Origin of the sequence: Pseudoalteromonas luteoviolacea H33-S, assembly GCF_001625695.1 — a bacterium.
Classification (GTDB): domain Bacteria; phylum Pseudomonadota; class Gammaproteobacteria; order Enterobacterales; family Alteromonadaceae; genus Pseudoalteromonas; species Pseudoalteromonas luteoviolacea_B.
Map to the genome: position 1 here is coordinate 57672 of NZ_AUXY01000013.1, position 57671 is coordinate 115342.

The 57671-nt window shown below is 43.3% G+C and carries 61 protein-coding genes and 1 tRNA gene (1 of these 62 only partly in view); 49 read left to right on the plus strand and 13 right to left on the minus strand.

Annotated elements, in window-relative coordinates; translation table 11 throughout:
- Window positions 1-62: 62 nt before the first annotated feature.
- The 11 genes from N477_RS00810 (at window position 63) to N477_RS00860 (ending at window position 6541) form a co-directional block, all read left to right on the plus strand.
- Window positions 63-329, plus strand: a complete 267-nt coding sequence (locus tag N477_RS00810) for a RebB family R body protein (RefSeq protein ID WP_010380819.1) — start codon at window positions 63-65, stop codon at window positions 327-329.
- A 71-nt stretch (window positions 330-400) separates the two neighbouring features.
- A complete protein-coding gene (locus N477_RS00815) occupies window positions 401-667 on the plus strand; it encodes a RebB family R body protein (protein ID WP_039607637.1) in 267 nt (88 codons plus the stop codon).
- Window positions 668-744: 77 nt separating this feature from the next.
- Complete coding sequence (locus tag N477_RS00820; protein WP_039607638.1) at window positions 745-936, plus strand: RebB family R body protein; 192 nt, start codon at window positions 745-747, stop codon at window positions 934-936.
- A 14-nt stretch (window positions 937-950) separates the two neighbouring features.
- Entirely contained in the window at window positions 951-1286 is a 336-nt protein-coding gene (locus tag N477_RS00825) for a RebB family R body protein (protein ID WP_063361285.1), read from the plus strand.
- Window positions 1287-1327: 41 nt separating this feature from the next.
- Entirely contained in the window at window positions 1328-1687 is a 360-nt protein-coding gene (locus N477_RS00830) for a hypothetical protein (protein ID WP_063361284.1), read from the plus strand.
- Between the two features lie 40 nt (window positions 1688-1727).
- The gene (locus N477_RS00835) at window positions 1728-2735 is read left to right on the plus strand and encodes a hypothetical protein (protein ID WP_063361283.1); all 1008 of its coding nucleotides are present in this window, start codon (window positions 1728-1730) and stop codon (window positions 2733-2735) included.
- 14 nt (window positions 2736-2749) lie between these two features.
- Window positions 2750-3247: a hypothetical protein gene (locus N477_RS00840; protein ID WP_063361282.1), complete on the plus strand. Its 498-nt coding sequence runs from the start codon at window positions 2750-2752 to the stop codon at window positions 3245-3247.
- Window positions 3248-3272: 25 nt separating this feature from the next.
- A complete protein-coding gene (locus N477_RS00845) occupies window positions 3273-4706 on the plus strand; it encodes a hypothetical protein (protein WP_063361281.1) in 1434 nt (477 codons plus the stop codon).
- Window positions 4707-4733: 27 nt separating this feature from the next.
- Window positions 4734-4991: a hypothetical protein gene (locus tag N477_RS00850; RefSeq protein WP_063361280.1), complete on the plus strand. Its 258-nt coding sequence runs from the start codon at window positions 4734-4736 to the stop codon at window positions 4989-4991.
- A 176-nt stretch (window positions 4992-5167) separates the two neighbouring features.
- Window positions 5168-5599, plus strand: coding sequence for a DUF4157 domain-containing protein (locus N477_RS00855; protein ID WP_063361279.1), 432 nt, complete (start codon window positions 5168-5170; stop codon window positions 5597-5599).
- A gap of 198 nt (window positions 5600-5797) precedes the next feature.
- A complete protein-coding gene (locus tag N477_RS00860) occupies window positions 5798-6541 on the plus strand; it encodes a hypothetical protein (protein WP_063361278.1) in 744 nt (247 codons plus the stop codon).
- Between the two features lie 376 nt (window positions 6542-6917).
- Here the strand turns inward: N477_RS00860 and N477_RS00865 are convergent, their stop codons facing one another.
- Both N477_RS00865 and N477_RS00870 read right to left on the minus strand, forming a co-directional pair.
- The gene (locus tag N477_RS00865; protein ID WP_063361277.1) at window positions 6918-7433 is read right to left on the minus strand and encodes a hypothetical protein; all 516 of its coding nucleotides are present in this window, start codon (window positions 7431-7433) and stop codon (window positions 6918-6920) included.
- Window positions 7434-7635: 202 nt separating this feature from the next.
- Window positions 7636-8154 carry a hypothetical protein gene (locus N477_RS00870; RefSeq protein ID WP_039607650.1) on the minus strand — a complete coding sequence of 173 codons (519 nt, stop codon included), beginning with the start codon at window positions 8152-8154 and terminating at the stop codon, window positions 7636-7638.
- Window positions 8155-8508: 354 nt separating this feature from the next.
- On the opposite strand from N477_RS00870, the gene N477_RS00875 reads away from it, so the two are divergent.
- From N477_RS00875 to N477_RS00925, 11 genes are all read left to right on the plus strand, one after another.
- A complete protein-coding gene (locus N477_RS00875; protein WP_063361276.1) occupies window positions 8509-9033 on the plus strand; it encodes a hypothetical protein in 525 nt (174 codons plus the stop codon).
- 296 nt (window positions 9034-9329) lie between these two features.
- Window positions 9330-10172 (plus strand): glycosyl hydrolase family 18 protein, encoded by an 843-nt coding sequence (locus N477_RS00880; protein ID WP_063361275.1) that lies wholly within the window; start codon window positions 9330-9332, stop codon window positions 10170-10172.
- 217 nt (window positions 10173-10389) lie between these two features.
- A complete protein-coding gene (locus tag N477_RS00885; RefSeq protein ID WP_231098079.1) occupies window positions 10390-11130 on the plus strand; it encodes a hypothetical protein in 741 nt (246 codons plus the stop codon).
- 64 nt (window positions 11131-11194) lie between these two features.
- A complete protein-coding gene (locus N477_RS00890; protein ID WP_063361274.1) occupies window positions 11195-11587 on the plus strand; it encodes a LysM peptidoglycan-binding domain-containing protein in 393 nt (130 codons plus the stop codon).
- Between the two features lie 130 nt (window positions 11588-11717).
- Complete coding sequence (locus N477_RS00895; RefSeq protein WP_063361273.1) at window positions 11718-13115, plus strand: ATP-binding protein; 1398 nt, start codon at window positions 11718-11720, stop codon at window positions 13113-13115.
- Window positions 13116-13485: 370 nt separating this feature from the next.
- Window positions 13486-13758, plus strand: a complete 273-nt coding sequence (locus N477_RS00900) for a RebB family R body protein (RefSeq protein ID WP_039607656.1) — start codon at window positions 13486-13488, stop codon at window positions 13756-13758.
- A gap of 58 nt (window positions 13759-13816) precedes the next feature.
- The gene (locus N477_RS00905; protein WP_063361272.1) at window positions 13817-14845 is read left to right on the plus strand and encodes a hypothetical protein; all 1029 of its coding nucleotides are present in this window, start codon (window positions 13817-13819) and stop codon (window positions 14843-14845) included.
- An 18-nt stretch (window positions 14846-14863) separates the two neighbouring features.
- Window positions 14864-15661, plus strand: a complete 798-nt coding sequence (locus N477_RS00910) for a hypothetical protein (RefSeq protein WP_063361271.1) — start codon at window positions 14864-14866, stop codon at window positions 15659-15661.
- A gap of 9 nt (window positions 15662-15670) precedes the next feature.
- The gene (locus N477_RS00915) at window positions 15671-16594 is read left to right on the plus strand and encodes a hypothetical protein (protein WP_063361270.1); all 924 of its coding nucleotides are present in this window, start codon (window positions 15671-15673) and stop codon (window positions 16592-16594) included.
- 488 nt (window positions 16595-17082) lie between these two features.
- Entirely contained in the window at window positions 17083-20364 is a 3282-nt protein-coding gene (locus tag N477_RS00920) for a DUF4062 domain-containing protein (protein WP_063361269.1), read from the plus strand.
- A 431-nt stretch (window positions 20365-20795) separates the two neighbouring features.
- The gene (locus N477_RS00925; RefSeq protein WP_063361307.1) at window positions 20796-21233 is read left to right on the plus strand and encodes a DUF4231 domain-containing protein; all 438 of its coding nucleotides are present in this window, start codon (window positions 20796-20798) and stop codon (window positions 21231-21233) included.
- A 351-nt stretch (window positions 21234-21584) separates the two neighbouring features.
- Here the strand turns inward: N477_RS00925 and N477_RS00930 are convergent.
- The 6 genes from N477_RS00930 to cutA form a co-directional block, all read right to left on the minus strand.
- Window positions 21585-21661, minus strand: a tRNA-Ile gene (locus N477_RS00930).
- 188 nt (window positions 21662-21849) lie between these two features.
- Window positions 21850-23190, minus strand: a complete 1341-nt coding sequence (gene accC / locus N477_RS00935) for an acetyl-CoA carboxylase biotin carboxylase subunit (RefSeq protein WP_063361268.1) — start codon at window positions 23188-23190, stop codon at window positions 21850-21852.
- Between the two features lie 20 nt (window positions 23191-23210).
- A complete protein-coding gene (accB, locus tag N477_RS00940; RefSeq protein WP_063361267.1) occupies window positions 23211-23672 on the minus strand; it encodes an acetyl-CoA carboxylase biotin carboxyl carrier protein in 462 nt (153 codons plus the stop codon).
- A gap of 19 nt (window positions 23673-23691) precedes the next feature.
- Complete coding sequence (aroQ, locus tag N477_RS00945) at window positions 23692-24153, minus strand: type II 3-dehydroquinate dehydratase (RefSeq protein WP_063361266.1); 462 nt, start codon at window positions 24151-24153, stop codon at window positions 23692-23694.
- Between the two features lie 217 nt (window positions 24154-24370).
- Window positions 24371-26206, minus strand: coding sequence for a protein-disulfide reductase DsbD (locus N477_RS00950; RefSeq protein WP_063361265.1), 1836 nt, complete (start codon window positions 26204-26206; stop codon window positions 24371-24373).
- Window positions 26206-26526: a divalent-cation tolerance protein CutA gene (gene cutA, locus N477_RS00955; RefSeq protein ID WP_063361264.1), complete on the minus strand. Its 321-nt coding sequence runs from the start codon at window positions 26524-26526 to the stop codon at window positions 26206-26208. Before cutA ends, N477_RS00950 begins: the two co-directional genes overlap by 1 nt.
- 243 nt (window positions 26527-26769) lie before the next feature.
- Between cutA and N477_RS00960 the strand changes: the two genes are divergently transcribed.
- The 3 genes from N477_RS00960 (at window position 26770) to groL (ending at window position 29468) form a co-directional block, all read left to right on the plus strand.
- A complete protein-coding gene (locus N477_RS00960; protein WP_063361263.1) occupies window positions 26770-27303 on the plus strand; it encodes an FxsA family protein in 534 nt (177 codons plus the stop codon).
- 166 nt (window positions 27304-27469) lie between these two features.
- On the plus strand, window positions 27470-27757 hold the full coding sequence (locus N477_RS00965; RefSeq protein WP_023400700.1) for a co-chaperone GroES: 288 nt from the start codon (window positions 27470-27472) through the stop codon (window positions 27755-27757).
- Between the two features lie 61 nt (window positions 27758-27818).
- Window positions 27819-29468 (plus strand): chaperonin GroEL, encoded by a 1650-nt coding sequence (gene groL, locus N477_RS00970; RefSeq protein WP_063361262.1) that lies wholly within the window; start codon window positions 27819-27821, stop codon window positions 29466-29468.
- Window positions 29469-29543: 75 nt separating this feature from the next.
- On the opposite strand, the gene N477_RS00975 is transcribed toward groL, so the two are convergent.
- Window positions 29544-31700, minus strand: a complete 2157-nt coding sequence (locus tag N477_RS00975) for a winged helix-turn-helix domain-containing protein (RefSeq protein ID WP_063361261.1) — start codon at window positions 31698-31700, stop codon at window positions 29544-29546.
- Between the two features lie 249 nt (window positions 31701-31949).
- Between N477_RS00975 and N477_RS00980 the strand changes: the two genes are divergently transcribed.
- From N477_RS00980 to N477_RS01020, 9 genes are all read left to right on the plus strand, one after another.
- The gene (locus N477_RS00980; RefSeq protein WP_081216405.1) at window positions 31950-32780 is read left to right on the plus strand and encodes an alpha/beta hydrolase; all 831 of its coding nucleotides are present in this window, start codon (window positions 31950-31952) and stop codon (window positions 32778-32780) included.
- A 46-nt stretch (window positions 32781-32826) separates the two neighbouring features.
- Complete coding sequence (locus tag N477_RS00985; RefSeq protein ID WP_081216404.1) at window positions 32827-34056, plus strand: serine hydrolase domain-containing protein; 1230 nt, start codon at window positions 32827-32829, stop codon at window positions 34054-34056.
- A 189-nt stretch (window positions 34057-34245) separates the two neighbouring features.
- The gene (locus N477_RS00990) at window positions 34246-34464 is read left to right on the plus strand and encodes a hypothetical protein (RefSeq protein ID WP_063361259.1); all 219 of its coding nucleotides are present in this window, start codon (window positions 34246-34248) and stop codon (window positions 34462-34464) included.
- A gap of 693 nt (window positions 34465-35157) precedes the next feature.
- Window positions 35158-35367, plus strand: a complete 210-nt coding sequence (locus N477_RS00995) for a hypothetical protein (protein WP_063361258.1) — start codon at window positions 35158-35160, stop codon at window positions 35365-35367.
- Window positions 35368-35673: 306 nt separating this feature from the next.
- The gene (locus N477_RS01000) at window positions 35674-35862 is read left to right on the plus strand and encodes a hypothetical protein (RefSeq protein ID WP_063361257.1); all 189 of its coding nucleotides are present in this window, start codon (window positions 35674-35676) and stop codon (window positions 35860-35862) included.
- Between the two features lie 332 nt (window positions 35863-36194).
- Window positions 36195-37337 (plus strand): cytochrome c oxidase subunit II, encoded by a 1143-nt coding sequence (gene coxB, locus N477_RS01005; protein WP_063361256.1) that lies wholly within the window; start codon window positions 36195-36197, stop codon window positions 37335-37337.
- 2 nt (window positions 37338-37339) lie between these two features.
- Window positions 37340-38926: a cytochrome c oxidase subunit I gene (gene ctaD, locus N477_RS01010; protein WP_063361255.1), complete on the plus strand. Its 1587-nt coding sequence runs from the start codon at window positions 37340-37342 to the stop codon at window positions 38924-38926.
- Complete coding sequence (locus N477_RS01015) at window positions 38926-39528, plus strand: cytochrome c oxidase assembly protein (RefSeq protein ID WP_063361254.1); 603 nt, start codon at window positions 38926-38928, stop codon at window positions 39526-39528. Before ctaD ends, N477_RS01015 begins: the two co-directional genes overlap by 1 nt.
- A complete protein-coding gene (locus N477_RS01020) occupies window positions 39521-40396 on the plus strand; it encodes a cytochrome c oxidase subunit 3 (protein WP_063361253.1) in 876 nt (291 codons plus the stop codon). The genes N477_RS01015 and N477_RS01020 overlap by 8 nt, the downstream gene beginning before the upstream one ends.
- Here the strand turns inward: N477_RS01020 and N477_RS26655 are convergent.
- Window positions 40302-40604, minus strand: coding sequence for a DUF2909 domain-containing protein (locus tag N477_RS26655; protein ID WP_081216403.1), 303 nt, complete (start codon window positions 40602-40604; stop codon window positions 40302-40304). The genes N477_RS01020 and N477_RS26655 overlap by 95 nt on opposite strands.
- Window positions 40605-40622: 18 nt before the next feature.
- Here N477_RS26655 and N477_RS01025 point away from each other — a divergent pair, with 18 nt between their 5' ends.
- From N477_RS01025 to N477_RS01085, 13 genes are all read left to right on the plus strand, one after another.
- Window positions 40623-41339, plus strand: coding sequence for an SURF1 family protein (locus N477_RS01025; RefSeq protein ID WP_063361252.1), 717 nt, complete (start codon window positions 40623-40625; stop codon window positions 41337-41339).
- On the plus strand, window positions 41336-41809 hold the full coding sequence (locus N477_RS01030) for a hypothetical protein (protein ID WP_063361251.1): 474 nt from the start codon (window positions 41336-41338) through the stop codon (window positions 41807-41809). The genes N477_RS01025 and N477_RS01030 overlap by 4 nt, the downstream gene beginning before the upstream one ends.
- 9 nt (window positions 41810-41818) lie before the next feature.
- A complete protein-coding gene (locus tag N477_RS01035; RefSeq protein ID WP_063361250.1) occupies window positions 41819-42814 on the plus strand; it encodes a COX15/CtaA family protein in 996 nt (331 codons plus the stop codon).
- The gene (cyoE, locus tag N477_RS01040) at window positions 42811-43716 is read left to right on the plus strand and encodes a heme o synthase (RefSeq protein ID WP_081216402.1); all 906 of its coding nucleotides are present in this window, start codon (window positions 42811-42813) and stop codon (window positions 43714-43716) included. The genes N477_RS01035 and cyoE overlap by 4 nt, the downstream gene beginning before the upstream one ends.
- Window positions 43716-44327, plus strand: coding sequence for an SCO family protein (locus N477_RS01045; RefSeq protein ID WP_063361248.1), 612 nt, complete (start codon window positions 43716-43718; stop codon window positions 44325-44327). Before cyoE ends, N477_RS01045 begins: the two co-directional genes overlap by 1 nt.
- Before the next feature lie 121 nt (window positions 44328-44448).
- Entirely contained in the window at window positions 44449-44721 is a 273-nt protein-coding gene (locus tag N477_RS01050; protein ID WP_063361247.1) for an STAS domain-containing protein, read from the plus strand.
- Between the two features lie 9 nt (window positions 44722-44730).
- Complete coding sequence (locus N477_RS01055; protein WP_046355948.1) at window positions 44731-45093, plus strand: response regulator; 363 nt, start codon at window positions 44731-44733, stop codon at window positions 45091-45093.
- 18 nt (window positions 45094-45111) lie between these two features.
- Window positions 45112-47253: a chemotaxis protein CheA gene (locus N477_RS01060; RefSeq protein ID WP_063361246.1), complete on the plus strand. Its 2142-nt coding sequence runs from the start codon at window positions 45112-45114 to the stop codon at window positions 47251-47253.
- Window positions 47250-47756: a chemotaxis protein CheW gene (locus N477_RS01065; protein WP_063361245.1), complete on the plus strand. Its 507-nt coding sequence runs from the start codon at window positions 47250-47252 to the stop codon at window positions 47754-47756. The genes N477_RS01060 and N477_RS01065 overlap by 4 nt, the downstream gene beginning before the upstream one ends.
- Before the next feature lie 12 nt (window positions 47757-47768).
- Window positions 47769-50498, plus strand: coding sequence for a methyl-accepting chemotaxis protein (locus tag N477_RS01070; RefSeq protein ID WP_063361244.1), 2730 nt, complete (start codon window positions 47769-47771; stop codon window positions 50496-50498).
- Between the two features lie 105 nt (window positions 50499-50603).
- A complete protein-coding gene (locus N477_RS01075; protein WP_063361243.1) occupies window positions 50604-51428 on the plus strand; it encodes a CheR family methyltransferase in 825 nt (274 codons plus the stop codon).
- Window positions 51425-52048, plus strand: coding sequence for a chemoreceptor glutamine deamidase CheD (gene cheD, locus N477_RS01080; protein WP_063361242.1), 624 nt, complete (start codon window positions 51425-51427; stop codon window positions 52046-52048). The genes N477_RS01075 and cheD overlap by 4 nt, the downstream gene beginning before the upstream one ends.
- An 11-nt stretch (window positions 52049-52059) precedes the next feature.
- The gene (locus N477_RS01085; protein WP_063361241.1) at window positions 52060-53091 is read left to right on the plus strand and encodes a protein-glutamate methylesterase/protein-glutamine glutaminase; all 1032 of its coding nucleotides are present in this window, start codon (window positions 52060-52062) and stop codon (window positions 53089-53091) included.
- Between the two features lie 4 nt (window positions 53092-53095).
- Here the strand turns inward: N477_RS01085 and N477_RS01090 are convergent, their stop codons facing one another.
- Entirely contained in the window at window positions 53096-54142 is a 1047-nt protein-coding gene (locus tag N477_RS01090; RefSeq protein WP_063361240.1) for a polysaccharide deacetylase family protein, read from the minus strand.
- On the opposite strand from N477_RS01090, the gene dinF reads away from it, so the two are divergent.
- Complete coding sequence (gene dinF / locus N477_RS01095; protein WP_081216401.1) at window positions 54107-55438, plus strand: MATE family efflux transporter DinF; 1332 nt, start codon at window positions 54107-54109, stop codon at window positions 55436-55438. The genes N477_RS01090 and dinF overlap by 36 nt on opposite strands.
- Here dinF and N477_RS25545 read toward each other — a convergent pair.
- Together N477_RS25545 and nfuA are read right to left on the minus strand one after the other, a co-directional pair.
- Complete coding sequence (locus N477_RS25545; protein WP_081216400.1) at window positions 55383-55658, minus strand: hypothetical protein; 276 nt, start codon at window positions 55656-55658, stop codon at window positions 55383-55385. The genes dinF and N477_RS25545 overlap by 56 nt on opposite strands.
- A 9-nt stretch (window positions 55659-55667) precedes the next feature.
- Window positions 55668-56243, minus strand: coding sequence for a Fe-S biogenesis protein NfuA (gene nfuA, locus N477_RS01100; RefSeq protein WP_063361239.1), 576 nt, complete (start codon window positions 56241-56243; stop codon window positions 55668-55670).
- A 145-nt stretch (window positions 56244-56388) separates the two neighbouring features.
- On the opposite strand from nfuA, the gene N477_RS01105 reads away from it, so the two are divergent.
- A protein-coding gene (locus N477_RS01105) for a M14 metallopeptidase family protein (RefSeq protein WP_063361238.1) crosses the window boundary here: on the plus strand, window positions 56389-57671 show its 5' portion. It continues 1249 nt past the right edge of the window; the window shows 1283 of its 2532 coding nt (coding positions 1-1283); the start codon lies at window positions 56389-56391; its stop codon lies beyond the right edge, outside the window.

A 57671-nucleotide genomic window follows, 5' to 3' on the forward strand; every position in this document is an offset into this window, starting at 1 on the left:
CCCCAAAGTATTAAGCCGACAACAATTAGGCTGAATTTGTAAACAACCATAAGGACGACATGATGGCTTTTCCAACCGCTGTGAACAGTCAAATAACCGACTCTGTAACACAAGCTAATGTACAGGTGCTAGGCGATGCGCCGTCTATTGCTATGGGTAACCTGTTTCAGGCGACCTCACAGGCGCTGGCGAACGCAGCCCATAATGCAACTGCTGCACAGCAACAAGCAAATATTACTGCGCAAGCGGTAACCACAATGGGTGTAAATATTCTTTACTCCATTGACACTGCAACGACTGGGGTTGCGACCAGCAAAATTTTTGCGTAGCGGTCTCTACTCAGTCTTAAACAATCAGGCGATGACGCCTATTTATTAAAAACTTTAAAAGGAAAATAGTTATGGCATTTCCAACCGCTGTAAATAGTCAAATTACCGATTCAGTTTCACAAGTAAATACTAAAGTTCTGGGTGATGCGCCTGCTATCGCAACCGGTAACTTTATGATTGCAACCAGTCAGGCGCTGTCTAATGCGGCACACAATGCGACTTCTGGTCAGCAAAATAGCTCAGTCACAGCACAAGCTGCGCTTGTTCAAGGCGTAGATACGTTGCTTGGTATTAATACGGCCACGACAGCGGAAGGCATTTCAAAAGTTTTCCGTTAAGCCGGTTTGGGTACTGATACGCTGTATCAGTACCATTTTGGCCGGTTTTAATCCGTAATGAACACAGGAGAAACACCGTGCTTAATACGCTCAATGCACAAACCTTTTCATTGGCTGCTGCATCCACCTCTATGGGTCAATCCATTTCATTGCTGATGGACAATGCAGTTCAAAATGAAGCGAGAAGTCAAGTTACATCCAGCGCGGCTGTTGCGCAGTGTTGTGCGCTGATGATAGCAGCGGGTGCAGCAGCCATTAAACCAGGATAAAAAAGGAAGTCTTTATGAGTACTGTAAATGACCAAATTACTGACTCGGTAAACGAAGTGAACACGCTATTGATGGGGTCGGCGCCCGCGCAATCCATAGGCATGCTCAATGTTGCAGCGACAGAAACCATCGGTATGTCCATGTTTAATGCCATTTCAACACAGCAAAATGCGCAAACATCGGCATCAGCAGCCGTGGCAGCAAGCTGTGCAAAAATGCTTCAACAATCATCGCCATTGCCAGAAAAAGCCCCCGCGCCTGATCCGAAGGTGGATGTAAGCCAAATAGAAGCGCTTGTGAAAGAGTTGCTAAAACAGCAAAGCGACCCTAAAGATAAATCAGAACCTTAGGGGCGCATAGAGCATAAGATTAATTAACTAAGGCACAGCATATGAATGAGTTAACAAATGTCGGGCCATCGACACAGACGTCACTGGATATAGTAAATAGTGCCAGTTTGACTGGTGAGTTAAACAAGCTCTCTGGTGCCGGGAAAGCCTATCAATCTGTCTCGCAGTCGACGGCCATTGCAATCCAAGATGCCACAGACAACCTTAGAAATATCAACACAATGGCAACGACAGCTATGGGTGTTGCCATTTCACAGATGTTGGCAACAGGTAAAGTCGATGATTACGCAGGCATTATCGAAGCGGCAAATAAAATGGTTGAAAATGGCACCAAAAACTTTGGCGAAGTAGGTAGCTCAGCAAGTAATTTGCTAGATAAGTTTCCAAGCGGTGGTAGCTAGATAAACGTCGGCAAATGACGCGTCGGCTAAAGAGGCAATTATGACAATCATAGTGAACAACAAAGAGATTGAGCAATTGGAGCAGTTTTCTGACAAAACACAGACCCTGATCCAATTTCTTAATCAAGGTGCGCACAGCACTGATGCACTTATACAACAAAGTGAAGTAATGACCTTCACTTCAGAAGCGCAGTTTATCGAGCAGCTTTACTTGGGGCTGATGAATTCAACGTTGCTCTATTTACATCAGATCCCTTTGTCTGTTGATATCAAAAAGTTACTTGAACTTAGTACCAATGATCTCAGAGACTTGGCGACATTCAGCAATCGGGATTCTGAAACAGATAAGGCGAGGTTGGCGAATATACTGGCTAAATATCGTCTGGTGGACAGTGCTATTTTAAATAAAATTGCGCTGTTTTATCGACGCTATAACCTGAATTACCATGCATTAGGGTGGGGCGCATCGTTCCATGACCAACTCACGCTGTACAGTATTATCTGTTACTGCGAACAGGCGTATGATCTGTCTAATCAAACAGTGCATCCCGCTTGTCAGTGGGCAACTGAAAAAGCCCAAAATTTAAGTGAATTTGCACGATATTTTTGTCTCTATTTGGCTTGGAAAAATGCGAAACAAGGTGGGCAAGGCACACCGGATCATCTTGTTGAAATACTCGCCCCTGTCGTAAACAATACTTTAGACTCTCCAGTGGTCACCTTTGAGCTGCAAGCCGTTGATCTTCACAATGCCATAAAACAGTGGCATGAGGGAGGAAACAATCTCGGCTTCAGCAGTTTTAGCGCGGGGTTACTCAATATTGTGCTTAACATCGACCTTCAGAGTGACGATCTAGTTAAAGCCGCTAATGATTATATTAGTGGGCTGCAAACCACGTTGACCAATGCGTTGGCGAGTGACAGTTATATCTGCCAGGCTGGGTTATGTCGTCACTATTTATTCAATTTACATCACAGCGAAGCCTTACTGAACGTGGATGGTCAGGGCTGTTTGAGTTTGTTTAACCACTGGCCAATTGCCGCCTAAAGTAGGGAGTTATCATGGATCCAGCACAACAAAAAAAAGCGGCATGTCAGGCGCTGTCTCAGGCCGTTATGCCGTCGCAGTTAAACTCGATTTTGTCAGACATAGACACCATGTTGGCCACGGCTAGACAGACCATAGATCAGTCGTTGCAGCAATCGTCACAACTTGTTGATCAATCACGTCAGCACCTCGCACGTATCAATCAAGTACTGGAGAGTGATACATCTTTAGGTACGTTATCCGAGGAAAGCGCTGACAATGACGCCACATTGGGCGCGTTTAGCCGTTATCAGGACGCCCAACTTGAGGCGCAAGCACATCACCTTGAAGAACAAAACGCCCATATGAAACAAGTCTTTACCGAGCAAGAAATGGCGGCACAAAAAAGTGCTCAAGCCGCACAGCAGGCGATGGAAGAGACACTGAAAAACATGGAGCAACAGCTAATACAGCAAAATCAGGACTTTCAAAATGAGGTCATGCAGCGCGATGCTGAACAGCCCAGTGCATAGCCTTGAATCATAGGAGCCATACGCCATGATCAAAATAGACTTCAAGCCTGTTGATTGGCTGCCGGATGAAAAAGTGAAAACAGCCGCGGCAACTCGGCAAATGCAGGAGTTGGTTGCGCGTTTGGCTGATGCACCCAAATATCACACGCTGACAACGGAAGATCGCAACCAGTTAATTGCAGAAGGGTATGCGCCTGATTTAGTCGACAACTTGGTATTAATTACGCAAAGAGCCGATGATTTGCCCGATGATACGATAAATACTGGCTTTAATTACGCGGCTTTTGATACGGCATTATTTTCTGCTGAGCACCTTAAAGCCCACTTACAAGGCTTAACTCAGGGCTGTTGTGCCTATTGCGAAAGTTATTTATTGGCGAGTAATGCGGGAAAAGTAGGACACTTCAGACCTGTAGAATTACTTGAAAAAAGCACCTCATTGCAGCAAAACCAGAGTATTAGCTGCTCACCTTATTATGCACTGGCCTATCAGCAAGAAAATCTAGTGTATGTCTGTGATGGATGCAATGATAAGCACAAAGGTGGTCAATTTCCGCTGATTGGTCAACGGTTTCCTCTGATCCGTGTGGAACACGAACAGCCGTTGCTGGTCAATCCATACCTGGATGACCCTCGCCAGTATATTCGTTTTGACCCCATAACAGCACGTGCTTATCCATTTGATTTATTGTGTGCCTATTTGATGGAGACAGATGAGCTCAGCTTCACTGAGGCTGAGACAAAGATCTGGTCCTCCCCTGACTTGCTTGGTTATGCGCCAGGGTTTGAAAACTTACCCGGCTTTTCACTTTGGCTTGAGTCCCTCAGCGAGAAGAAAATCGCTCAGCTTGGCAAAGGCTACACCAGTATTGAGGTACTTGGTTTAAACCGCCCCGAACTTGTGGTTGCGCGGCTCAATACTTTGTGCCAATTACACCTAGCCTACGGGCAATTTAAACAGGGGGAACATGATGAATTTGACGTGTTTATAGATGCATTACCGACTTTACAATACAGAAGTATGTGCATAGATGTTTTACAGTCATTGCATCATCAGCAGAGGACATCGCCTGTATCAGCGAGTTCAGAAAAAGCGCCGCCTTCTCATGAGGTATCACCTCATGTGGCTGCCAAAGGAGATGCTTTTGCGAATTGGTTTAAGGCATCATTGCGCTACTGCGTAGAAGAGTCGCAGTTAATGGAAACGCAGCGACGCAATCTTGTCTTTTTGTCTGCAAGAGATAAGCTCTACGGACAAAAGGCCAAAGAAAAGTGCATTTTTTTGCCACTGGATTGGCAACGAGATCAGCATAAACTGATTAAAGTGCGTTCTCATCGTAATATTTGGGAGACCTCGTTGTCTGAACTTGCCAGTTCTCGGCCAATGGAGCTACTGAACCTGTTTACCCATAATCAGATCTGGGCTGAAGGCCCATTCGACGCACTTCACAGTGCCTAATTTTGTCATTAGTAAGGAAGAATCATCATGACCAGTACATCCGAACAAGAAATTTTAAACGCAGAGCAACAAGCCACAGACGCGGTGGCTCAATCTGACATCGACACCGCAGCACAGTCTACTGGGTATGCGACATCAACACCTTTTGAAGCAGAACGAGTCGCTAGGGATGCGGTTGTTGCGGCAGATCAAGCCGTCTATAACCAAGCTTGTAATCCCCCGTCAAGCCCAACACCGGAGCAGGCAGAGCAAATAGCAACACAGGCCGTTGCTGATACCGAATAAACAGCAACTCCCTACCATCTAATACCCGACCTGTTCGGGTATTTTTATGTCAAATCAGAGCCAAATAATCGGCATGTACATTCCATAACTAATACCAACCAGACCCGACTTTATACCAATCACTCACATCACTGTCAGCCTATAGTAAAACCATCACACAAAGATGGAATAACAGCATGGGCTTTAATCAACTTGTGACCAAACCTAGCCGTAGTACTCACCCTCAACAACCGAGGTTAGTACAGCGCAGATGCGCATCTGTACCAGGCAAGCGGATGGCGGCGCCGCACAGCCGTTCCTTACCGCCCAGACTCAGGCGCGGCATGGAAAAACTCACCGGTGTGAATCTGGCCAATGTACGGGTGCACTATAACTCGCCTAAACCAGCGCTGGTGCAGGCGCATGCGTATGCGCAGGGCAAGGACATTTATTTATCACCAGGGCAAGAGAAACACCTCCCTCATGAGTTGGGGCACATTGCTCAGCAAGCGCTTGGGATGGTAAAGCCCACCACAGAGGTAAATGGTGTCGCGGTCAATGATGATCCAAAACTGGAGCAGCAAGCGACGGATTGGGGTGAGATGGCGGTTCGTTTAGGTGGGGGCTGACCCTAGCGACATTTTGAAATAGGCGATTGATATTAGTCACAAAGCAGTGGTTCAGTAATAGTTTATAAGGGGCTACTGAGTAATAGAAATATAGTGGGATAGGTAAGATAAAAGCCATTGGCTTTTACTCGGATTGTTATGGGTAACTGAAGAGAATCTATAACAATGAATAAAGTCCAAATCTAAAAGGTTTAAGATATGTATGAACAAATAGAAAAGGCGAAAGAAAATAAAGTCCGGGCGGTTGCTAACTTGGTTACGAAAAAAAACAAGTTAGAACAAAGGATTAAGCTTAAAGGCAATAGAGCTAAAAACTTTAGAAAATCAGGGGGCGTTCAAAGAAAGGCTACGGTAGAAACAGAGGTCGCTGGTGAAGTAAGTAATCGTGTTGTACAAAGAGTGTTGGGGCCTGTTACTAACGGCCCAGCTAATGTGTTAAATCTAATCAGAGAAAATCTGACAAAGCAAATAATAATACAGCAGCCTCTAATTCCTGCATACCCACAAGTGCAGTGGGCTGCAGTGCAATCTGCGCTAGATAGACTTATGTGGCTTAGAGGTGATCTCGACCAAGCTGTCGCCATTGGAGATATAAACTTTGTTGATATTACAAACAGGATTTTAGCGCTTGAAGAGAGTATGGAGGACGCAACATATCTTTTGAATCAAACCCCTCAAGCAGGTATGGTGGGGCTAGGCGTCCAAATGACGTTAAGCACCGCAGAACGAAAAATCCTTCTTGATTCATATGCCAATGTGCGTCAAACCCTGCAAACATTAAAAATATTCATTCAGAAAATGAGGAATCTTGTGACGAGTTTATCTACTTTAGATGAATTTAATAAGAAAGGCTCTGGCGGTTCCGGCGGGCAAAATGACGAAAATAAAGCACCGAAGTTTAGGAGTGAGATCAGGAATGAGATTGGTGAATCTTTGATCTAGAACGTGAATTCAACAATATGTTTTTTACTAAGAGGTGTAATAATAAGTTCTTATGAAACCCACAATATATAGGGTCTTGCATCGCGCATATTTCTATAGGTTGACAATGATTTAGTTAACCTTTTTTTATTTAGCGCCAAACATGAATCGCCTATTACGGGTATAGAATGCTGGGGTTTTACATCATGTCACTATGAGTGGCAAAACGCATGCAAACTCAACAACTCTTGGTATGCACAGAACCATGGCTGGCACCTATTTAGGGGGCAATTACTATGAGTGACATTACCAACGCATTTGGGGGTCACTGTGGCACCGTCAGCCGCGCAGTTGCACAGTGCAAGATCGTGCTCCGTTGCACTCTGACCTCTATGGGCTAATTAAAACGTGCCAACGTGCCATCGATTAATTTGAGACAGTCGTCTATCTCCCCGACCATCCAGCGACCAAATTTTCCGCCAGGTTTGACATTGTGCAAGCCTCGCTTGGTATACCACTGGAGCAGTTCAGCCTGTTTAGGCCTGCCGTCATATCCTGAGGATTCCGCGATTAAACGCACGATATCACACCCAGCAGCCTTGCCTATTTCCATGACGTGTTTCATCAACTTCACCCCAGTCCCTTTTGTCTGCTTGTCAGATACAAGGTCGGTGATCTCCAGTATTTTTGCGCCTTGATAATTAAATATCTTATATTTTAGTTTTCCTTCTTTGACACACAGATCCTTACCATCTCCGGTGATCTGGCGCGATAACGTCTTGGCAAATTTGCCGTATTTATGCGCAGCTTTTTGAAGTAGACCTTTTATTAAGGGGGCGCTTGTTTGCTGCGTAACATGCCCTATGATGAGTCGATGATTATGCCGTTTATCATGTTTTATCTGTGCATACATATCGCATACCTTATTTAGTCAAAGCAGTAACTCATTTAACCTGTATCTGTTAGCAAATATGCTTGGGCTCATGGAGGTTTTTATGTTGGCAAATGACACAAACCAATGTAACGCAGTCAGCTAACAACACATAAAGTTTTAGAAAGAGAGGCCTGTTTAAAGTCGATATGCTCCAAATAGGCCCCGATTATCGTCAGATATCTTAGTCGACATCCAACGGAATATGGGAATGCGCTCTTGCAAACTGACCATTGGCTGGAGCCCAATTTCTCGGCGCAAAATAATTCACATGATCAACGGGGTGAACGCTGACCAAGGGTTCTGATAAAAGCCATTGATTGCCATTTCGTATGCGCACAACCCAGCCTGCGCCACCAACGTGGCCTGCTTGAGCGCCTGCATCAGCTTCATGCCCGTGAACATGCCAATCCCCCCATTCAAATTTAAAGCCTCTTTGTGTTCTTGGCTCAATTTCAAATGTATTTTGCAATCCTGCGGGGATCACCGCCATTAACTGGTTTGCATTGATGCGGCCATGATGCAGTAAATTTTGAAAATCTGCTCTGGTGGGATTTGCCGCCCCGGTTGGCACCCATTGGTCTAAACCAAACAAATCAGCCAGCCTTTGAATAGGCTTACTTGTGGTATTTTGCTTTTTGCTCGAAGAATATATCACCGAATTTACTGTATTTTTTTTGGATTTATCTGCTTGTGCATACATATCTCAACCCTTTATTGCGTAGCCTTTGATGGTCGCTATAGGTGTTGTGGTACGCCCCAAAAAGTAGCTGATGCGTACTCACCTATACTCATAGCGGCTTTTTAATGTGCAAAATATTGAAGCCGTTCGAGCTGTAATTTAGAGAAGTTTGAGCGGTTTATCTTGGTAGAAACGGGCATTTTTTAGTGATTTCTGCGGCTCAAACTATTCAGAAAGTGTATTTTTGATTGTTTAACCACTTTGCCAATGGCCTCTCAAAGCGATCCATAAACATAAAAAATACCAAGCGTCGCGTAAAGTTACTGATTAAGTTACTCATAACTCAACCTGCTAAACAACTGAATAGGATAAGTTATGGATACGCTACATTCCTCACCCAATACCAATGACGCTGAGCAAACAGATTTGGCCCATTCTGAACAACACGAGGCAGCGATTGCGCTTCCACCTGAAAAGGGACTCCTTCAGGGGACGACGAGTCTTGATATTTTCACCACGCAAAAAACCACCGCACTGGCCTTCATTGCCAAGTTATTGGCTTTTTTTCCTGGGTTTACGAATCCGCAGCGGGATGACGTAATCATCGCAAATCGTATTTTAAACTTTGGGTTGGATGAGTTGAAAACGTCCGACCTACCCATTGCCAAAGACGCCATGGACTCAGCCCGAAGCTTTTATAGCAAATATGCAAGCTTGCTTGGGCTTGCCGTTGGCGGTGCAATCAGTGCAGGCGTTGAGTGGTTGCAACATACTTACCCAGAATATCAGGCGATCCGCGCGGCACATGTTGGGAGCGGCGTGATCGCCAGCTGGGTAGTCCACAATATTATGGGCGAGTATGAAAGGCGCATACATCAGCTCAAAGAGCATCTGAATTAACTAAGGTGCTGACCTGTTTGATACCAAAGTCTCTCATCTCATTAAGGGGAGTCTGATATAAGTGCGTACTTGCCACAGTGTAATTGCTTTGTAATACAAAATTCCTGCGGACTGAGCTAGTTTTTCAAACAGATGAGGTTTACCCCGAATGATGATTGAAAATTCTCTCAACCCTAAGGGGAGGCATTTTATCGTCAGCATGCTGAGCATCGTGACTTTTGCCAAGTCAGACAATGCTGGTGCCGCTAAGCTGATAACGTAATCTCACTTCAGTTAAATAGATATAAGGAGCTATCATGTCTAAAACCATTACCTACTATAACTCGGGTGCAATCCCACTGATTACTGCCAGCGAACTGCCATATGATGTGGTGAATCTGGCATTTCTAACTTCATCGTCTGACAGCCCGTTCAATTTAGTTTTAAGTGGTGCCATTGCCGCTACGACGTCTAGCTTTACAAGTCGCACTATTGAGGCCATAAAAGCAATGCAACAAAAGGGGCAGAAAGTGCTGATCTCATTTGGTGGCGGTACGATGACTTCTGACGCTTATCGTGCGTTGTCAGCGGACACAGCAAAATTGGCAGACTCTTTAGCAAGCTTTGTGAAAAATAACCATTTAGATGGTGTTGATATCGATTATGAAGACACCGCAGCGTTCACCGGTCAAGCGGGATACAACGGCGCACAATTTTTGGTTTCGTTGACTCAGGAGCTCAGAAAGCGCCTTCCGAGCCCCGATTATGTGATTTCTCATGCACCTCAACCTCCCTATTTAGAGCAGGGGGGATACATGGCAGGGTATGTTGAAGTGGTAGAGCAGGCTGGACAAGACATAGACTGGCTAAATGTGCAGTTTTACAACAACCCACCTTGGAGTGCCAATCCGGACCAAATTGTGAGCTCATACTTGAATTATACAAAGCTACCTAACCTGTCTCCAGAGAAGGTTATTGCTGGCTTTCCTGTCACGCAGAACGATGCGGGTTCGGGGTATATGCCAGTGCAAACAATCATTAATGAAGTGATTAAACCAATCCAAGCACACTCAAGTCTTGGTGGCATTATGAACTGGCAGTTCTCAAGTGACCCAGGTGGCGTCTGGATCACCGAAATTGCACAAGCGCTAGATAGCTAGATCAACATGTGAGGGGGTTGGTACAGGCCGCCTTTGGCGGCCTGTTTTGCTATAGGTATCAAGGCGGGTTAAGGAAAGATAAATTAACGTAAAAAATACCAATCTAAACCCCACTTTTACCAAGTTGGTAAAACCCACCTCTTTTATAGTTAATTCAACCAATTCATGTGTTTGGTTTTTCACCTTCAAATTTATGACACTTAAATAGAGAGAGTTTATGATGGGTAATACATCCCCTTTAGGTTCAAAAGATAACCCAGGCTATGTAAAAGTAACTAATACACCAGAATTACAGCTAGCTTATGCAGAGGTTGCACACCCTCATGCAAAAGGGATTATCTACAATGGCACAATGAAGCCAAGCATTGCAAACAAGTACAAAAGTGAAGGTTATAGCTTTTGTATGCGAAGCCTTAATACCTCAACTGGTTCATCTACCTCAGGTTCTGAAAATACGGAACTGTGCACGATACCGTTGACGGCACAAGAAACGAATCGAATCACAGGTGCAAGTGATAAACATGGCTATGGGCTGGCCTTAATGCCATTCTATATACTTAATGTGTCAAACATTGTTGATCCGACAAGTACTGGCTCAAAAAATGATGGCTCAACAAGTGCACCAGCTGAGAATACGCCGGTATATATCGCCGCAAAGGTGATCGACATGGTGAGTGAAGCCGCAATTCCGATAGGGACTACTGTTTGGTTACAGTTGCAAAATACTGGTGATGGTACAAATTTATCTCTAGTCCAGCAAATTGAACAGCAGATCTTTCAATCCGGTTACTCAGTGGGGATCTTGGGTGACGAAGTTCAGCAACAGCAGCAAACTAACGGTCGCGTTTTGGAGTCTACTTATACGCCGTTTGAGCAATCTGGTAGTGGTACCCAAATACGCACGATCGCCATTGGCGACAATACAGGCTCATACCCCATTTACTGGGCGATTCAATAATATTTCCCGTCTTATATGAGCAGGTAAGCGATATCTGACCTGCTCTTTACTTAGGTCATTCTCTATGCGTACTGTACTTAAATATACCATTCAGCCCGGTGATTCATTGGCTTTAATTAGCATCTCCTTGCGTGCTTGTGCAGGGGTCACTCCTACCGATATAGAGCACGCGAATCCTGCACTATTATCGCAGGAAATCATAAGTGGTGCCCTTATCAAAGTACCTTATTTTAAAGCCCGTGGTTGCCTAAATTACGAAGTGATCAATGGAGATACATTGGAGTCAATTTGTGAGGCACTGGTCAATGCAGCCGGCGTCACCGTGATGGACATCATTGAGCACAACCCCCATGCTAATCTCAATCAACTCACGGCTGGTCAGGTTTTATTGGTGCCTTTTGTGCCTCGAGTTGGCTATATGACGCCGCAGCGCTCCGCCCTTGCTCCATCCGAGTAACGCTTGCGTTTTCATTAAAATTACCAAAAAGTTCCTCATAGTTACCACCTAGCATAGGCACGCATCAGGCTACACTCTCAGGGTAAACCCGCTGATAAAAGTCACCCATTATGACTATGAGGAAAAAGCCATGTGGCAATCTGCAAGCAAAGACGCTATACCTTCACCATCTGACGCTATCTTGAATGCCTATGATCTGGAGCGCGAATGCCGCTGGTTAGACAAGGTCATTCAATATCGAGTGTCACATTACTTCGGTACACCGAAAGACCCTGAGTTGCGCGTCTCAGAGGCGCCAGAGTTGTTACCCATGCCCGCGCCGCCATCATTACAAACCAGTGACTCTCCATTTGCGACTTTCCTCACTGCAAACCATGCCACGGTGACCGAACGATTACTCATCATGCTTGCTTTGGCCCCGATTGTGCGTCCCACTCTGTTTGATGTTTTTCTTTCTATTAACGAGCAGACGAATCGGCCATTTACAGAGTTTGGTATGCGAGAGCACCAAGGGGCGGTGCTTGCAACTGGCGCAACAGCGGCTTTCATAGAGGATGAAAATCAGCTGGTGACTCAATTTAAGGTGCTGGAAAAGCTAACAAGGAGTGCCTTGCTGAGCCAAATGCTCGACATGGATACTGAGTCATCAGCGCAGTCAAGTTTGCACACTCCGCTTGTACTGAAGCCTGAATTTGTGCAGATGTTCACAACTGCTGAACCTTATCACCCCGAAACCAGCAGCCATTTCCCTGCCAGCTTGGTTGACACCCAATTGGACTGGCGCGATTTAAAACTGCCAGATTCGACCCGTGAACAGCTCAATGACATTATCGAGGGGGTCCGGTATGGACAGGCACTGCGTACAGATTGGAAAATTGGCAGACAACTGAGAGCGGGCTACCGCGCGCTTTTTTATGGCCCGCCGGGCACCGGAAAAACCCTAACTGCCAGTGTGCTGGGTAAAGTGTTAGATAAAGCGGTCTATAAGGTAGATCTGTCTTTGATCACGTCCAAATATATTGGTGAAACAGAGAAAAATCTGGAGCAATTGTTTAGCTTGGCTGAACATCGAAATTGGGTGCTTTTTTTTGATGAAGCGGATGCCCTGTTTGGTAAGCGACTGCAAACCAGCTCTTCTAATGATCAGTTTGCCAACCAAAATGTTGCCTATTTACTGCAGCGTATAGAGCAGTTTGATGGCACTGTGATCTTGGCATCAAATTATAAAGACAATATAGATGATGCGTTTTTCCGTCGTTTTGAGTCCATTGTTGAGTTTCAACCGCCTCAATCCGCGCAGCGTTTGGAGATATGGCAAAGTGGCTTGTGTGGTCAATCTCAGCTGTCCTCTGAAGTCTGTTTAACCAGACTGTCTGATGAATATCCGCTCAGTGGTGCTGAGATCATAAATGTATTGCGGTTTGTGTCTTTACGCTTGCTAGCTCAAAACCGCAGTGAAATTCAGCTGTGTGATATTCGAGAGGGAATAGCCAGACTGTCAGATCACCGCACTCAGCTCAGATGGTAGGCGGGTGTGATAAAAACTTGCCTGAGCAATAGAATCGTAACTTTTACCAAGTTGGTAAAAGTACTTAGCGTTATAGTTAAAAGCGCCAACTCAAGTTGGAAATGTCAATCTAGTTGCTAGCCCTGTTACACGCAATATATGGAGCCCGTAGCAGGGCTATTTAGACACGCACAAAAAGCACGCATGTGGGATTGGTGAAAGTAGTCACCTAGGTATTAAAAACCACTGTTTACTGTTAAAAACGCCTGTGAAAAAGCCATTTAATATACCATTTAATCAATCGGTTAAACCAAAACAATCGGTCCAGAACACGCTAAATTATTCCTTACTTTCTAACCATAAACAGTAATTAACCATTAAGGAATAAATCATGGCATTTCCAACTTCAGTCAATGACCAAATCACAGACTCAGTCACGCAAGCGAATGTAAAAGTGCTTGGTGACGCCCCCGCAATGTCGATGGGTAACTTGTTTCAGGCAACTTCACAGGCATTGGCTAATGCAGCGCATAATGCGACAACGGCTCAACAACAAATGGCTGTTACAGCACAAGCTGCCACAACCATGGGCGTGACTACGTTGTATTCAATTGACACGGCAACAACGGGCGTTGCAACTAAAACAATACTAGCAAGTAGCTAACTTTCCATTGGAAGTGCTGTGCTCCATCAGCACTTCTCACACGCTATGAGAAACCATTATGAGCGAACAAAATAATGATGGCGCGCCAATGGATCCTACACTTGCAAACACTGAGCAATCAGAGGATATCCAAGCGCCTTCGCAAAACGAGTCATTGGTAATCCCAGAGGTAACCCACGAAGCAATGGCATTATCAGATCAGCAACCTGAGCTGGATATAGAGCAGGAGCAGACGGCGCCGTTACAGTTGCAACCCAATGAAGCTCCACCGTCTGTTCAGCGCAATGCCCATGACTATATTTATGCATTGGGTCAGCTGAACATTGTATTTCCAAATGAAGGCATTAAGCGGCAGTTTTTGAGTGTGGCCATGGATCTTGGTGTCAATGAGAAAGCCTACTATGAAGTGTTTACCAATAAGGCTTTACCAGTCACTAACCCTGCCCGTGATAAATATTTGTATCTTGCAGAGCAAGTAGACTGGGTACTGCATATCGACCAACAACCTCGCTATGTATTGATGCCAACAACGCCCGTTGAATTACAACAACTCATTGCGGCTCTTAAACCCCCTTCAGATACGCTCGAACCGATTTACACATGTGTGATTGGCCATGTAAGCGCTGCTCAAAATGATTTAGCGTTACCTGAGGTGATCTGTCAGCAGGTTTATCATCATACGCTGACTGACTTGCACAATACGATACAACAAATTTCGAGTGCTGAAACCAACGCTATTCAGGATGTGATCAGAGAGTTGGAATTAAAGCCAAACCTTGGCCGCAATGATTATGATCGGGCTAAAAACTTTGTGGCCTTTCGCTATCCTGACATCTATGTGCAAACCCATAAGATGCTGACAGGTTCGAATGCGATACCTAATGCCTCGTTGCTCCGTATTGCGTTTACCCACTTTGACCCACAATCTGAGCATCAACTGGTGGATATTACATTGACTTATAAAGAAAATGCGTCACCACGGCATCACTATTATTTTCTGCGTGTCGATGTCAGTGGGTTATATCCTTTTATCAATACAGAGATACAGCCATTCATGCCGCTTCAGACAATGATTGCTTCTGGCTAATGCAAAGGAAAAAGTACAATGAACACACCAGACAATGTCTGCGCGCCAGCCCCTGTGCAGCGTGCTTCTAATCAAGCCAACGGCGAACTGGTATATGCCATTGGCAAAATACAGCCGAGCTTTCCGACACTGAATCTCGAAAAACAATACGAGGCTGCCGCATTATCAATAAAGGCCAACCCGGATGAGTTTTATAAGGTGTTTAGTTATCAGGTGACGGCAGATAACCAACCGGATCTCACTTATCGGCCCTTTTTATATCTGGCGCAGCAGGCAACTTGGGTACTGACAATTAACCTCGTCGATTCTTACGTCCTGATACCTGATACGCCCACACAGCTTGATGCGTTGATTGATACTACTAATCATCTACAAGACGACTACGTGATGAATGGCAGGTTGGTTGGCTTTGATATGCCAAATAGCAGGGCGGATTACATGCTGCCTATGGTGAAGGTCAAGCACCTGATCAATACCGCAGACATTAGTATTCCGGTGCTGGCCGATGGTCAACCTGCTAATCGTCAGTTGGCATTGCCTACGTTGAAGCCAACCACAGGCTTAAGTGGGCAAGACAGAGCGGGTAATTATTTTAAGAGTCACTTTTATCAGATTGTCGTGGGCAGTGATCAACAGCTTTTACTCGAGGATGTGCTGGCAATACATGTGCAAGTGCAAGATTCGGAGCCGACTCGCCAAGTTTACGAATTTATTTTGAGTAGTTCGGATCGCAGTCGCTATGCCTGCAATATAGATGTGACCAATCAGTATCCTTTTGTTTCATCCCGATTAGCACCATTTGCTAAAAGTAATTAGGAGGCGACCATGACGCTACCAATGCCAGTTCAGCCTAACAAACCGGTACATCAGTCAGATACCGCTCAGCGCATGATCGCTGAAGAAATTGACATTAATTATAGTGGGGCAATGAGTCGATATGTTTATGCTGTGGGGTACATCAATGCCAAGTTTCCATCACTGAACTTAGAGAAAGAACTGTATCAAAACAGCCTCATGGATAAGCATGGTACGCCTTTGCCCATGCTCAAAAACATCAATGACGACATTGCGCTGCAACGACTCAACCGCAACACTCAGCTATATCAGACCTTGTTTAAAGGCTTAAACGTCAGCACCAATCGTTATATTGCACGCAGTATGGAGTGGGTATTTGACAACCGCTACAATGAACAGTTGTATACACTCGTCATCTCAACCGAGGCGCTGCTTACACAATGTATTTCTGCGCTGGGGCGTGCCCAAAATAATGAGGTAGGACAGGTTGTCATTGTCGGTGAAATATTGGCGCAAGGTGATCTGTTAGTGCACACCATAGTGCCAGTCAGTGCGCTGCCATTTAGTGACGTTATTCACAGTGAAAGCCATAATAATGCCCAGTTTAAAAGTCTGGTTACTGAGATCACATCATTGGACACCTTTTCCGGTGATACCGATGCCACGCGCGCGTTGAACTATGCCCTTTATAATAACTCAGCTATTTACCAAAATTCTTATCATCTGTGCTATCAAAGCCGTTCAGATGGCCCAAACCCTAATGGCTATCAATTGGTTAAGGTGGACGTGAATATTAATCACAGTGGCGATAGGCTGGTGGCGGATGTGATCTTTGCTTACCAAGGGATCAACACCGGCGCGATGCAATTTTGGCGAAGTCGAATTGACGTCACAGGGCAGTACCCTTTTACCGTTGAAGTTTGGCAGCAATACTTACCGAATAACTTGGATTGATATCTATAGTGCTTTCATATTACCGCATTATTAAACTACCAAAAAATGAACGCCAAAGTGGTGGTGACTTGCAATGGCAAGAATAGTCTACCACTTATTTTAGACGTAGAGAGCAGCCTAACGCCCGAAATAGCCGTTTTTAAGCAACTCACAAGCCTGAAGAGTTAAAAGCGGAACAGCCCACTTTGGGTGGAATACTTGGCAAAGAGAATCACTAAAATAGTTAAGGTAAGTTATTAATAATTTTAAAAAGGTTGTTTCTCTATCTGAGAGTTCGTTGCAAACATGGCGACACCATGGAGTTTTAATTTTTATTGAAGTCATGACCCTGTAGCTCACTGATTGTTACCAAATAGAAGAGTATGTACAAAAAAAGTGCCGATTGTGCATCTCCTAAACATGTAACTAAACGGTATAATTTGCACTTGCGAACGGATTTGGTTTAAAGGATATTTTATTGAGGCGACACCCTCATTAAGGATAGCTACATGTCAGAGCAAACGGTTATCAATATATTCATCTCCTCCCCTGGTGATTGTCTGCAAGAACGCGAAACGGCCAAACGTGTAATCGAAAGGCTGAATGGCTCACCTGAAGCAAAGAAAAATAGGTTAACGTTCAAGCGGATCATGTGGGAAGAAATCCCTCCAGGTGCTGGCGAGCCAGATAATACTCAGCTTAGGATCAACCAGATCATGAAGCGATATGATCTCGATCACTATGATATTTACCTTGGTTTTATGAAAAACCGTCTCGGTACTCCGACGGCGGCAGCAAAAAGTGGCACCGTTGAAGAATTTGAATCGGCTTTAGAGGAATTAAAGTCCAAGCGCCAACCTTCAGAAGTCCTATTTTATTTTATTAATCAGGCAGGACAAACTAAGCCGCACCAGGGTGTAGAAGGTTTCAAAAAAGATTTGGAAGGTCGAGGGTTTTTATATCACCAACTACCTTCTGAGCAATTTGAAACGCAACTAACGATTCACCTGACGGTTATGGCAGCCCAATGGCATGCATGGCCCAATCGACTCAAGCGACTCAAGCGCATAGTCAAGCCAGTGGCTAATGCCGTTGCGACCCTGCTATGCATTAGTTTTGTTAACTACTACTACTTTTTTGATTACCGAAGCTCGGAAAGTATTCTATTGCAAGCCGAGCAGGCTGAAGTTGTAACCTTGCTGCAGCGATGGGATAAACTAAGCCCTATGATGGTCCTAAATACCGACTCCACCCGGACTGAGTTAAACGAGCATATTGCGCATAAAATCACAGAAGCAATGACGTTGAGTCAAGGGTTGAATGATTGGAGATTGTGGCATGACCACAGCATATCCCAAAACTCAGCTCGTAGAGCGCATGTGAAAAAGCGACTTAGTGAAAAATTACAAGCCCTAATTGCTCAAAATCACTCTAGTCTTGAGGGGATGGAGGGCTATACATTGTGGCGTTCAGCTTATGAGAGCCGCCTGTTCACTTCAGATGACAAAGATGCGCTGCAATGGTTGGCGGATATTGCTAACCGAAACCTGTTTTTGGCATTAAACCTTCAAGGAAATGAGCCCCCTAAACTGGACCAAATGGGGCTACTGGCAAGCGAGCTAACCCAGCTGGGCGCTTTTTCCAACATATTGACCTCACAGCCATTGAGCGCAGCAATCCAGTGGGAAAATAACGTACAAAGGGCAACATTGGCCAAACTCAGCCAACATTGGCATTACGTGGCTGCAGTAGCAAAAGCACAGTTAAATGATTTCGACGATAAAACCAAGCTGGTACTAACGGATTTTGTCGCTCGGGCTCCTAATGATAAGTTATTGGCATTCCTATCAACTAATACGGCAACAGCACTTGACCATAATAGTCAGAGCGCTATTGTTACCGGGCTAAGTCAGCGGTCACCTAATGAACGGTTTCAAGCCGCTCTTCATTTTATTCAGCTTGCAACCCTGCATGGATATGAAGAAGAGTACTTCACTGAGCCTCCACGAATGCTGTTTGAAGACATGGTTTTTCCTTCTCAACATACGCAATTGATGTCAGCGCTGAAGCAATGGATTGAACAACAGCAGTGGCCACCGTATTACCTGCTAGAAGCCGTTCTATACAACTTACAGCTCAACCAACTTGACGTTCAGTCACAGATAGGCCTGACCAAGCGGTTAGTGAGTATACAGGAAGCGGCTCAAATAGGCGCCTCGGTTAACGTCATCGAATACTTGCAGTATCTGAAGGTTGAGCCAGCTTGGGAATATATACAGGAGGTTCTTCAACAACATATCAATGGGCAGGTCCATTACGGTTTAGCGGAAATACCGGAAAAAGCGGCTTTGTTGCTCGCCTTGCAGCGAACTCAATTAATAGATAATACAAAGGTGGCAATAAGTTTAGTCGAAAAAGCCATTGCGGATGTGCAGGCAGATAAATCGATGAGCTTATCTATATTGAGTCAGGTTTATGCCAACTATTTAAGCCTTTTAGCTCAGTCGAGAGACCTTGATTGGGATATGCATTCAACTATGGTTGATAGGATCATAAAACAAAGATTGGCAGGGCTGAAACAAAGTGCGATTCGTTTGTCATTTGGTCTGGGTCCCTCCGCTGAACGTGACACCTTTTGGGAAAGCATTATCGATGTTCCTTTGGGTAACTTGCTTGATACGCTGTCACTTGAACAGCAAATGACATTGCTACAAGCTCCTTCTGACGGCTTGCCGGTGGCATCGGAGCAGTTCGAAACACGCTTGCTCTATCTGCTTCCGCTTTTTGGTCAAAAGGCATGGAGTGAGGCTTTTATTGATCGCCTAATACCCCATATATTGGCTTTTGAGCTTTATAATCAATCTGTCATTGTTGCCTTGGCAAAAAATCTACCCAATGTTTACCAAGTTCATGTCGTAGAGCAAATATTTAGTCATGATCCCGCTTATGCTATTCTCTTTGCTTATATCAGTAACAGTGATGAGGTGATAGACATCATCATTGGAAAAATTCAAAACAGTACGCAATTAATAGCGGCTGAAAATCATTTATATTGGCTCCCACTAGATAAGCAAAGTGACGTTGCGGCCAAATTAATTACGCAACAACTAGGCAATGGTAATCAGGGAGAAAGTTTACTGTCAGGCGCTCTTAGCAAGCAGGTATACCACCCTCAGCTTGTTGCTCTGGCAGGAAGTATCTTGTCAGAGCCTGATGCGTTAGTGCGTAATCCTGAAGCTTTTGCTTATTTCGTTAACCACGCCTCAGCGGTACAATTACAACAGTTGGATGAAAAGTCGACAGCAACAGTGGTCCGAGATTTCATGTCAGACATCGAAAAAACACAATGGTTAGCCATAGTGCAATCGTTAAGTCCGCAAAACTCAAAAGCTCTGCCTTCACTGGTGACAGACATCTTGTTAGACAGGGTAATTGTCTGGGCTGACAATAATAGCGATATAGGTACGTTTAGCTTCTTGTGCAATCAGTCAGTGTTTCACCCATTGCTGGAAAGGTTGCTGGAAACACATCCCCGCCAACTTCAAAAAATACTGCCTAAGCTGCTATTTGATAATCAGCTTACTGTTGAAGTTTCAGGGCAATTAGCGTACCCCAACGCCGCATTTGAATCCTATCTTATCTGGCTTTATGGTCGTGTTTTATCGATCACAAAAGACCACACTGTGATGAACGATAGATTGCTGCGTAAACTCCTAACACAACTACAGCAAAATACTCTGGCAACGGTTAGAGCTGCTGCACTGTTGAGTGCACAGGTTTCTGAAATTTGACTGACGAGTAGTTGTACTGGCCTCTAAAAAAAAGCAAAGGTTGATATGAAAGGGGTGTGGAGCTAAAAGAAAATAATTGATGTGATCACAAATGCAGAGTTTAACAGAACGGGCTTTTTGATTTCAGTATACATTTCGTAATTAGGAATTATGAAAGTTATAGTATCAATGAATTCAAATAATTTTAGAGACCTTACGGTAGCTGCGTACCATGAGTCATGCAGCTTCATTACAAAGGACGTACTAATCACAATTATTGAGTTTAAAAAGAAGTTTTAGTCTCAGTCAGTTAAACTAAGCGAATATTAGTTATGAGCCCCTTTGGTTCAAAATTGATTATAAAGGTTGATAATAACTCCGTTGCGAAAAAGCACTTTGAAACAAATAGTTTGTAGCTAGAGGCATTGGGGAAATTTATGAAAGGTTATGTCATGGATAAAGAACAATACTTAATAGAGCGGTTAGAGGATCAAATCACTTGGTACGACACTAAAAGTAAATCTAATCAAAGGTGGTTTAAATCTCTGAGAGTCATTGAATTGGTGAGTGCAGCCATAATCCCTTTTATTGCGGGTTATAGTGAATCTGTTCCTTATGGAACGGTTGTAATTGGTGCATTGGGCGTTGTGATTGCTATTTGTGCTGGGTTAGCCTCTCTGAATAAGTATCAAGAGAATTGGCTCATGTACCGAACTACTTGTGAAACATTGCGTCATGAAAAGTATTTATTTATGACAAATACTAGGCCTTATGATGGCGATGAGGCTTTTAATCAATTTGTAACTCGAGTAGAAAATTTGATTTCTAAAGAAAATACTCAATGGGCTCGTTCAATTAAAGAAAAAGCACCTGGCGGGCAAAGGAAGTAGTTTGAACATGTGGGGGGCCACTGTGGTCACAATCGGACAAAGTTTTACTGTGGTAAACCCCTACCTTCATATTTCAAATATTGGCAACTGACAAATATTTTAAAGGGCGGTGGTGTCCACTTTCTCATGTGGTCTCCAGCTTTAATCAGTAAGCAGCTAATACAACTACAATATATACATACTTTAAATATAAAGTTATAAAAGAAAATAAAAATACTGCATTTATCAATGAAAAAATCACGTAAGCATTGGTTATGTCAGCGTTGAAATTTAATTTAGGACAATAATAGTAAAAGTTTGACTAATGAAATCTTATTTAATAGGAGAATATTAGGTATTACTTGAGAAAAATGGTGGCCCCACCTGGACTCGAACCAGGGACCTACCGATTATGAGTCGGGTGCTCTAACCAACTGAGCTATAGGGCCATTTTCATCGATTGTGTGAAAACAATCTTTTGAAGCGCTGGCAGTATATGAATTTTTGCGCCACTTGTCACTAGCTAAAGTGGAAAAATATAACTTATCTTGTTCAATTGATTAATAAAAAAGCAAAAAAGTGCTGGATTGAAAAACAAAAAAGCCGGTATAAACCGGCTTTTTTACGAAAACATCGATTATAGACCTAGCTTCTTCTCTAGATAGTGGATGTTTGTACCACCATTTTGGAAGTTTTCGTCCGCTAAGATCTTCTTGTGTAACGGTGTATTTGTTTTGATACCGTCAATCACAAGTTCGTTTAATGCATTGCGAGCACGGGCGATTGCAACGTCACGGTTTTCACCATAAGTGATTAATTTACCGATCATTGAGTCGTAGTGCGGCGGTACTGTGTAGTCAGCGTAAATGTGGCTGTCCCAGCGAATACCTAGACCACCTGCAGGGTGGAAACGCGTGATTTTACCTGGAGACGGAATGAATGACTCTGGATCTTCAGCGTTAATACGACACTCGATAGCGTGACCTTTGATCACAACGTCATCTTGTGTGATTGATAGAGGCTGACCGGCAGCAATTTTTAGCTGCTCTTTGATTAGGTCAACGCCTGTAACCATTTCAGTTACTGGGTGCTCTACCTGAATACGTGTATTCATTTCGATGAAGTAGAATTCGCCATTCTCGTATAGGAATTCGAATGTACCTGCACCGCGATAACCGATTTCGATACATGCACGTGTACAACGGTCACCGATGAACTTACGCATTTCTGCTGTGATACCCGGTGCTGGCGCTTCTTCAACTACTTTTTGGTGACGACGCTGCATTGAACAGTCACGCTCACCTAAGTGAATTGCATTGCCTTGACCGTCAGCAAGTACCTGTACTTCGATGTGACGTGGGTTTTCTAGGAATTTTTCCATGTAAACCATGCCGTTGCCGAAGAACTGCTGTGCTTCAGTTTGCGTCAGTGCGATTGAGTCTAGTAACTCTTCTTCTGAGCGAACAACACGCATACCACGACCACCGCCGCCGCCTGCTGCTTTGATGATAACAGGGTAACCGATGCGCTTAGCGATTTGCACGTTGCGCTCGTTGTCTTCTGTTAGTGGGCCGTCAGAACCAGGTACACACGGTACGCCAGCTTTACGCATTGCTTCGATTGCAGAAACTTTATCACCCATTAGACGAATTGTGTCGCCCTTTGGACCGATAAAGATAAAGCCACTTTGCTCAACTTGGTCAGCAAAGTCTGCATTTTCTGATAAGAAACCGTATCCTGGGTGGATAGCAACAGCGTCTGTTACTTCTGCCGCAGCGATAATGCGAGGAATATCTAGGTAACTCTCAGACGCAGCTGGTTTACCGATACAAATTGTTTCGTCTGCAAGTAGAACGTGTTTAAGGTCACGGTCGGCAGTTGAGTGTACTGCAACCGTTTTAATCCCAAGCTCCTTGCAGGCACGCAATACGCGAAGTGCAATTTCACCTCGGTTCGCAATGACTACTTTATCTAACATAGTGTTTGCCTTCTTGGGAATTATTCGATGATGAATAGTGGCTGATCAAATTCTACTGGCTCGCCGTTTTCAACTAAGATAGCTTTAACAGTACCTGCCTTGTCAGATTCGATCTGGTTCATCATCTTCATCGCTTCAACGATGCAAAGCGTGTCGCCAACGTTTACTTTTGTACCAACTTCAACGTATGCCGCAGCTGTTGGAGAAGACGCTGAGTAGAAAGTACCAACCATTGGAGACTTAACTTGGTGACCTGCTGGTGTTGCTGCTTCTGCTGGCGCGTCAGCTGCTGGCGCCGCCGCAGGGGCTGCTACTGGTGCCGCTGCAGGTGCTGGTACTGCGAATTGCTGAGGCTGAGCTATAACCGGTGCACTGCTGTGACGGTTAATACGTACTGATTCTTCACCTTCGGTGATCTCTAGCTCTGCAATACCTGATTCTTCTACTAGTTCGATTAGTTTTTTAATCTTGCGAATATCCATAACTTGGCCCGCCTGTTAGTTAATTTGAGTTATCTTGTTTGCGCAACTGGTCAATCGCTGCCATTAATGCCGCTTGATAGCCAATTGCACCTAATCCACATATGACGCCTTTCGCTACATCCGAGAAGTAGGAGGTATGTCGAAACGGCTCACGTGCGTGCACATTTGAAATATGCACTTCATAAAATGGGACGCTGATACTGAGCAACGCATCGCGCATGGCGATACTGGTGTGTGTGAAAGCCGCTGGATTGATAATAATACAATCCACTTTGCCATAATGGTCATGGATGGTATTGATAAGCTCTGCTTCACTGTTGCTCTGAAAATGAGTCAGCACCACATTGTGTTGTTCTGCGCACTTTGTCAGTGACTGCATTATCTCAGCTAAGGTCTGTGTGCCATATTTGTCTGGCTCGCGACGGCCCAACATGTTTAAATTTGGACCATTAAGTACTAAAACCTTAAAATTTGCTGACATAATGCGTGAAATTCCTTTAAATGGGAAATAACGAGACTTTTTGTCTCTTGCTGTGTCTAACTTAAGCGCTTGCGCGGTAAATAGCAAATATTTCTCACGTTCGTGAACTATTATAGAGTGTTCGAGGTAAATAGCAGCAAAATACTGGTCTAATCAGAGATAAAGCACAGCCTATTTAAGTCTGTTGCTTAAATAGGCTGTTGGAAGAGGGAAGGATTTACTGGTAATTGCGTACTTTACGTAGGTGATCTGCAAAGTCTTCTGCATTCATAAAGCCAGTTACGCGCAGTTCGGGGATTTCGTTGCCTTGTTCGTCGAAGAACAGCATGCTTGGTAAGCCGAATACGGTGAAGAACTCCATGATTTCAAAGGTGGTGTCATTACTTTCAGTTAAGTCGAGCTTTAATAACTCAAAGTGTTGGAACTCAGCCTGTACTTGCGCCTCTGGGAAGGTGTACTTCTCAAACTCTTTACAGGCCACACACCAATCAGCGTATAAGTCGACGACGGCAATCTTGCCTTGTTGGTTAGCTTTGGCCACTTCGCTGTGCAGTCCCTCCAATCCTTCGATAAGACGGAATTTTTTCTCTTCCATCACACCGGCAGCAACACTAACCTGTGGTTGAGGTGCAGGGAAAAGCACAGACTTTGCCATAAAGAAGGCACTGACAAATAAGGTCATCGACAGCGCCCATAAGAAGGTTTTGCCTTTGCCTTGTGATTGCGCACTTTGCCAATAATGTAGATATAGCGCGGTGGCAATGGCCAATACTGAAGCCAGCATTACAATAATGTCAAAGTCTAAGATGCGCTCGAGTAAAATTAGTGGCACAAACAACATTAAGAAACCGAACAGCGTTTTCACTTGCTCCATCCAGCCGCCTGCTTTGGGGAGCAACTTGCCGCCTGAGGTGCCCAATAATAGTAGTGGCAGACCCATACCTAAGCTCAGCGCATATAAAGTCAAGCCGCCAACAAGGTAGTCACCACTTTGCGCAACATATAATAGTGCAGCAGACAGCGGCGCGGTCGTACAAGGACTGGCGATTAAGCCAGATAGCACACCCATCATAAAGACGCCGGTATAATTGCCGCCTTTTTGCTGGTTACTGATCTCTGTTAATTTGCTCATCATGCCACTTGGCAGCTTTAGCTCAAACCAACCAAACATAGCAAAGGCTAAAATGACAAACAAAATACTGAAGCTAATCAGTACAGCTGGGTGCTGAATATAGCCTTGGATATGGCCACCAAAATAAGCCACAACCAGACCCAGAGCTGCATACGTAACCGCCATACCCTGCACATACACAAATGACAGGGAAAATGCTTTTTTGGTAGATAGGTTTTGCTGACCAGCAATGAGGCTCGATAGGATCGGGAACATTGGGAATACACAAGGCGTGAATGCCAATAAAACACCCACCAAGAAAAATGCGCCTAAGTTGGTAACAAAGCTTTGCTGCGCCAATTTATCGCTGAAAGACAGCTCGCCGTCATCATTGTTGTTAATTGTTTTTGGTTGTGGTGTCGGTTTAGCCGCTGCTTGTTGTGCGTTAGCATCACTTTCAGCTTGCTTGGCGACTGTATTTGTTGCACCAGCCAATGCAGTCAGTGGGATCTCAATGATCTCTGGTGGGTAGCACAGTCCAGCTTCCGCACAGCCTTGATAGCGAATTTTAACCACTGCATCTTGGCCAATATTGCTCAGCTTCGAGACCACAGAAAGTTCGTCAAAGTATACTTCGGTGCGGCCAAAAAACTCATCTTCAATCATTCTGCCTGTGCTTAGCTCAGGTACTTTGATGTCTGCGCCCTTGGCAATAAACTCCAGCTTATGTTTGTAAATATAGTAACCTGGGGCAATATCCCAGCCAGTGAATAACACAGAACCTTGCTGGTCAAAATCAAACTCAAAGGCTTGATCAACGGGTAAAAATGTTTGCTGTTTTGGTTCTAATAAGCTGTCTAAGACCGAGTTATTGGCCACAGCTTGAAAGCTGCCTATAAATAGCAGCGTTATAAAAGAAAATAGGAGCGTCGTCAGTCGCATTAATTTAGTACCTCTTCCATCCAGTTAAAATATTGCTGCGAGCCATCAGTGATTTCAATCACTTGTACTTCAGGTACGTCGTAGCTGTGCTCAGCTTGGATCGCATCAATGACGTTACTAACCAGTGCGGATGTTGTTTTGACTAGTAGTTTAACTTCTTCATCTTGGGTGACTTTTCCCTGCCACACGTAGATTGACTCTATTTTGGGCAAGATGTTCACACAAGCGGCTAATTTATTTAAAACTAAATGCGCCGCAATGTGGCGGGCATTGTCTTGACTATCACAAGTCGTCATGACCATTCTATACGGGGTACTCATCGTGTTTTTGCCGACTAAGTTAGTGGTGCCCTTATAGTAACGAATGACAACCCGGATCCCAAGGTGTGCTCGTTGAGTTGCATTTATATACTCTGAACTTTCAAACTCGGTTTTGTTCTAACAAAGACTTTTGCTGCTAAACCGACGTAGTAAGTCATCACCAGAGTACAAATAGATGCTGACTGTAAGCTTGAAATTAGACCTGACAAGCCATACATCTATTTCAGTTTATTTGGAGAATCTATGTTTAAAGTTCTTTTTTTGTTATTTATTGTCGTACCCATTGTTGAAATTGCGCTGCTTATTCAAGTCAGTGATGTAATTGGTGGGTTTGCGACCATCGCGCTGGTGATTGCCACCGCAATTTTAGGTGCAAAGTTGGTCAAACAGCAGGGCTTAGGCGCGTACTCTAACGTGCAACAACAAATGGCGTCAGGTAAGTTACCTGGGCAAGATTTATTTACTGGGCTGTGTGTGATCATCGCTGGTGTATTTTTGATGACGCCGGGGATCATGACAGATGCCATAGGTTTTATGCTATTAACGCCAGTTATTCGCGAAAAAATAGCCAAAACACTGATTGAACAAGCCAGTGTGAAAATGCAAAGCTCTGCGCAGAGCAGTATGTTTGGGCAAGGTTTTGGCCAGTCTCAAGCGCATCAAGATGCACAGCCTCCTTTCGAAGAGCAGAAGTTTGACCCATTTGAGCGCAAAGCGCCAAAGCCAGAATCGCAATCGTCTACCACCATTGAAGGTGAATATCAGAGAAAAGATTAAAATTTTTTAGTTTTTTCTCTTGGGTTTTAAATATCCACCCCCATCTAGAATTGCAAGTTACAAATTAATCCAGAGAGTCGTGTTAGCGCCGTTAATCGGGCCGCGACTCACTCTGAGTAAACAGTTTATTCTGTCCTTGTTCAGAAAAGTTAGGAGAACTAAATCAATGAACATTCGTCCTTTACATGATCGCGTTATTGTTAAGCGTCTAGAAGAAGAAACTAAATCTGCTGGCGGTATCGTATTGACTGGCTCAGCAGCTGAAAAATCAACTCGTGGTGAAGTTGTTGCTGTAGGTAATGGCCGCGTTTTGGACAGTGGTGAAGTAAGAGCACTAGAAGTAAAAGCAGGTGACACAGTACTTTTCGGCTCATATGTTGAAAAGACTGAAAAGATCGAAGGTCAAGAGTACCTGATCATGCGTGAAGACAATATCCTAGGTATTGTTGGCTAAGCAGTAGCTTGTAAGAAAAACACAGTAGCTTTTAACGAAAAGAATTTAGAGGAATAAAAACATGGCAGCAAAAGAAGTTCGTTTTGCAGGTGACGCTCGCACTAAAATGCTTCAGGGCGTTAACGTATTAGCTGACGCAGTAAAGGTAACACTGGGTCCTAAAGGTCGTAACGTCGTACTTGATAAGTCATTCGGCGCACCAACTATCACTAAAGATGGTGTATCTGTAGCGAAAGAAATTGAACTTGAAGACAAGTTTGAGAACATGGGCGCACAGATGGTTAAAGAAGTTGCGTCAAAAGCAAATGATGCAGCTGGTGACGGTACAACAACTGCAACGGTTCTTGCGCAAGCAATCGTAAACGAAGGCCTTAAGTCTGTTGCAGCGGGTATGAACCCAATGGATCTTAAGCGCGGTATCGACAAAGCTGTTGTTGCAGCAGTTGAAGAGCTAAAAGCACTTTCTGCACCATGTGCTGATACAAAAGCAATTGCACAGGTAGGTACTATCTCTGCAAACTCTGATAAAGAAATTGGTGACATCATTGCTGAAGCAATGGAAAAAGTAGGCCGTGAATCAGGTGTTATCACAGTTGAAGAAGGTCAATCTTTAGAAAATGAACTAGACGTTGTAGAAGGTATGCAGTTTGACCGCGGTTACCTATCTCCGTATTTCATCAACAACGCTGAAAAAGGCCAAGTTGAGCTAGACAACCCACACATTCTACTTGTAGACAAAAAAGTATCTAACATCCGTGAACTACTCCCTACACTAGAAGGTGTTGCTAAGACAAGCAAGCCACTACTTATCATTGCTGAAGACCTTGAAGGTGAAGCTCTGGCAACACTAGTTGTGAACAACATGCGTGGCATCGTAAAAGTAGCTGCAGTTAAAGCGCCTGGTTTCGGTGACCGTCGTAAGGCAATGTTACAAGACATCGCTATCCTAACTGGCGGTACTGTGATTTCGGAAGAAATCGGTCTAGAGCTTGAGAAAGCAACACTAGAAGATTTAGGTACAGCTAAGCGCGTTGTTATCACTAAAGACGACACAACGATTATCGATGGTGTTGGTGAGCAAGCAGCTATCGACGGCCGCGTTTCACAAATCAAAGCGCAAATCGAAGAAGCAACGTCTGACTACGACAAAGAAAAACTACAAGAGCGCATGGCAAAACTTGCTGGCGGTGTTGCAGTAATCAAAGTTGGCGCAGCAACTGAAGTTGAAATGAAAGAGAAGAAAGACCGCGTTGAAGATGCACTACACGCAACTCGCGCAGCGGTTGAAGAAGGTGTGGTACCAGGTGGTGGTGTTGCACTAGTTCGTGTTGCTAGCAAGATCGCTGGCCTTGAAGGCGACAACGAAGATCAGAACCACGGTGTTAACGTTGCACTACGTGCGATGGAAGCGCCACTTCGTCAAATCGTTTCAAACGCAGGTGACGAAGCGTCAGTTGTTGTTAACGCTGTAAAAGCAGGCGAAGGTAACTACGGTTACAACGCGGCAAACGGCCAGTACGACGACATGATCGAAATGGGTATCCTTGACCCAACTAAAGTAACGCGTTCTGCACTACAGTTCGCAGCGTCAGTAGCGGGTCTGATGATCACAACTGAAGCCATGGTTGCTGAAATTCCAAAGGATGAAGCAGCTGCTGCACCAGACATGGGCGGTATGGGCGGCATGGGCGGTATGGGCGGTATGATGTAATCATCCCCTAGCTCATAAGCTAATACGAAAAACCCAAGCAATTGCTTGGGTTTTTGCTTTTTTAAAGCGACTAAATTATTGTTCCAGCGCCAATTCTGCGAGCTCTTTTTTAGCATTTATACGCAATGATACTAACGCCGTTGAACCTCGCACATCGGTAAGGTAGTCGAGGGTTTTTGGCAAGTGTGAGAGCACTTCGAGTTTCTGGCTAGTCAGGTGATAGCGCCAAAATTGAAACTGTTCATTGATCCCATACAAGGTGTTATTTTCAACCACAAAGCGTTTATCACTGCCTTGGGCGATGAGGGAGTCGATTAAAGTATCTTCTATGGTGCCTGTTTGCCAAAACCTGTCGAGCTGATCGGTATAAATAACCTGTTTATTGTCACTGTACTGTGCCCAATTAACTGGTGCCTCTTGGAGAATCGTATAGGTTAATGCTCGTAAATCGAGTTTTGCAAATTGGATCAGCCCTGCCACACGGACATTGGCCAGTGCTGTTTGTTGTTCGCTATCCCAATCAAAAAGTTGTTCAATGGGCACGGGGAAAGCAAAGTGTTGAGTGCTGCGATCTAATGCAAGTTGGTACAACGTCTTCGCTGAATTAGCCATAAGGCTTTGGCCATCTTGGGACCAAACCAATCCCTCAATATAGCTGTCCATCGCAAAGTTTGAGAGCTGTTGACTGCTTTGTTCATCACTTATCCAAACCTGATCAATGCCAGAGCGCTGTGAGCGAAAAGCCAGCTTGTCACCATTTGGTTGAAATACTGCACTCCCTTCTGATGAAATCGAGCGCTCAATTATATCGAATTTTGCTTGAGGAAAAGTATTGTCTGTCTGTGCCGTAACCGTGGTTGGTTGGGCGAAGGAGAAAGAGGCGATATCTCGATCATAAAAGCCTTTGATCACTAGTATGCGGTCGCCGTCAGGGTGAAAATTTGGTGACCCCATTGGTTCGTCCAAAGGTAAGCTGACGTTTTCAATCTGCCCATCATAGGAGAGCGTGAATAACTGCCGTCCAGTGCTGAATACCAGTTTTTCATCAAGCGGTGAGAAGCTGGGATAAATAAAGCGATATTGTGCGATTTCTGGCGGGTATTGAATGGCTGTTTTTGAACGCACTTGTCCTTGGGGTGAAACAAGTACGAGATGGTATTCGTTATTGGTATTAACTGTGGTCAGAGCGATCAGGTTTTCATTTTTGGAATACGCATAGGAAATAACGTTATCATCCTCTGAGCCATATATTATCTGACTTTCTTTGCTATCTATTGCATAACGGATCAACTCCCACCTTGTATTATGTTGCTGCAATAACGCCAGACTACCGCCTTTCATCCAGTTAGGTGCACGCAGCCGAGAGTTTTTACACTCCATGAGGGTTGTAGGTTGTTGGGGGGATATCAGGGATTTGGCAAAGTCTAAACTCATTAGCTGGTAACATAGCTTTTGTGTAATGGGCTGTCGACAATCTTGCTCTTGTACAAAGTATAGGGTTTTGCCATCTTCAGAGAAGGTATGTGTACCGTTTGACTTGAGCTGTTGTGTGAGCTGAAATTCGGCTTGAGTTTGCGTGTTTTTGGCCCAAATATTGTTGATACAAAGGCGGTCTTCATAGCGATGAAACACCACATAGTCGCCATCAGGTGAATAGATCCCCGCATTTTCTCTATTATCAGTTGCGGTGAGTGCCGTGAGTTTGGTGATATTTAGAGTTTGTGGCTGTGGTTTGTATAGTAGTGCTAGAGCACCTATAGCAAGCAAACCTCCAACTGCAGCATATGTGAACTTGAATGTAGAGGCGCTGTTTTTATCATTCTGTGGAGTGTTTTGTTGCGGTGGTAAAGCGTGTTCTAGCTGTGCATCGCTTGATAATACCGTGTTAGAGAGGGACGCTGCTTTGGTTTTGTTGTTATCCCACTGAACGTTTGCCTCTAAGCTGTAGCCTTGCTTAGCATGAGTTTTGATGAATCCTTGTGCTTTACCATCATCACCAAATGCTTTTCTAAGCTGTGCAATGCTGCGTTGCAGGGTATTGGGAGATACGATCACGTCCGGCCAGACTGCGTCAAGTAAAGTGTCTTGGCTTAATACCTCACCTTGATGCCTTGCCAATACAGTAAGGACAGCCAGCGCCTTAGGTGCCAGCGTTTGGGTGTGATCTTGATAGGTGATCTGATTTCGAGATACATCAATATAAAAGTCGTCAACCCAATACTGTTGCTGCATGATTTATCCTACTCAGGTTTATCAAAGGGAAAATGCTTGAATACACAGTTAATCAAATAAACATACCGATTTGTCTTTTGAAGTTCAAACATAACACCATGAAAAAAATACTAATTAATTTTCCATTAGGATATCTATAAGACGTCAGCGAGACGTCAGCAATACCCCATGTAAATCATTTTCTGCTCGCTATGCTGAGGCTTAAATTCTGAATATGAACCAGCGCAGTTTGCGCAATTGAGGAAGAGAATGATGAAAAACTATTTAATATTACTGCTTGCGTTTATCCCTTTTTTTAGCATACAGGCCACTGAATTTGAGCCATACACCATGCCAAATACACAGGTGGTGCCCATTAAAAATCATCATCAACATGGGCAATATGAGTTATTGATTAAGCTGCCTGATGAGTATGATAAAGATCCCAAACGCCGTTTTCCGGTAATTTATTATACTGACGCAGTGTGGCATATAGATTTCTTAACATCTGCTACGCGGTTTTTGATGGAAGACGCGATCTTAGTGGGTATTTCGTGGCAAAAAGACATAGATAAAGCAACTAAGGCCGAAGCTGTTGAATATGCTAGCCGTTTCCGTGATTACACTGCGGTTTCTTCTAAAGATAAAGTGCGTCAAAGCAAATATCAATTTGGTCAGGCAAAGCTGCACCTTGCCTTTATTCGCGATGAGGTGATCCCCACGGTTGAGAAACTATATCGCACATTACCACAACAGCGCACCTACTTTGGTTATTCACTGGGTGGCCAATTTGGGGTGTACGCTTTAGCGGCACAACCGGACACTTTTAATCACTATATATTAGGGAGCCCGGCTTTAGGTGGTAGCGTGGACTATTTAAGCGAATTGCTGAGTAAACAGAAACAGCTTAAAGCAAATGTATTTATCTCATATGGCGATCAAGAAGCCCGTCTTAAAACACATGTTGATGCTCTGCTTTCTAAATTAAATGCACACAAGCAAAGTCATTTATCTCTAACACATGAAGTGATGGAAGGAGATCACGCACAAGCGGTGGCCATGACGGTAGCGAGAGGTATTTCATGGTTATCAAATCTATAAAAAGTTGTTTGTGTATTGAAATAAATTGAGTGTGAGGGAGAGTCCGATGACATTACTTGTTAATAAACTGACTAATAAATGGTTGATCATATTGAGTGGTATTTTTGTTTTGGCTGTGACAATTGTGTCGGCTTCGGCTAGTACGTCAGAAACACTGAGGGCCGAGGCAAAAGATCAGGTGCTGCCACGTTCAGAGTTATCTCAACCTGAGGTACCTTATATTAGTTATGCACCAGAGAAGTTAAATGATGGTATTCAAGTTGCTAAATTTGATAGCACCAATGCTAATAAAGCCAAGCTCAATGAATTTGTGAAGGACATAAACACGCAAAAGTTTGGCAAATACGATAGTTTGCTGGTCGTTCAGGGAGATAAACTGATTTTTGAGTCTTATTACTTACAGGGACGAGTTGATAAACTTCATCGCCAAGCGTCTGTTACTAAAGCAATACTGAGCTTAGCTCTGGGCCGGGCTATTGCCCTTGGTCATTTAACAATGGCGGATTTGGACAAACCCATTGTAACGTTTTTCAATGACTTGAATTCGGAACAGTTCTCACCAGGGGCTAAGCGCATTACTTTGCATCAAGCTTTAACGATGCAATCAGGGTTACGCATTAAACGCGAATTATATGCGGCGTTAAGCACAAAGATCGGGGGGGAAAGCACTCATACTCAGTTGCAAGCGTTGTTGTCATCGTCATTACCAATTGAACCCTCAAAGCAAATTTTTAATTATCAAAGCGAAGATCCTGCACTTGTAATGCTTGTGCTCAATAAGGTGGTGCCCGGTGGTGCGAAAGCATTTATCGAACAGGCACTTTTTAGCAAATTAGGGGTTGTCAATTACCAATGGCATGAAGGAGACGGCGGTTTGCCTATCGGTGCATATGGTTCAGCGTTGACATCAAGGGATATGGTTAAGCTCGGTTTGTTAGTTAAATCTGGCGGACAGTGGCTGGGGGAGCAATTGATCCCCAAAAAGTATTTGGCTAAAGCAACCAACAAAATAGTGGCATTTAATGAAAGCGATATCTTCTTTACTGGGGATAAAGTTAAGCTGCCAAGTTATGGCTATTACTGGTGGCAAGCCGAAATGCTGATTGGTGATAAGCGTTATCTTACTCGCTCTGCACAGGGTGGAGGAGGTCAATATATTGTTTTGATAGATGATTTAGATTTAATGATAGTGACAACTGGGCATGAAGAGGAAGAGCAAACTATGAAAATGATTGCGATGCACCTTTTAGCTGTATTTCAATCAGAAAATATTTAGAAGAAATGCATTGTTTTTATTAATTTTATTAAGAGTCATTTTTTAAATGGTTTTTTGTCTAATTTGTTATTTTGAAAGGTTATTTTTTATTTAGGAAAGTTTGTGTTTTTTATAAGGTCTATTTAGTTGTGGTTTGTTTTTTAAATGGGTAATTTTAAATTGGACATTATAAAAAATAGGAATAAGAAAATGAATATTAAACTAAAGACAACAAAGCTTAAGTCATTAACTAAAAACCATAACTCAATCAGTAAAGGTATGACCCCGCATATAGCTGGCGGTAGCAGTCGTCCAGGTGGCGGTGGTACTTATGAGCCAACGCAGCCTACGAATTGTGAAATTGATTTATGCCACACTGCTCCAGAGCCGGGTATGGCATGTAATATTACAGGTACTTCACCTTATTAATAAACCTATTAGTGAGCAACTTGTTTGCTCACTGGCTATATCATTTATAGCTCGGTACTATCTGGGCTATAATTTTTGTCCTTCTATTACTGTTTTATATTTAATTTTCTTGTTAAGTATTTATTTAAAAACTCTCATTATTAATCCATTCTTCTACTTTTTTATCATTTTTATATTTAAAGATATTTTTTAGGTTGGATTTTTATTTGGTGGTTCCTAGTAATTGTAAAGTGTTTTTGTGATTTAATGCTTCTTTTTAATATTGATTCCTTTTCAATTTTTAAATTTATTTTTCTATTTTTCTATTTTTCTATTTTTTTATTCATAAGTGTATGTGCTTAATGTTAATTTTTTTCCCCATTTTATTCGTTGTTTTTGAGCTGTTGATTTTTGGTCTTTTTCTGGGTACGTTAATTTAGTTCTATAAAAAGGAACGGGCATATATAAGTCAGGAATAACAAAATTGAAGTCGTTAAATAAAAATAGTCATTCAATAGAGTAAAAAGTGACGCCAATGATTGCTGGCGGTTGAAGCTATGTTAGTTACAGGTGTTTGCCTGATACAGCTGCAATATGGCACCTAACCAATATTAATTTTGTGACATGACAAGCGCAGGCTTTACTACACTTGCGAAATTTACGATGACAGTGAAGCGACTATATAAATTTTTACTGAGAAGAAGGAATAACACTATGAATATGAAGATAAAAAAAACCAAATTAAAATCACTTACCAAAAACAGTAACTCAATTGCGGATAATATGACGCCAAATATTGCTGGCGGTAGTAGCTATGTAACTTATAGATGTTTGCCTGATACAGCTGCATGCAATAACGATTCAACGGACTGTCACACTTTTCCTGAAAATGGACAATTTTGTGTGATTACAGGAACTGCTTAAACTACAGACACGATACACGATTACGCTTGTAGATATAAAACACAAGATATTGAAATTTTGACTTCAATTTTGTTGGCAGTAGCGTTGTATTTGCTGCTGCCACTTATAGCGTTTTCGCATTAGATTTTTTACTTGAGTTATTCTTCGTTTTTTAATATGGCGTTTTTATTTCTTAGAACTGGCTCAATCAATTATTTTTAGTTACATTTAATTTTAATAAGAATAATGTTTTTAATTATTGTACTGTTTTAAACGGTGTTTTTTTTGGTTAATTTTATGATTTAAAAGGGAATAAAAATTAATGTTATGCTAAAAAAACCAAAACTAAAATCGTTGATTGAAAATAGTCAATCAATTGCACAAGATGTAACGCCAAAAGTCGCTGGCGGTGGTTTTTACGATTACGATACGTTTGGCTGTAATACTGCTAGACATACAGTAGACAGGTGCGTTGTCACAGGCACAGATCATCAAACAGGCAGCCAAACTTGCTAATTTAATTGTTTAGCAGTTTGACCGAGCAACATATGGTCTATGTTGCTCTGCAAGCAAGGTCATAGCTTCTTATTTACCCCACTGTTTATACTAGTTACATCCAATCTTTATATGCTTTATCTCTCACTTTGTTCAATGTCTTTAAGCTGTTTTCAGTCATAAAGTAAACACTCAAACCTGTTGTGACAATTCCGCAGACAAAACTTGCAAGCTGATTGTTTTTTTACTAATCGTTAAAGAAGTCATGCAGTTTAGGCAACAAATGCCTTTTGACAGTCATCCAATAATAAAAACCCTTTGAGTTTAAAAATATAAGGGCTCGGAGACGTCACATGAATCTTGCTAAAGCACAGCTGTTCAATTTTTTAATTCTCATTTTGGTGAGTTTTACCACCGTTGCCAGTGATTACAACATGCGTCAGGGGGTAACGGATGTAAGTAACGAGGTTTATCAGCTACACATGACAATTTTTCTCATCTGTTGTGTGATAGGCGTTATTGTATTTTCAGTGATGTTTTGGGCGCTAATTCATCACCGTAAGTCGAAAGGCGCGAAGCCTGCTCAATTTCATGAGAGTACTAAAGTCGAGATTATCTGGACTGCTATCCCTTTTGTGATTTTGGTTGTGATGGCAATCCCCGCCACAAAAACTTTGATAGCCATGGAAGACACCAGCAAATCTGATTTAACAATTAAGGTTACAGGGTCTCAGTGGAAGTGGCATTACGAGTATATGGGCCATGATGTGGACTTTTTCTCAGTGTTATCTACGCCTAAAGATCAGATTGCTAACTTGCAAGAAAAAGATGAGCACTACTTACTCGAAGTTGATAAACCTTTGGTTATCCCAACCGATCGAAAAGTACGTTTTTTGCTGACATCAGATGATGTGATCCACTCTTGGTGGGTCCCTGAATTTGCAGTGAAAAAAGACGCTAATCCGGGCTTTATTAATGAAGCTTGGACTCGAGTAAATGAAGCAGGGTTATACCGAGGTCAATGTGCTGAGCTTTGCGGTAAAGACCATGGCTTTATGCCTGTTGTGGTCGACGCGCGTTCACCCGATGATTTCGATTTGTGGCTTGCAGACGCAAAGCAGGCTAAAGCCAAGGCTGAACAGGTTGAAGCCGCATCCGTTGGCGCTACGTTGTCTAAAGATGAGCTGATGGCAACGGGAGAGAAAGTGTACATGGCATATTGTGCTGCTTGTCATCAGCCAACAGGGCTTGGTTTACCTGGTGTCTTTCCTGCCATGAAGGGCAGCCCTGTTGTCAATGGCGAGCTCAAATCGCACATTGATATATTGGTCAATGGCCGCCCTGGCACAGCAATGCAAGCATTTGGAAAGCAATTAACCTTGACGGAAATAGCTGGCGTGATCACATACAAGCGAAATAGTTGGGGGAATGATTCCCAAGAGGTAGTTCAGCCTGGGCAAATACAGGCCTTCATTGATGAGACTAAGGAGAAATAGTAATGTCGACTACCGCGCAAGATCAAACTGTATCTCATGAACATCATGGGGCACCCTCGGGTTTAAAGCGATGGCTTTTTACTACTAACCACAAAGATATTGGGTCTTTATATTTACTGTTTTCTCTGCTGATGTTTCTAACCGGTGGCGCGATGGCAATGGTGATCCGCGCTGAGCTATTTCAGCCGGGTATGCAACTTGTCGACCCACATTTTTTCAATCAAATGACAACCGTCCATGGATTAGTCATGGTGTTTGGTGCTGTCATGCCCGCCTTTACCGGTCTTGCTAACTGGATGATCCCGATGATGATTGGGGCACCGGATATGGCACTGCCTAGAATGAATAACTGGAGTTTTTGGATCTTACCTTTTGCATTTGCGATCTTGCTGGCATCTCTGTTCATGGAAGGAGGCGGTCCTGCGTTTGGTTGGACATTTTATGCGCCTTTGTCGACCACATATAGCAATGACAATACGGCGCTATTTGTTTTTGCCGTTCATATTATGGGGGTCAGCTCTATTATGGGCGCAATCAACGTGATTGTAACCATAGTGAATATGAGAGCGCCTGGCATGACATGGATGAAGCTTCCGTTATTTGTCTGGACTTGGTTAATTACTGCTTTTTTACTTATCGCGGTGATGCCCGTTTTAGCAGGGGCCGTGACCATGGTGTTGACCGATAAATATTTTGGCACCAGCTTTTTTGATGCAGCGGGCGGTGGCGATCCCGTTATGTTTCAACATATTTTTTGGTTCTTTGGACATCCTGAAGTGTACATCATGATACTGCCTGCGTTTGGCATTATTTCGACCATAGTGCCGACATTTTCACGCAAGAAGCTGTTCGGTTACGCCTCTATGGTCTACGCCACCTCATCGATTGCTTTATTGTCGTTTGTCGTTTGGGCGCATCATATGTTCACCACAGGCATGCCATTGGCGGGCGAATTGTTTTTTATGTATGCAACTATGCTCATTTCTGTTCCAACAGGGGTCAAAGTATTTAATTGGGTTGCAACGATGTGGCGAGGCTCAATAAGTTTTGAAATCCCCATGATGTTTGCCATTGCTTTTATTGTCCTGTTCACATTAGGTGGGTTCTCTGGATTGATGTTGGCGATAACGCCTGCAGACTTCCAGTATCATGATACCTATTTTGTGGTAGCACATTTCCATTATGTATTAGTTACAGGGGCTGTGTTCTCCATCATGGCAGCCGCTTATTATTGGTTGCCGAAATGGACTGGAAATATGTTCAACGAAACGCTAGCACAATGGCATTTTTGGCTGTCGCTGGTCAGTGTGAACGTATTGTTCTTTCCAATGCATTTTGTTGGCTTAGCGGGGATGCCAAGGCGTATTCCTGATTATGCACTGCAGTTTGCTGACTTCAATGCCATTATTAGTGTGGGCGGATTTGCATTTGGATTATCCCAATTACTCTTCGTTGCGGTCGTGTTTAAGTGTGTCGCCGGCGGCAAGCCCGCTGAAGATAAAGTATGGGATGGTGCAGAAGGGCTGGAATGGCAAGTGGCATCACCTGCACCATACCACACCTTCTCAACACCACCAAAGGTGGACTAATGCATAAGGCACTGATACAAAAATTGGTTCTGACGGTGCTGGGCATGTTTGCCTTTGCATTTGCGTTAGTACCGTTATACGACGTGTTTTGTGACATAACAGGGTTAAATGGGAAAGTTGACCTCGTTGTGGCGGAGCAAAGTACAAGTGTCGATGACTCACGGCAAGTAGAGGTAAGCTTTACTACGCATGCTAAAAGTAGCGCCCCTTTTCAGGTGAAAGCCCAACAGTATTCTGTAAGCGTTCAGCCAGGCAAGCTATCAGAAGTCCGTTTTGTTGCGCACAACTTAAGTGATACCGCCAGAGTTATGCAAGCCATTCCTTCAGTATCTCCGGGGCAAGCTGCTAAATATTTACATAAGTTAGCTTGTTTTTGCTTTGATCAACAGCCATTAGACGCAAATCAGTCAATGGAATTTGTTTTGCGGTTTTACGTTGACACTGAACTACCCAAAGATGTGCAGGAATTAACCCTGTCTTACACTTTATACGACATTACTGAGAGTGAAACTGCATACAGTGGCGAGCAGACACAAAGCCAATTTGTTTCACAGTATTACTTAATACAAACAAACCCAGTAAGAGGACCTCAAAATGGATAAGAGTTACCAACCCTATTACGTACCTGAGCAAAGTCCTTGGCCAATCGTGGGGGCTGTTGCGATGTTTTTCATTGCTGTCGGAGCTGGGTTAACTGTGATGCAACTGGGCAAAGATGCCAGTTCTGGTGCTTGGACATTGTTTGCGGGTATTGTCATTTTAATTGGCATGGTCGTTGGTTGGTTCCGTCACGTTATTGATGAATCTATGAGTGGTCTTTATTCCGCACAAATGGACAGATCTTTTCGCCAAGGCATGGGGTGGTTTATATTTTCCGAAGTGATGTTCTTTGCAGCATTTTTTGGTGCCCTGTTTTACGTTCGGATGTTTGCCGTACCCTGGCTAGGTGGTAGCAGCAATAATGCGATGACCAATGAAGTGTTATGGCCTCAATTTGAAGCTTTGTGGCCGCTTTTAACAACGCCTGATGGCACTGCTACGCAAGCGATGCCCTGGCAAGGGCTGCCTTTAATAAACACCATTATTCTGCTGACCTCTTCTGTCACCTTACACTTTGCCCACACAGCCATTGAACAAAATGAACGATTGAAGTTAAAAGTGTTTTTGGGCGCGACTATTTTATTGGGGTTCGTTTTCTTAGGCTTGCAAGTTGAAGAGTACATACATGCATACACTGAGCTGGGATTGAAACTCGATTCAGGTATTTATGGCAATACGTTTTTTATGCTCACTGGTTTTCACGGTATGCATGTAACGCTTGGTGCGTTGATGTTATTGGTGGTGTGGTTGCGGATTCTAAAGGGACATTTGGACTCTAATCAACATTTTGCGTTTCAGGCTGCTGCTTGGTATTGGCATTTTGTTGATGTTGTTTGGCTATGTTTGTTTGTGTTTGTGTATGTGATTTAGCACTCGGCTGGGGATTGAAGTTAAACAGTCCCATTTGACTAGAAAGCGTAATACAAAGCATAACTAAAAGTGAAAATATCACTCGCTTTCCCAGTATTTGAGACATGTTTTTCGATTTTTCGGCTCCTTGGAGCATCACGAATAGGGCATAAAAAAGGTGGTAAAGAATAACTAAAAGAAGTGCTGTGATAATCCATTTAATAAGCATAAGGGAGTCTGCCTTTACGTGTTTAATAAAAAGACTAGTACAGTTGTGGTCATTTTTGCAGTCACTATCGTGATGTCTGTTTGCTTCAGATTATCTTATTGGCAATGGCAGCGGGCAGGCGACAAACAAGTACAGCTCTCAATGTTGTCTGAGCGCTTTAATAATAAGGCGCTTGGAAAGTTCGACATTACTGATAATTGGCAGGGAGCAAAGATAGATATAAAAGGAAAGTTGGTGCCAGACCAGTGGTGGTTATTGGACAATCAAGTTCTGCACGGTCAAGTGGGTTATGATTTGATTGCTTTGTTCGAGGTTGACAATACCGACACACTGTTTGTTATTAATCTTGGTTTTGTGCCAGCCGGAGACAGTCGAAGCCAGTTACCTGCAATAGCGTTACCGCTCCATGAAATTGAAGTCAATGTGCAGTTCAAAATAGGCGCTTGGTCAGGGTTTACTTTAGCAAATTCCCCTGATCAAAGTGCGTATCATCATAACGTTTTGCAGTATTTGGAGCAGCTGTATTTTGAGCGGGAATCAAAGTTGCCTATTTCATCGCAGTTATTGATAGCCACGCAAGGTGTTATTCAAGGTGTAACACCGCACTATAAAGCTGTGGTAATGAGTCCTGATAAACATCGCGCCTACGCATTGCAATGGTTATTGATTGGTTTATCTGCAGGTGTGATTGCTTACTTTGCCATCAAAAAAAAGTCTAAGGATTTAAGCGTATGAATAAAACACTAGGGTTGTTTATCGGCTGCTTTATTTTGCCTGTGATCATGGCAATAACCGTACTTAAATTAGATTTTAAGCCAAGTTCAACGACGAACAATGGCAGCTTTTTAAAGCAAGAAATTTGGCTACCTGTGATACCCGAAGGCAAGGTATGGAGTATCGTTTTAAATGCGCCTAAAGGGTGCTTGACTGCGTGCGATGTGCAAAAGAGCAATGTGGAAAACTTAGATGTTGCACTGGGCAAGCACCGTAACAAAGTGGCTATCGTGCTGGTTGGAGAAGGTGAGCAGCCAGTAGATCAAACCATACAAGAAAAACTCGTGCCCGCCGCGTTTTATTTGGTGGATAAACATGGCCTAGTGATTTTGGAATACCCCTATGAATCTGATCCTGAAGCAAATAGATTGGTTCTCAAAGGGTTATTGAAGGACATGAAAAAACTCTTAAATTATGCTCGTTCTCAGTAAGGAGGCGCTATGTCTACTGTACTTCAACGAACTATCACGTTTGCGTGTATGCTGGCCATTTGTGTGGTGGTACTCGGTGCTTATACGCGGTTGAGCAATGCAGGGCTAGGTTGTCCAGATTGGCCTGGTTGTTACGGTTTTTTGACTGTACCCAATGAAGTACATGAAATTACTGCTGCGCAGCTAAAGTTTCCAAGTAGTCAGATTGAACCGCGCAAAGCTTGGATTGAAATGATCCACCGGTACTTTGCTGGGTGTTTAGCTTTAGTTGTCTTATTGTTGTTTGCAGTCATCATACGCTCTAGGGCGCAACATGCCCCAAAGGTTTTGGCAAGCGCTTTAGTACTGATGATTGGTGTGCAGGCCTTACTGGGCATGTGGACAGTCACTATGAATTTACAGCCATTTGTTGTGATGGGGCATTTGCTGGGGGGCTTCACTGTATTGTCTTTATTAACCTTGTTGTATTTACGAGCGGCACCACCCTCTGTTGAATATGAAGCTCAGGCTTTTACTTGTTTAAAGGTGGGGGTTGTGTGTACTGGTATTTTGGTATTACAAATTGCGTTAGGTGGTTGGTTGGCTGCGAATTATGCCGCACCCCATTGCACAGGGTTACCGCTTTGCTCGAATAGTGAGCTGTTTTCGTGGTCCAGTTTACTAGAGTTGCCAAAGCCGTCAAGCACCTATGAGTATGGTGTATTACCATTTGAAACGCGTTTATCGATCCATTTGATGCACCGTATATGGGCCAGTGTGACGTTGTTAGCCTTGGTTGCTATGGCGGTCTTTGTTCATTTTAAAATATCTCAGCCGATCATTCGCAAAGCGGTTAATCAAGTTGCCATACTGGTGCTTTTTCAGGTAGCTGTTGGGGGGATAATTGTGTATTTCAAATTCCCAATTTTATTGACGCTATTTCATAATTTAATGGCTGCTCTATTGTTGTTGGCACTTGTCAGAGCCTGTTTTTTACTCTCTCGAGCGAGGCAGATATGGGTATGAATGTAGAGTTAGCAAAATATACACATGCATTCGAAGGGGTATCAAAATATATTCAACCCTACCTGAATATATGTAAGCCTAAAGTTGTTTTAATGCTGGTGCTTACGGCGTGGGTTGGCATTATATTAGCCCCTGAATCTGGCCGCAGTATATGGCTACAGCTAGCTGCTTTATTGGGGATCGGCTTAGTGTCGGCCTCAGCTGCAGCCATCAATCATATTTTAGACCGAGCAAGAGACAAACATATGGTACGAACTCGGCATCGACCCATGGTGCTGGAGCAGCTGAGTGTGCAGCAAGCTTATATATTTGCTTTTGTTATTGGGATATTAGGCTGTGTGCTGCTATTGGTATACAGCAATTTGTTATGTACTTTTTTAACTGTATTGGCGCTGTTTGGTTACGCAGTTGTGTATACGGTTTTCTTAAAACGCTCCACCCCCCAAAATATAGTGATTGGCGGCTTAGCGGGGGCAATGCCGCCACTGCTTGGCTGGGTAAGTGAGACAAATGCAATGAGCGCAGAACCTTGGCTATTGGTGATGATCATTTTTACTTGGACACCGCCCCATTTTTGGGCGCTGGCTATTGCCAGAAAGCAAGATTACGAACGGGCTAATGTGCCTATGCTGCCAGTAACACACGGTGTTTTATTCACAAAGCTATGTATGCTTGTTTATACCGTTTTATTAACGTTGGTGTGTATATTGCCGTATTTAATAAATATGTCGGGGGTATTTTATCTTACTATTTCGTGCTTTTTAAATGCCCGTTTTTTGCAAAAAGTGACACTTTTGTATTTTGAATCAAAATCGGAGTCGGCGCTGCAAGTTTTTCGTTTTTCAATAAGTTATTTATTGCTACTCTTATGTGCATTGTTTATTGATAAGTTATTGTTCTGATGCGTTTACTTTTATTGGCCTTATTATCATCTGCAATATTGTCATGCTCGCAACCCAAACAGGTTTCCGAATTGACGGTGGTATATCCGAGTCCCAAATTACTAAAGCCTTTTGAGTTGAAAGATCAAAATAATCAGGTTGTGACAAATGAGCACCTAATAGGACAGTGGAATTTACTATTTTTGGGTTACACCAGTTGTCCGGATATCTGCCCTATGACGTTGGCAAAACTGACGCATATTAATAAGATAATCAGTGAGTTTGAAAATACTCAGGTGTGGTTTGTGTCCGTCGACCCACATCGAGATACACCGACGCAACGCAAAGACTACATTGAATATTTTGATGATAGTTTCTTAGCTGTCACACATGACCATCAGCACTTATTCCCTTTTGTCAGAGATATAGGTTTAATTTATGCTATTAATGAGACACAAGATGCGGAATATTATGTGGACCACAGTGCATCCATTGCTTTGATAAACCCCAGTGGTGAGTTGACCGCAATCTTTAAACCCGAATTCAAAAAAGGTCATGTGCCGACAGTAAATATTGAGTATATCATTGCTGACTTTGAAATTATTTCCAATGCCAGTAAAGCACGTCTATAGTGGTGTGCACTTGTTTCTAAGTTAATAATATTTTTATTTCTTTTGCCTAAATTTTGGCAATTTTATCATCAACGTCTAATCTAATCTTATCTATAACTTTTACAGGGAATGTGCCAAGCACATGATTAAACTTCCTTCTGAGTTAGCCATCAATAAAGTCGAAGAACTCTATCAGTCGTTCGTTCAAGAATTAGAGTCTGGGCAACCCATATGCATTGATATTAACGATGTTTCTAAGGTTGATACAGCTTCGGTCCAAATGTTGTGTGCGTTGCAAAAAAGGCTCATGAACTTTGATCAAAAAATTACTTGGCATGGTGATAGTCCTATCTTGTTTGAGTCCGTAGAACAACTTGGTTTAACCGAAATTTTATCCTTTAGCAGTAAGATTTAAGAGGTCAATATGAAAAAGATTTTAGCTGTGGATGATTCTGCTTCAATGCGACAAATGGTTGGCTTTACTCTTAAAAAAGCAGGGTTTGACGTCACAGAAGCAAAGGATGGTAGTGAGGCATTAAATTTGGCAAAGCAGCAAGGTTTTGATGCTGTGATATCTGATGTAAACATGCCAGTGATGGATGGGATCACGTTAATAAGGGAGTTACGCAGCTTACCAAACTATAAATTTACCCCGCTACTGATGTTAACGACAGAATCAGGACTTGATAAAAAAAGTGAAGGTAAAGCTGCTGGTGCAACTGGCTGGATTGTGAAGCCTTTTAATCCGGATCAATTATTAGCTGTATTGAAGAAAGTCATTCGCTAGTACCAACGAGGTATAGGCATGAGTATAGATTTAAGCCAGTTTTTTGATGTGTTCTTTGAGGAGAGCTTTGAAGGTCTTGATGCGATGGAAGCTGAGCTTCTCAATCTTGAACCGGGCAAAGAAGACTCTGAGACCATTAATACCATTTTCAGGGCAGCGCATTCGATTAAAGGTGGTAGTGGTACATTTGGGTTTGTATCAGTGTCAGATTTCACGCATGTACTCGAAACGTTGCTTGATCAAATCAGAGATGGACAAAGGACGCTGACCGCAGAGCATGTTAATTTACTTTTAAAGTCGGTTGATTGTGTTCGTGGTTTATTAGGTGCATTGCAAGCTGAAGAAGAACCAGATTTAAGTGAGTCAAATGAGCTAAAAGCACGATTTGAAGCAATACTCGGTGGGGAATCGGCAGAGGAAGTTGAGGGAGAATCGCAAGAAGATACGACACAATCACTCCAAAGCACGACCTACCAGATAGATTTTAAGCCAGAGCCACATCTATTTAAAACGGGTAATGAGCCACTTTATATGTTTTCTGAGTTGGCGGAGTTGGGCCAGCTGGAAGTGGCAGCGTTCCATGACGGGATCCCTGACTTTTTGGAGTTCGATCCTGAAGATTGCTTTTTGCACTGGCGGTTTTTTTTAACAACCAGTAAGCCTGAACAAGCCATTTCAGAAATCTTTGAATGGGTTGAAGATGATGCAGATATAAAAATTGAAGCATGCGGTGGCTTATTTGAAGATGATACAAATGCAACAGCGGAAATAAATACACCAGAGGCCGCTGATTTGCCTGAGCCAATTACTGTCACTGAAGAATCTACGCCTGAAATAAAGGCTGAACCGGCGCCAAAAGCAGACGAAAATATTGCGGCAGTACAGAAAAAGGTTGAGTCAGCAAAAAACACCAAAAAGTCAGCAGACTCTACCGCGACCTCTATTCGTGTTGGTATCGATAAGGTCGACTCTTTGATTAATATGGTTGGGGAGCTGGTTATTACCCAAGCAATGCTAAGTCAGATAGGCGACCAAGAAATTACTGAATCTAGCATTGCAGCGCTTCAAGAAGGGTTAACACAGCTGGCGCATAATACGCGTGATTTACAAGAAAACGTCATGCGTATTCGCATGTTGCCTATCAGTTTTGTGTTTAGCCGTTTTCCTCGTTTGGTTCGAGATACCTCGCAAAAGCTCAATAAACAAGTCGAATTAAAGTTGGTTGGTGAGCAAACAGAGCTAGATAAAACGGTGATGGAGAAGCTGTCAGATCCTATGGTGCACTTGGTGCGAAATTCATTAGATCACGGGTTGGAGACCCCAGAAGAGCGTATTGCCAACGGTAAAGACCCTGTTGGTACAGTGACTCTGAATGCGTTTCATCAAGGCGGCAATATTGTGATTGAAATCATGGATGACGGTAAAGGCTTGGATACGGAAAAAATACGCAGTAAAGCCATTGCGAATGGCCTGATCAGCGAGTCGGATGACCTCAGTGTGGAAGAGGTTAATGAACTGATATTTATGCCAGGGTTTTCCACAGCCGACAGTGTAAGTGACATTTCTGGTCGTGGTGTGGGCATGGATGTGGTGAGAAGAAATATTCAAGCATTGAACGGCTCTGTTGAAGTCACTTCAAAGCAAGGGGTAGGCTCAACATTTACGATTAGATTACCACTTACTCTGGCGATTCTTGATGGCCAGCTTGTTCAAGTTGCAACCCATACCTACATCATTCCTCTAATTTCTATTGTTGAGTCATTGCAAATTGATATCTCTAAAGTGAGTAAAGTTGGTAAGGGCTTGGAGGTGTTGAGGCTTCGCGATGAGTATATTCCGATTTTACGATTGTACGATATTTTTAGTCACCAAGGTGCTCGTGAAGAGTTAGATAAAACCTTGTTGGTTGTGGTTGAAAGCGACAACTACAAAATTGGTCTTTTGGTTGATGATTTACTGGCTCAACAGCAAGTCGTGATTAAGAGCTTGGAAGCAAATTATCAAAAGGTCGATGGTATTTCAGGCGCGACCATTTTAGGCGATGGCACAGTATCGTTAATTATTGATATTAGCGGGCTCATTAAGCTTAGTGGGCTACGTCGACCTGGCTCAACGGAATTGTTGGTTGATTTGAAAGGTGAGGAGGCAGAGCCAGTATGATCGATCAAGTTGAGGTAAATCAGCAACTCATGTTTGATGGTGAGTCAGATGAAAAGCAGTTTTTGACCTTTATGATGCACGATGAAGAATACGGCATGGATATTTTAGCTGTTCAGGAAATCCGTGGTTGGGAGCCCGTTACCACAATTCCCAATTCACCGAACTTTGTAAGAGGGGCGATGAATTTACGCGGCACGATTGTACCAATTATTGATTTAAGGATGCGTTTTGGGATCAACGCCATTGAGTATGGACCGCTTACCGTTGTTATCGTGGTCTCTGTGCAAATTAAAGATCAACAAAAAATTATGGGGCTAGTCGTGGACGCTGTATCTGATGTGTACAGCATTGCAGAAGAAAAAGCCAAAGATGTGCCTGATTTTCAGGACTCAGATAATGCTTATTTTGTGCACGGTTTAGTCAATGTAGGGCAAAAAATGGTTGTGCTTTTAAATCTAGAAAAGGTTTTAGATTTGAGTGATAAAAGTGGACTCAAAGGCTAATTGGGGGTCGAAATGAGCGAACAGAGTATCCAAAGCAGTATTAATAACAAGATTTTGGTAGCTGGTGTAATTCTGGTTATTAGTGTCATTGTTGGTGCTCAGCTAGGACAAGCTGAATCAGAGCAAATTAGGATGGTAGCGTTTACTATTCCATTGCTGGGCAGTGCGGCAGCTCTGATATTTTTAAAATTGGGTTTGTCATCAGTGGTTGGAAAGTTTGCCGTGGTTTATTCTGCACTTCCTTTTATGACGGTGAGTAATCGAGAACAGTTTGAGCAGCTTGATTTATCAGATTTCCCCCAGCTTTATAGATTGTTATCTAAAGCTGAAAGTCACGAAGATGCGCATGAAGACGACCATACTGAAAGCTTGCTACTGGCCTTGAAAGGTTGCCAAGCGAATATCATGGTGGCCGATGGCGATTTAAATATCGTCTACATGAACGATTCGGTTACTGCCATGTTGAGACAAAATGAGCACCAGCTTCGCAAAGATCTACCTAACTTTAATGTCGCCACGACGATTGGCACTAATATTGATATGTTTCACGCTAATCCAAGTCATCAACGAAATCTGTTGGCCAACTTACGTGAGGTGTATAAAACGCAAATAACCGTCTCGGGGCTTACTTTTGATTTAATAGCAACGCCTGTTTTTAATAGTAATAATGAGCGCATTGCGACCTTAGTGGAATGGAAAGACTTAACAGAACAACTTGCTTTGGAGCAGAAACAGCAAAGAGAAGTTGCGAGTAATGCGCGTATCTCCAGTGCCTTAGATGTGTGTCAGGCCAATGTAATGCTGGCTGATGATGATTGCAACATTGTATACGCTAATGACTCTGTGATCCGCATGCTGAGAAAAAATCAGACACAGCTACAAGAGGCGCTTCCTAGATTTAATGTCGATACATTGATAGGTCAAAATATCGATATCTTCCATGTAAACCCCAGCCATCAAAGAAATCTACTGAGTAATATGACGGAGACCTATGAGACAGACATTGAAGTTGCAGGCTTTACTTTTGGCTTGATAGCAACACCTGTGCAAGACAGTAGTGGTAAGCGCCTTGGCACGGTCGTTGAGTGGGAAGATAAAACTGAGCGTTTAGTGAAAGAGCGAGAGGAGCGGCAGTCTGCCAATGAAAACCTCCGTGTGCGTCGTGCATTGGATAACGTCGCAACCAATACCATGATAGCTGATGGTCACTTTAATATTGTTTATATGAATGATGCTGTGACCTCAATGATGAAAAATGCAGAGCGTGATATACGTCAGGACTTACCTAATTTTGATTGCGCAAAATTGATGGGCGCAAATATTGATGTATTCCATAAAAATCCGGCTCATCAGCGCAGTATGGTGACGAATCTCACGGAGACTTATAAGACTGAAATTAAAGTGGGTGGCCGTACCTTCGGCTTGGTGGCAAACCCAATTATAGGTGACGGTGGTGAGCGTATTGGCACTGTGGTTGAATGGGAAGATAGAACGGACGAAGTCGCCATCGAAGCTGAAGTGAATGAGCTTGTAGAGTCTGCGCGTGAAGGTAACTTGGCAGTGCGACTGAATGAAGATAATAAAAAAGGGTTTTATCTACGGTTAGCACAAGGGCTGAATGGTTTAGTCTCATTAGTGGATGATGCCGTGTCTGATACGGTGAATATGCTCGATGCGCTTGCAAATGGGGATTTAACACAAAGAATTAATGCGGATTACAACGGCGCATTCGACAAGCTCAAGCAGGATGCGAATACAACTGCGGATAAGCTCACTGAAGTACTTAATAGAATCAGTTCATCTGCGGCTATGGTTGCCAGTGGCGCAGAAGAGATCTCCCAAGGTAATGCGGATTTGAGTCAACGAACGGAAGAGCAAGCTTCATCGCTTGAAGAAACCGCTTCAAGTATGGAAGAGATGACCAGCACGGTTAGACAAAATGCAGACAACGCCAAAGTGGCCAACGAATTGGCTGCGGAGACCAGCGAAAAAGCGGCGACTGGTGGTGAAGTTGTGAATCGCGCTGTTGCGAGCATGTCTGAAATTAACGAGTCGAGTAAAAAGATTGCCGATATTATTAGTGTCATCGATGAAATTGCATTTCAAACGAATTTACTTGCTTTGAATGCCGCAGTAGAAGCCGCCCGAGCAGGCGAGCAAGGGCGTGGTTTCGCAGTCGTGGCTGGCGAAGTGAGGAACTTAGCGCAGCGCTCTGCAGGAGCTGCAAAAGAAATTAAAGATTTAATTAGAGACAGTGTGGGCAAGGTTGAAGACGGTACACTACTGGTGAATGAGTCGGGTGCGACTTTGAAAGAGATTGTTGCCGCCGTAAAGCGGGTTACCGAAATGATTTCTGATATTGCAGAGGCTTCAGAAGAGCAGAGTTCAGGCATTGAGCAAGTTAATAAAGCTGTATCGCAAATGGATGAAATGACTCAGCAAAATGCAGCATTGGTCGAACAGGCTTCAGCAGCCGGAGAGTCCATGGCTGAGCAAGCGAACGATATGAGAAGGTTATTGAACTTCTTCAATGTAGGTGATTCTTCATCGTCAAGCTCGCCAACCCCACTTAGCAATGTGCAGCCAGAAAGGCTGACAACATCGCAAAGGCCTGCGGTGCAAAATGGTCAAAGTCGACAGTTGAATAATACAACTGCCAATGTCACGGCTGATATTTCTCAAAGAGCACCAGAGCCTGCAAACCGTTTTGCTGATGACTCAGAAGAGTGGGAAGAGTTTTAATCTCAGCAGGTATATGGTGGCTGCCTCTAAGTTTCGCGAGGCAGTCTTAAATCAGCGGTATTTATTCGGCTGCTGTTAATCATACTATTTAAGCTTAATGAGTATATGAAAGAGTTTCCATTTACTGATACGGATTTTCAAAAGGTCTCTGAAAAAGTGTATAGCGCATGTGGCATTGTACTGGGGCCGCATAAAAGAGAGATGGTTTACTCACGCTTAGCGAGACGGATAAGGGCAAATGGTCTGAGTTCGTTTGAAGACTATTTAGCATTTTTAGACAACAGCAGTGAGCAGGAGTTTAGTCACTTCATTAATGCGATCACAACGAATCTCACTTCTTTCTTTCGCGAGTCACATCATTTTGACTATTTGAAAAATAACTTAATCCCGCGTATCAAAGAAGAGAATAGGTTAACGAAAAGGGTGCGTTTTTGGTCGGCAGGTTGCTCAACAGGTGAGGAGCCTTACAGTATCGCGATGACAGTTGCTGGCGAGTTTCCATCTGATTGGGATGTCAAGGTGTTAGCCACTGACCTTGATTCAAATGTGCTACAAAAGGCGGCCGAAGGTGTTTATAGCAGTCAGTCTGTCACCGGACTTGATGATGACCATTTGAGAAAGTGGTTTTTAAAAAGCAGTGACGGCAGTCAGTACCGAGTTAAAGAGCAACTTAAAAGCTTTATCTATTTTAAGCGACTTAATTTACTTGAACCCTGGCCAATGCGAGGCCCATTTGATTTGATATTTTGCAGAAACGTACTGATCTATTTTGATAAAGAGACAAAAGATACGCTATTTGACGGCTACCATCGAATGCTAGAGTCATCGCACGGTCACTTATTTATTGGTCACTCAGAAACCATGAGTAAGGAGCGTAACGACTTTAAGAATTTAGGCAAAACCATGTATAAGAGGATAGATGCATCATGAACCACTTTAGGCCAGTCATAAGCGGTTTTGAGCACGTAAAGCGCTTCTGGGATGCTGGGCGCAATACCGTTGTGGCTAAGGTCTTGCCGGGTGAATTTTATGTCTCAAAAAATGATGAATTGATTTCTACAGTACTGGGCTCTTGTATCGCTGCGTGTGTATACGATGAAAAGCTGGGTATCGGCGGAATGAATCACTTTATGCTGCCTGGTGCTCAAAAGATGAAAGACATAACCAATGTACATTCTGATGATTTTAATTGTCGTTATGGCAATTGGGCTATGGAGTTCTTAATTAACGAAGTACTTAAAAATGGCGCATGCCGCGCAAATCTGAAGGTGAAGTTATTTGGTGGTGGTAAAATTATCAGCGCTATGACAGACATTGGCGTAGGCAATATCCGTTTTGCTCAGGCATATGTAGAGGAAGAAAACCTCGAGTTAGTTTCTCATGATGTCGGCGGACCATGGCCAAGAAAGGTCGTGTTTCACCCTCAATCAGGTACTGCAAAGGTCAAAAAACTTAGACAGGTACACAATGATACGATTGAAAAACGTGAGGTTAAGTACCTGCATGATATCGAAGCACAAGATGCTAAAACCGATATCGAGTTATTTTAGAGTAATACGCCATGATAAAGGTTTTGATAGTAGACGACTCCCCTTTACTCAGAGCTGTCCTTAAGGCTGTACTAGAGCAAGCCGGAGACATTGAAGTTGTAGGGGCTGCCAAAGACCCGTATGAAGCGAGAGACATGATAAAGGCATTGCAACCAGATGTACTGACACTGGATATAGAAATGCCGAAAATGAATGGTTTGAGCTTTCTTAAAAATCTCATGCGTTTACGGCCAATGCCCGTTGTAATGCTGTCTACGCTTACCCAAAAAGGCTCCCCAGAGACACTTGAAGCATTAGAAGTTGGTGCGGTTGATTTTATCGCTAAACCTATGTCGAATGTCGCTGAGCAGCTAGAAGCTTACGCGGATGTACTATATCAAAAAATACGTACAGCCAGTCGTGCTAGAGTGCGTCCATTTAAAGCGGATAAGCAACTGGGGGCAAAGCCTGCTATCGCCTCAGATGCAAAGTATCAAGCACGCAGTGTGATGGCTATTGGCGCTTCAACGGGAGGAACAGAGGCGCTTCGAGAGGTTTTAACGAAGTTACCAAGTAACAGCCCACCAGTGGTGATCACCCAACATATTCCACCTGTGTTTAGTTCTTCTTTTGCGATGCGTATGGACAAGTGCTGTGAAGTGAGCGTAAAAGAAGCACAAGATGGTGATGAACTAGGTATAGGCAAAGTATTTATTGCGCCAGGTGACAAGCATTTATTGATTGTTCAAAAGGGTACTAAGTTAGTTTGCCAGCTTAATGATGGCGAGAAAGTAAATCGTCATAAACCGGCCGTTGATGTCTTGTTTGATTCGCTCATCCCGATTGCAAAAAACGTCCATGCTGCACTATTAACTGGTATGGGATCTGATGGCGCACAGGGTCTTTTACGGTTAAAAGATGCCGGAGCAAGTACTTTTGCACAGGATGAAGCGTCATGTGTAGTATGGGGTATGCCCCGTGCGGCAGTTGAATTAGATGCCGCGAGCAAAGTGGTATCGCTGGATGCCATGGCAAAAGCGTTACTCCACTCTGCTAGCCGCTAGCATATTATTTCTCTTGTACTACCCAAGGTTGTGAAAACCAATGAAAACGGCCTTTGTGCGTTTTTGAAGGAGCGGTACAGTTGTATCGGGAACGCCCGTTCGGTAATGGTTCAGGTGTGGTCACCGTAACTTCGTGTTTTGCAGTCCAAATTAATGTTGCCCTACCAATGCCAGATACAAAGCATGCTAATTGGCCCTGGCTAAAGTCCATACTCTTAAACGACAAAGTAAATGATGGTTTTCGCTCTGTTGTGACGGAGTTGGTGTAAGTCAGCTTGTCAATGTCGAATGGGATCGAGTTAATTTTTACTTTGAGTGTCTTTAAATTGCTATAAATACCAGATGAGGGGAATCTAGGCACTCGTGTAAAATCTGTTGTTGGGCCCACAGCACCGGAATGCTGACCTATGCCAACGAGGCCTAACTCCTTAACAAGCTTCTGCAATGCACTATCAAACTCCCCATAGGGGTAAGCGATATAAGGATAATTGTGTCCAATTTCTTCATTGATCCTTTGTTGAGACCAAGTAAGGTCATGTCTTATACGCTTTTCCCATTGTTGCTCAGTTTCACCGTCTTTGCGTAAGTGCAGATAGTCATGCTTAGCACTGTGATTCGCGATGATGGCACCGCGTTTTGATAGGGTTCTTAATTCATCCCATGTCATGACATAGCTTTGTCCTTCGTCAATTAGCTGTGGATTGACAAAGATAGTATAGGGAAAGTTATAAGCTTCTAATAATGGTGCTGCGGCTTCAATATTATTGTCATAGCCATCATCAAAAGTGATTGCAACCGTATTCACAGGCAGAGACTTACCTTGTTGTACATGTTCAATGAACTTATCAAGAGCAATGACGTTGTAATTACCCTTTTTCAAAAACTCTAAGTGGGTTTTGAATGTATCCTCACTGACACTTGTCACTGGTGGCAGTTTCTCACTGACATGATGATATTGTAATATAGTCGCACTGTGTGCTTGAGCACTGACTAAACCAACAAATAGAATTAAATTATGAAGCTTTTTCATTACCTGCGTACACCTTATCATATTCCACTACTTACTCTCGCAGCGCCGATGATCTTATCAAATATTTCGGTGCCCCTGTTAGGATTAGTTGATACGGCTGTTATTGGGCATTTAAGCCATGCTCATTATTTAGCGGGTATCGCATTGGGCTCGGGCAGCATTGCCTTACTATTTTGGTTAGCCAGTTTTTTGCGTATGAGTACCACAGGTGAAATCGCACAGGCTTTTGGTGAGCAAAATCAAGCGCGTTCATATCAATCCTTATTGGCCAGTTTGGCGATTGCAATGCTATTTGCTTTGACCTTAGTTGCATCCTCTCCATTTTTACTCGACATGATTGAGCGTTTGGCAAAACCCAGTGTGGAGGTGATGGAGCAAGCATCATTGTACTTTTCAATTCGTATATACAGTGCACCAGCGGCCATGATGAATTTGGTCTTGTTGGGCTTTATGCTCGGGCTACAATATGGCAAAGGGCCTTTTTATATTGTGTTATTTACTAATTTGGTGAATATCATCTTAGATTTACTGTTTGTCATCGGGTTTGAATGGGGTGTCGCCGGCGCGGCTTGGGCGTCTGTGATTGCAGATTACAGTGCTTTAATGTTGGCGCTATATTTAACCGCTGCATTACTCAAAAGAAAGGGGTGGACGTTTGCATGGCTAATGCCCAATCGGGCGCATTTGCTGCATTTACTTACACTCAACAAAGATATTTTTATTCGCTCTTTGGTATTGCAGTTGTGTTTTAGCTTTATGACTTTTTATGGTGCGCGATTAGGAGAGAATACACTGGCCGCCAATGCTGTCTTACTCAACTTTTTAATGTTGGTTAGCTTTGCAATGGATGGAATTGCGTATGCGGTAGAGGCCAAAGTTGGCCAAGCCAAAGGAGCAAAAGATGTTGAAAAGCTCAAAGCTTGGGTCGCTGTAAGTACGCTATGGGGCGGCCTTTTTGCTTTGTTGTATTGTTTTGTATTTGCGCTATTTGGACCAAGTATTATTGGCATGCTTACCACAATCCCAAGTGTGGTTGACACAGCCTTAGTGTACTTACCTTGGCTGATTATATTGCCATTGATAGCGATGAGTTGCTTTTTATTTGATGGTGTTTTTGTCGGGTTAACTAGAGCACGTGAAATGCGCAATAGCATGATATTTTCGGCGCTATTTGGGTTTTTCTTACCGGTGTTTTTATTGCTAGATCATGGCAACCATGCACTTTGGTTGGCCATGACCTGTTTTATGGCACTGCGCGGTATTACTTTGATTTACGGTTATCGAAAGCTCGACGCGCAGAATTCCTTGCTGAAATAACTTGCGAGAAGCGATTTGCAAAGATCCCAAGGTATCCATAACCTGCGATACCTAACGCTGGGAAAAGCACCGCAAGACCCGCAATGCGCCAACTTGGATCATGGTAATAACTCAATGCGAACAGACCCATCGCGAGCACAAAAATACCAATACCCGTAAAAAAGAACTTTAAACTGCGCTTGGGATTGGAGCCCAAGCGGTAAATATACTGCGTAAACATGCTGGTGGTTTAGTAGTAAGAGTGGTCACCACGTGCGTGCTCAGTGATATCGCGCACACCTGTGATTTCGTCAAACTTGGCAATCATTTCTTTTTCAATGCCTTCTTTTAGGGTGACATCGATCATCGAGCAGCCATTACATCCGCCTCCAAACTGCAAGACAGCAATGCCTTCTTCTGTTATCTCAACTAAGCTCACTTGACCGCCATGGTTTGCTAATTGCGGATTAACGTCAGTGACAAGCATATGTTCAACACGCTCTGCTAGTGATGCATCATCTTTAAGCTTTTTCGCTTTAGCGTTAGGCGCTTTTAGGGTGAGTTGGCTGCCCATTTTATCAGTAACAAAATCGATTTCTGCTTCTTCTAAGAAAGGTGCACTTTCTGCATCAACAATGGCGTCAAAACCATTGAAGTTGAAGCGCATATCGCTTTCTTCTACAGCATCTGCAGGACAGTAAGATACACCACACTCAGCTTGTGCTGTGCCTGGGTTTACAACAAATACACGGATACTCGTGCCATCGGCTTGATCGCTAAGTAGCTTAGCAAAATGGGTTTGGGCTGATTCAGAAATTGTGATCATAATCTGGCTATACTTGACTAATTTACTCGGTTACTTCCTATGATACTCCCCTCATCCGGTTGTAGCTAGTGTTGGGCGTAAAAATTTGCTGTGAATTAATGCAACTTGGTAGCGTATAGATATGCGTTATAAAGATGGAATTGATATGAGAGTATTTGTGTTATTACTGGCTTTTTTAGTTTTTCAAAGTCAGGCCAAGCCGATCAGTTATTATTTCTCACCTGAGATAGAGTTTGATCAGCGCATCAGTAAACCGAGCGATGTATTGGGCTATGAGGTGGGGGAGTGGCATGTACGTCATGATCAGCTGGTTAATTACATGCACCGAGTAGCTGAGCAAAGCCCGAGATTGAGTATAACTACGGTAGGTTACAGCCACGAAAAAAGACCTTTATTGCTTTTAAGTGCAACCAGTACTGAGCAACAAAAGTCTTTAGATTCGATTAGGCAAGCGCGCCTTGCCTACCTAAAAGGCGATACCAAATTACATGACGGCCCAAATGTGATCTGGATGGGATATAGCGTACATGGCAATGAGTCATCGGGAAGCAATGCCGCGTTATTAGTCGCTTATTACTTGGCTGCGGCGCAAGGTGAGGAAATTGAAACGTTATTAGAGAATAATATTATTCTGATTGATCCGGCTATGAATCCCGATGGGTTAGCCCGTTTTGCACAATGGGCGAATAGCCATCGTGGACAAGTGTTATCAGCAGATCCTGCACATCGGGAGCATGTTGAAGCATGGCCTTCAGCAAGGACAAATCACTATTGGTTTGATTTAAATCGAGATTGGTTGTTGTTGCAGCACCCAGAATCGCGCGCTCGCGTTGAGCAATTTCACCGCTGGAAACCAACGGTATTAACCGATTTTCATGAAATGGGCACTAATAGTAGCTATTTTTTCCAACCTGCGATCCCGTCACGTACGCACCCAATTACACCTAAGCAAAACCAACTGCTTACTCATAAACTAGCTACCTATCATGCAAAGACCTTGGATAACGAAAAGCAGTTGTATTTTACCCAAGAACGCTTTGATGATTTCTATATAGGAAAAGGATCCACTTATCCCGATGTTAATGGAACAGTGGGTATTTTATTTGAACAAGCCAGTAGTCGGGGTCATGTACAAGAATCAATTAATGGTGACCTGCACTTTTATCGCACGATTAAAAATCAATTGCTGACCACGTTATCGACTTTCCAAGGCGTTAATGCTCATAGAACTGAATTGATGCACTATCAGAGAACCTTCTTTGACAGTATTTCTGAGCTTGCAAGTAAGGAAAAGTATAAAGGGTTTGTGGTTGCAAAAGGTCAAGATACTTACCGTTTCGAGCAGTTTTCAGAACTTTTAAAACACCACCAAGTAGATGCATACCCGCTTACCAAAACATTGAAGGTGGGAGAATCAAATTATCAAAT

Excerpts from the sequence above, each read along its gene's own strand:
- N477_RS00810 (WP_010380819.1), top strand. The coding sequence starts at position 63 with ATGGCTTTTCCAACCGCTGTGAACAGTCAAATAACCGACTCTGTAACA.
- N477_RS00815 (WP_039607637.1), top strand. The coding sequence starts at position 401 with ATGGCATTTCCAACCGCTGTAAATAGTCAAATTACCGATTCAGTTTCA.
- N477_RS00825 (WP_063361285.1), top strand. The coding sequence starts at position 951 with ATGAGTACTGTAAATGACCAAATTACTGACTCGGTAAACGAAGTGAAC.
- N477_RS00830 (WP_063361284.1), top strand. The coding sequence starts at position 1,328 with ATGAATGAGTTAACAAATGTCGGGCCATCGACACAGACGTCACTGGAT.
- N477_RS00835 (WP_063361283.1), top strand. The coding sequence starts at position 1,728 with ATGACAATCATAGTGAACAACAAAGAGATTGAGCAATTGGAGCAGTTT.
- N477_RS00840 (WP_063361282.1), top strand. The coding sequence starts at position 2,750 with ATGGATCCAGCACAACAAAAAAAAGCGGCATGTCAGGCGCTGTCTCAG.
- N477_RS00845 (WP_063361281.1), top strand. The coding sequence starts at position 3,273 with ATGATCAAAATAGACTTCAAGCCTGTTGATTGGCTGCCGGATGAAAAA.
- N477_RS00850 (WP_063361280.1), top strand. The coding sequence starts at position 4,734 with ATGACCAGTACATCCGAACAAGAAATTTTAAACGCAGAGCAACAAGCC.
- N477_RS00855 (WP_063361279.1), top strand. The coding sequence starts at position 5,168 with ATGGGCTTTAATCAACTTGTGACCAAACCTAGCCGTAGTACTCACCCT.
- N477_RS00860 (WP_063361278.1), top strand. The coding sequence starts at position 5,798 with ATGTATGAACAAATAGAAAAGGCGAAAGAAAATAAAGTCCGGGCGGTT.
- N477_RS00865 (WP_063361277.1), bottom strand. The coding sequence starts at position 7,433 with ATGTATGCACAGATAAAACATGATAAACGGCATAATCATCGACTCATC.
- N477_RS00870 (WP_039607650.1), bottom strand. The coding sequence starts at position 8,154 with ATGTATGCACAAGCAGATAAATCCAAAAAAAATACAGTAAATTCGGTG.
- N477_RS00875 (WP_063361276.1), top strand. The coding sequence starts at position 8,509 with ATGGATACGCTACATTCCTCACCCAATACCAATGACGCTGAGCAAACA.
- N477_RS00880 (WP_063361275.1), top strand. The coding sequence starts at position 9,330 with ATGTCTAAAACCATTACCTACTATAACTCGGGTGCAATCCCACTGATT.
- N477_RS00885 (WP_231098079.1), top strand. The coding sequence starts at position 10,390 with ATGATGGGTAATACATCCCCTTTAGGTTCAAAAGATAACCCAGGCTAT.
- N477_RS00890 (WP_063361274.1), top strand. The coding sequence starts at position 11,195 with ATGCGTACTGTACTTAAATATACCATTCAGCCCGGTGATTCATTGGCT.
- N477_RS00895 (WP_063361273.1), top strand. The coding sequence starts at position 11,718 with ATGTGGCAATCTGCAAGCAAAGACGCTATACCTTCACCATCTGACGCT.
- N477_RS00900 (WP_039607656.1), top strand. The coding sequence starts at position 13,486 with ATGGCATTTCCAACTTCAGTCAATGACCAAATCACAGACTCAGTCACG.
- N477_RS00905 (WP_063361272.1), top strand. The coding sequence starts at position 13,817 with ATGAGCGAACAAAATAATGATGGCGCGCCAATGGATCCTACACTTGCA.
- N477_RS00910 (WP_063361271.1), top strand. The coding sequence starts at position 14,864 with ATGAACACACCAGACAATGTCTGCGCGCCAGCCCCTGTGCAGCGTGCT.
- N477_RS00915 (WP_063361270.1), top strand. The coding sequence starts at position 15,671 with ATGACGCTACCAATGCCAGTTCAGCCTAACAAACCGGTACATCAGTCA.
- N477_RS00920 (WP_063361269.1), top strand. The coding sequence starts at position 17,083 with ATGTCAGAGCAAACGGTTATCAATATATTCATCTCCTCCCCTGGTGAT.
- N477_RS00925 (WP_063361307.1), top strand. The coding sequence starts at position 20,796 with ATGGATAAAGAACAATACTTAATAGAGCGGTTAGAGGATCAAATCACT.
- accC (WP_063361268.1), bottom strand. The coding sequence starts at position 23,190 with ATGTTAGATAAAGTAGTCATTGCGAACCGAGGTGAAATTGCACTTCGC.
- accB (WP_063361267.1), bottom strand. The coding sequence starts at position 23,672 with ATGGATATTCGCAAGATTAAAAAACTAATCGAACTAGTAGAAGAATCA.
- aroQ (WP_063361266.1), bottom strand. The coding sequence starts at position 24,153 with ATGTCAGCAAATTTTAAGGTTTTAGTACTTAATGGTCCAAATTTAAAC.
- N477_RS00950 (WP_063361265.1), bottom strand. The coding sequence starts at position 26,206 with ATGCGACTGACGACGCTCCTATTTTCTTTTATAACGCTGCTATTTATA.
- cutA (WP_063361264.1), bottom strand. The coding sequence starts at position 26,526 with ATGAGTACCCCGTATAGAATGGTCATGACGACTTGTGATAGTCAAGAC.
- N477_RS00960 (WP_063361263.1), top strand. The coding sequence starts at position 26,770 with ATGTTTAAAGTTCTTTTTTTGTTATTTATTGTCGTACCCATTGTTGAA.
- N477_RS00965 (WP_023400700.1), top strand. The coding sequence starts at position 27,470 with ATGAACATTCGTCCTTTACATGATCGCGTTATTGTTAAGCGTCTAGAA.
- groL (WP_063361262.1), top strand. The coding sequence starts at position 27,819 with ATGGCAGCAAAAGAAGTTCGTTTTGCAGGTGACGCTCGCACTAAAATG.
- N477_RS00975 (WP_063361261.1), bottom strand. The coding sequence starts at position 31,700 with ATGCAGCAACAGTATTGGGTTGACGACTTTTATATTGATGTATCTCGA.
- N477_RS00980 (WP_081216405.1), top strand. The coding sequence starts at position 31,950 with ATGATGAAAAACTATTTAATATTACTGCTTGCGTTTATCCCTTTTTTT.
- N477_RS00985 (WP_081216404.1), top strand. The coding sequence starts at position 32,827 with ATGACATTACTTGTTAATAAACTGACTAATAAATGGTTGATCATATTG.
- N477_RS00990 (WP_063361259.1), top strand. The coding sequence starts at position 34,246 with ATGAATATTAAACTAAAGACAACAAAGCTTAAGTCATTAACTAAAAAC.
- N477_RS00995 (WP_063361258.1), top strand. The coding sequence starts at position 35,158 with ATGAATATGAAGATAAAAAAAACCAAATTAAAATCACTTACCAAAAAC.
- N477_RS01000 (WP_063361257.1), top strand. The coding sequence starts at position 35,674 with ATGCTAAAAAAACCAAAACTAAAATCGTTGATTGAAAATAGTCAATCA.
- coxB (WP_063361256.1), top strand. The coding sequence starts at position 36,195 with ATGAATCTTGCTAAAGCACAGCTGTTCAATTTTTTAATTCTCATTTTG.
- ctaD (WP_063361255.1), top strand. The coding sequence starts at position 37,340 with ATGTCGACTACCGCGCAAGATCAAACTGTATCTCATGAACATCATGGG.
- N477_RS01015 (WP_063361254.1), top strand. The coding sequence starts at position 38,926 with ATGCATAAGGCACTGATACAAAAATTGGTTCTGACGGTGCTGGGCATG.
- N477_RS01020 (WP_063361253.1), top strand. The coding sequence starts at position 39,521 with ATGGATAAGAGTTACCAACCCTATTACGTACCTGAGCAAAGTCCTTGG.
- N477_RS26655 (WP_081216403.1), bottom strand. The coding sequence starts at position 40,604 with ATGCTTATTAAATGGATTATCACAGCACTTCTTTTAGTTATTCTTTAC.
- N477_RS01030 (WP_063361251.1), top strand. The coding sequence starts at position 41,336 with ATGAATAAAACACTAGGGTTGTTTATCGGCTGCTTTATTTTGCCTGTG.
- N477_RS01035 (WP_063361250.1), top strand. The coding sequence starts at position 41,819 with ATGTCTACTGTACTTCAACGAACTATCACGTTTGCGTGTATGCTGGCC.
- cyoE (WP_081216402.1), top strand. The coding sequence starts at position 42,811 with ATGAATGTAGAGTTAGCAAAATATACACATGCATTCGAAGGGGTATCA.
- N477_RS01045 (WP_063361248.1), top strand. The coding sequence starts at position 43,716 with ATGCGTTTACTTTTATTGGCCTTATTATCATCTGCAATATTGTCATGC.
- N477_RS01050 (WP_063361247.1), top strand. The coding sequence starts at position 44,449 with ATGATTAAACTTCCTTCTGAGTTAGCCATCAATAAAGTCGAAGAACTC.
- N477_RS01055 (WP_046355948.1), top strand. The coding sequence starts at position 44,731 with ATGAAAAAGATTTTAGCTGTGGATGATTCTGCTTCAATGCGACAAATG.
- N477_RS01060 (WP_063361246.1), top strand. The coding sequence starts at position 45,112 with ATGAGTATAGATTTAAGCCAGTTTTTTGATGTGTTCTTTGAGGAGAGC.
- N477_RS01065 (WP_063361245.1), top strand. The coding sequence starts at position 47,250 with ATGATCGATCAAGTTGAGGTAAATCAGCAACTCATGTTTGATGGTGAG.
- N477_RS01070 (WP_063361244.1), top strand. The coding sequence starts at position 47,769 with ATGAGCGAACAGAGTATCCAAAGCAGTATTAATAACAAGATTTTGGTA.
- N477_RS01075 (WP_063361243.1), top strand. The coding sequence starts at position 50,604 with ATGAAAGAGTTTCCATTTACTGATACGGATTTTCAAAAGGTCTCTGAA.
- cheD (WP_063361242.1), top strand. The coding sequence starts at position 51,425 with ATGAACCACTTTAGGCCAGTCATAAGCGGTTTTGAGCACGTAAAGCGC.
- N477_RS01085 (WP_063361241.1), top strand. The coding sequence starts at position 52,060 with ATGATAAAGGTTTTGATAGTAGACGACTCCCCTTTACTCAGAGCTGTC.
- dinF (WP_081216401.1), top strand. The coding sequence starts at position 54,107 with ATGAAGCTTTTTCATTACCTGCGTACACCTTATCATATTCCACTACTT.
- N477_RS01090 (WP_063361240.1), bottom strand. The coding sequence starts at position 54,142 with ATGATAAGGTGTACGCAGGTAATGAAAAAGCTTCATAATTTAATTCTA.
- N477_RS25545 (WP_081216400.1), bottom strand. The coding sequence starts at position 55,658 with ATGTTTACGCAGTATATTTACCGCTTGGGCTCCAATCCCAAGCGCAGT.
- nfuA (WP_063361239.1), bottom strand. The coding sequence starts at position 56,243 with ATGATCACAATTTCTGAATCAGCCCAAACCCATTTTGCTAAGCTACTT.